The organism is Deinococcus cellulosilyticus NBRC 106333 = KACC 11606 (assembly GCF_007990775.1).
Lineage (GTDB): Bacteria > Deinococcota > Deinococci > Deinococcales > Deinococcaceae > Deinococcus_C > Deinococcus_C cellulosilyticus.
This window is the reverse complement of sequence record NZ_BJXB01000002.1, coordinates 229,577-285,441: the sequence shown is the minus strand read 5'-3', so window position 1 is coordinate 285,441 and position 55,865 is coordinate 229,577. Positions and strand designations below refer to the sequence as shown.

At 55.6% G+C, this 55,865-nt stretch carries 55 protein-coding genes, 1 tRNA gene and 2 riboswitches (2 of these 58 running past the window's edge); of the genes, 27 read left to right on the top strand and 29 right to left on the bottom strand.

All coding sequences use genetic code 11. The features are described 5' to 3' along the window. Together DC3_RS03565 and bioB are read left to right on the top strand one after the other, a co-directional pair. Positions 1-1,028, top strand: partial view of an ABC transporter substrate-binding protein gene (locus DC3_RS03565; protein ID WP_146882390.1) — the 3' portion only. Its footprint begins 547 nt before the window's first position; the window shows 1,028 of its 1,575 coding nt (coding positions 548-1,575); its start codon lies beyond the left edge, outside the window; the stop codon is at positions 1,026-1,028. Continuing rightward, positions 1,025-1,954, top strand: coding sequence for a biotin synthase BioB (gene bioB, locus DC3_RS03560; protein WP_146882388.1), 930 nt, complete (start codon positions 1,025-1,027; stop codon positions 1,952-1,954). The genes DC3_RS03565 and bioB overlap by 4 nt, the downstream gene beginning before the upstream one ends. Before the next feature lie 48 nt (positions 1,955-2,002). On the opposite strand, the gene DC3_RS03555 is transcribed toward bioB, so the two are convergent. Beyond that, positions 2,003-4,054: a thioredoxin domain-containing protein gene (locus DC3_RS03555; RefSeq protein WP_146882387.1), complete on the bottom strand. Its 2,052-nt coding sequence runs from the start codon at positions 4,052-4,054 to the stop codon at positions 2,003-2,005. Positions 4,055-4,143: 89 nt separating this feature from the next. Here DC3_RS03555 and DC3_RS03550 point away from each other — a divergent pair, with 89 nt between their 5' ends. Both DC3_RS03550 and DC3_RS03545 read left to right on the top strand, forming a co-directional pair. Further along, positions 4,144-4,719, top strand: coding sequence for a TetR/AcrR family transcriptional regulator (locus DC3_RS03550; RefSeq protein ID WP_146882385.1), 576 nt, complete (start codon positions 4,144-4,146; stop codon positions 4,717-4,719). Next, positions 4,703-5,356, top strand: coding sequence for an MBL fold metallo-hydrolase (locus DC3_RS03545; RefSeq protein ID WP_186815796.1), 654 nt, complete (start codon positions 4,703-4,705; stop codon positions 5,354-5,356). Before DC3_RS03550 ends, DC3_RS03545 begins: the two co-directional genes overlap by 17 nt. Positions 5,357-5,470: 114 nt before the next feature. Here the strand turns inward: DC3_RS03545 and aroH are convergent, their stop codons facing one another. Further along, positions 5,471-5,836, bottom strand: coding sequence for a chorismate mutase (aroH, locus tag DC3_RS03540; RefSeq protein WP_146882382.1), 366 nt, complete (start codon positions 5,834-5,836; stop codon positions 5,471-5,473). A 164-nt stretch (positions 5,837-6,000) separates the two neighbouring features. Here aroH and queG point away from each other — a divergent pair, with 164 nt between their 5' ends. After that, on the top strand, positions 6,001-7,107 hold the full coding sequence (gene queG / locus DC3_RS03535; RefSeq protein WP_146882380.1) for a tRNA epoxyqueuosine(34) reductase QueG: 1,107 nt from the start codon (positions 6,001-6,003) through the stop codon (positions 7,105-7,107). Here queG and DC3_RS03530 read toward each other — a convergent pair. Continuing rightward, the gene (locus DC3_RS03530) at positions 7,104-7,805 is read right to left on the bottom strand and encodes a Crp/Fnr family transcriptional regulator (protein WP_146882378.1); all 702 of its coding nucleotides are present in this window, start codon (positions 7,803-7,805) and stop codon (positions 7,104-7,106) included. The genes queG and DC3_RS03530 overlap by 4 nt on opposite strands. A 159-nt stretch (positions 7,806-7,964) precedes the next feature. On the opposite strand from DC3_RS03530, the gene DC3_RS03525 reads away from it, so the two are divergent. The 3 genes from DC3_RS03525 (at position 7,965) to DC3_RS03515 (ending at position 10,234) form a co-directional block, all read left to right on the top strand. Beyond that, positions 7,965-8,615 carry an ABC transporter ATP-binding protein gene (locus DC3_RS03525; RefSeq protein ID WP_146882376.1) on the top strand — a complete coding sequence of 217 codons (651 nt, stop codon included), beginning with the start codon at positions 7,965-7,967 and terminating at the stop codon, positions 8,613-8,615. Positions 8,616-8,712: 97 nt separating this feature from the next. Beyond that, the gene (locus tag DC3_RS03520; RefSeq protein WP_146882374.1) at positions 8,713-9,441 is read left to right on the top strand and encodes a phosphorylase family protein; all 729 of its coding nucleotides are present in this window, start codon (positions 8,713-8,715) and stop codon (positions 9,439-9,441) included. Then, positions 9,434-10,234 (top strand): enoyl-CoA hydratase/isomerase family protein, encoded by an 801-nt coding sequence (locus DC3_RS03515; protein ID WP_146882372.1) that lies wholly within the window; start codon positions 9,434-9,436, stop codon positions 10,232-10,234. The genes DC3_RS03520 and DC3_RS03515 overlap by 8 nt, the downstream gene beginning before the upstream one ends. A 73-nt stretch (positions 10,235-10,307) precedes the next feature. On the opposite strand, the gene DC3_RS03510 is transcribed toward DC3_RS03515, so the two are convergent. After that, a complete protein-coding gene (locus tag DC3_RS03510) occupies positions 10,308-10,829 on the bottom strand; it encodes a hypothetical protein (protein ID WP_146882370.1) in 522 nt (173 codons plus the stop codon). A 269-nt stretch (positions 10,830-11,098) separates the two neighbouring features. Further along, a complete protein-coding gene (locus DC3_RS03505; RefSeq protein ID WP_146882368.1) occupies positions 11,099-11,629 on the bottom strand; it encodes a hypothetical protein in 531 nt (176 codons plus the stop codon). 362 nt (positions 11,630-11,991) lie between these two features. On the opposite strand from DC3_RS03505, the gene DC3_RS03500 reads away from it, so the two are divergent. Next, positions 11,992-12,927 (top strand): phosphohydrolase, encoded by a 936-nt coding sequence (locus DC3_RS03500; protein WP_146882366.1) that lies wholly within the window; start codon positions 11,992-11,994, stop codon positions 12,925-12,927. Positions 12,928-12,982: 55 nt separating this feature from the next. Beyond that, complete coding sequence (locus DC3_RS03495; RefSeq protein ID WP_146882365.1) at positions 12,983-13,618, top strand: DUF2259 domain-containing protein; 636 nt, start codon at positions 12,983-12,985, stop codon at positions 13,616-13,618. Here DC3_RS03495 and DC3_RS03490 read toward each other — a convergent pair. Next, positions 13,615-14,262 carry a hypothetical protein gene (locus tag DC3_RS03490; protein ID WP_146882363.1) on the bottom strand — a complete coding sequence of 216 codons (648 nt, stop codon included), beginning with the start codon at positions 14,260-14,262 and terminating at the stop codon, positions 13,615-13,617. The genes DC3_RS03495 and DC3_RS03490 overlap by 4 nt on opposite strands. 86 nt (positions 14,263-14,348) lie before the next feature. Here DC3_RS03490 and DC3_RS03485 point away from each other — a divergent pair, with 86 nt between their 5' ends. From DC3_RS03485 to DC3_RS03470, 4 genes are all read left to right on the top strand, one after another. After that, positions 14,349-15,995 carry an acyl-CoA mutase large subunit family protein gene (locus DC3_RS03485; protein WP_146882361.1) on the top strand — a complete coding sequence of 549 codons (1,647 nt, stop codon included), beginning with the start codon at positions 14,349-14,351 and terminating at the stop codon, positions 15,993-15,995. A gap of 293 nt (positions 15,996-16,288) precedes the next feature. Further along, the gene (locus DC3_RS03480) at positions 16,289-16,843 is read left to right on the top strand and encodes an NERD domain-containing protein (protein WP_146882359.1); all 555 of its coding nucleotides are present in this window, start codon (positions 16,289-16,291) and stop codon (positions 16,841-16,843) included. A 188-nt stretch (positions 16,844-17,031) separates the two neighbouring features. Beyond that, a complete protein-coding gene (locus DC3_RS03475; RefSeq protein WP_146882358.1) occupies positions 17,032-17,565 on the top strand; it encodes a hypothetical protein in 534 nt (177 codons plus the stop codon). A 326-nt stretch (positions 17,566-17,891) separates the two neighbouring features. Next, positions 17,892-18,455, top strand: a complete 564-nt coding sequence (locus tag DC3_RS03470; protein WP_146882356.1) for a hypothetical protein — start codon at positions 17,892-17,894, stop codon at positions 18,453-18,455. Between the two features lie 10 nt (positions 18,456-18,465). Here DC3_RS03470 and DC3_RS03465 read toward each other — a convergent pair whose 3' ends face one another. Next, complete coding sequence (locus DC3_RS03465) at positions 18,466-19,158, bottom strand: hypothetical protein (RefSeq protein ID WP_146882354.1); 693 nt, start codon at positions 19,156-19,158, stop codon at positions 18,466-18,468. 57 nt (positions 19,159-19,215) lie between these two features. Between DC3_RS03465 and DC3_RS03460 the strand changes: the two genes are divergently transcribed. From DC3_RS03460 to DC3_RS03445, 4 genes are all read left to right on the top strand, one after another. Then, positions 19,216-20,118: a DUF2785 domain-containing protein gene (locus tag DC3_RS03460; protein WP_146882352.1), complete on the top strand. Its 903-nt coding sequence runs from the start codon at positions 19,216-19,218 to the stop codon at positions 20,116-20,118. 88 nt (positions 20,119-20,206) lie between these two features. Continuing rightward, positions 20,207-20,551 carry a hypothetical protein gene (locus DC3_RS03455; RefSeq protein WP_146882351.1) on the top strand — a complete coding sequence of 115 codons (345 nt, stop codon included), beginning with the start codon at positions 20,207-20,209 and terminating at the stop codon, positions 20,549-20,551. 95 nt (positions 20,552-20,646) lie between these two features. Then, positions 20,647-21,618 (top strand): EcsC family protein, encoded by a 972-nt coding sequence (locus DC3_RS03450; protein ID WP_146882349.1) that lies wholly within the window; start codon positions 20,647-20,649, stop codon positions 21,616-21,618. 430 nt (positions 21,619-22,048) lie between these two features. After that, the gene (locus DC3_RS03445; protein ID WP_186815795.1) at positions 22,049-24,487 is read left to right on the top strand and encodes a S8 family peptidase; all 2,439 of its coding nucleotides are present in this window, start codon (positions 22,049-22,051) and stop codon (positions 24,485-24,487) included. 65 nt (positions 24,488-24,552) lie between these two features. On the opposite strand, the gene DC3_RS03440 is transcribed toward DC3_RS03445, so the two are convergent. The 5 genes from DC3_RS03440 to DC3_RS03420 form a co-directional block, all read right to left on the bottom strand. Next, positions 24,553-27,642, bottom strand: coding sequence for an alpha-amylase family glycosyl hydrolase (locus DC3_RS03440; RefSeq protein WP_146882345.1), 3,090 nt, complete (start codon positions 27,640-27,642; stop codon positions 24,553-24,555). Positions 27,643-27,807: 165 nt separating this feature from the next. Further along, positions 27,808-28,413: a cyclodeaminase/cyclohydrolase family protein gene (locus DC3_RS03435; protein ID WP_146882343.1), complete on the bottom strand. Its 606-nt coding sequence runs from the start codon at positions 28,411-28,413 to the stop codon at positions 27,808-27,810. Next, complete coding sequence (locus DC3_RS03430; protein WP_146882342.1) at positions 28,410-29,279, bottom strand: bifunctional 5,10-methylenetetrahydrofolate dehydrogenase/5,10-methenyltetrahydrofolate cyclohydrolase; 870 nt, start codon at positions 29,277-29,279, stop codon at positions 28,410-28,412. Before DC3_RS03430 ends, DC3_RS03435 begins: the two co-directional genes overlap by 4 nt. Positions 29,280-29,292: 13 nt before the next feature. Beyond that, complete coding sequence (gene purH, locus DC3_RS03425) at positions 29,293-30,795, bottom strand: bifunctional phosphoribosylaminoimidazolecarboxamide formyltransferase/IMP cyclohydrolase (RefSeq protein WP_146882340.1); 1,503 nt, start codon at positions 30,793-30,795, stop codon at positions 29,293-29,295. A 27-nt stretch (positions 30,796-30,822) separates the two neighbouring features. Further along, a riboswitch (ZMP/ZTP riboswitch) is annotated at positions 30,823-30,902 on the bottom strand. Between the two features lie 94 nt (positions 30,903-30,996). After that, entirely contained in the window at positions 30,997-32,142 is a 1,146-nt protein-coding gene (locus DC3_RS03420; RefSeq protein WP_146882338.1) for a serine hydrolase domain-containing protein, read from the bottom strand. 208 nt (positions 32,143-32,350) lie between these two features. After that, positions 32,351-32,469, top strand: a riboswitch (SAM riboswitch). Positions 32,470-32,563: 94 nt separating this feature from the next. Here DC3_RS03420 and metX point away from each other — a divergent pair. Continuing rightward, positions 32,564-33,616, top strand: coding sequence for a homoserine O-acetyltransferase MetX (metX, locus tag DC3_RS03415; RefSeq protein WP_146882337.1), 1,053 nt, complete (start codon positions 32,564-32,566; stop codon positions 33,614-33,616). 128 nt (positions 33,617-33,744) lie between these two features. Here the strand turns inward: metX and DC3_RS03410 are convergent, their stop codons facing one another. The 6 genes from DC3_RS03410 to DC3_RS03385 form a co-directional block, all read right to left on the bottom strand. Then, complete coding sequence (locus DC3_RS03410; protein WP_146882335.1) at positions 33,745-34,296, bottom strand: nucleoside deaminase; 552 nt, start codon at positions 34,294-34,296, stop codon at positions 33,745-33,747. Continuing rightward, positions 34,289-36,127, bottom strand: coding sequence for an alpha-amylase family glycosyl hydrolase (locus tag DC3_RS03405; RefSeq protein ID WP_146882334.1), 1,839 nt, complete (start codon positions 36,125-36,127; stop codon positions 34,289-34,291). The genes DC3_RS03410 and DC3_RS03405 overlap by 8 nt, the downstream gene beginning before the upstream one ends. Positions 36,128-36,425: 298 nt before the next feature. Further along, positions 36,426-37,265, bottom strand: a complete 840-nt coding sequence (locus DC3_RS03400) for a phytanoyl-CoA dioxygenase family protein (RefSeq protein ID WP_146882332.1) — start codon at positions 37,263-37,265, stop codon at positions 36,426-36,428. Positions 37,266-37,561: 296 nt separating this feature from the next. Continuing rightward, positions 37,562-38,701 (bottom strand): chromate efflux transporter, encoded by a 1,140-nt coding sequence (chrA, locus tag DC3_RS03395; protein ID WP_146882330.1) that lies wholly within the window; start codon positions 38,699-38,701, stop codon positions 37,562-37,564. A 74-nt stretch (positions 38,702-38,775) separates the two neighbouring features. Beyond that, positions 38,776-39,774, bottom strand: a complete 999-nt coding sequence (locus DC3_RS03390) for a LacI family DNA-binding transcriptional regulator (RefSeq protein WP_146882328.1) — start codon at positions 39,772-39,774, stop codon at positions 38,776-38,778. A 141-nt stretch (positions 39,775-39,915) separates the two neighbouring features. Next, complete coding sequence (locus DC3_RS03385) at positions 39,916-41,103, bottom strand: MFS transporter (RefSeq protein ID WP_146882326.1); 1,188 nt, start codon at positions 41,101-41,103, stop codon at positions 39,916-39,918. 184 nt (positions 41,104-41,287) lie between these two features. Between DC3_RS03385 and DC3_RS03380 the strand changes: the two genes are divergently transcribed. After that, the gene (locus DC3_RS03380) at positions 41,288-41,773 is read left to right on the top strand and encodes a DUF262 domain-containing protein (protein ID WP_146882325.1); all 486 of its coding nucleotides are present in this window, start codon (positions 41,288-41,290) and stop codon (positions 41,771-41,773) included. Between the two features lie 128 nt (positions 41,774-41,901). Further along, entirely contained in the window at positions 41,902-42,543 is a 642-nt protein-coding gene (locus DC3_RS03375) for a hypothetical protein (protein WP_146882323.1), read from the top strand. A 10-nt stretch (positions 42,544-42,553) separates the two neighbouring features. Here DC3_RS03375 and DC3_RS03370 read toward each other — a convergent pair whose 3' ends face one another. Together DC3_RS03370 and DC3_RS03365 are read right to left on the bottom strand one after the other, a co-directional pair. After that, positions 42,554-43,153 carry a glycoside hydrolase family 19 protein gene (locus DC3_RS03370; RefSeq protein WP_186815794.1) on the bottom strand — a complete coding sequence of 200 codons (600 nt, stop codon included), beginning with the start codon at positions 43,151-43,153 and terminating at the stop codon, positions 42,554-42,556. 277 nt (positions 43,154-43,430) lie between these two features. Continuing rightward, a tRNA-Ser gene (locus DC3_RS03365) sits at positions 43,431-43,520 on the bottom strand. 136 nt (positions 43,521-43,656) lie between these two features. Between DC3_RS03365 and hmpA the strand changes: the two genes are divergently transcribed. The 3 genes from hmpA (at position 43,657) to DC3_RS03350 (ending at position 46,489) form a co-directional block, all read left to right on the top strand. Then, a complete protein-coding gene (gene hmpA / locus DC3_RS03360) occupies positions 43,657-44,877 on the top strand; it encodes an NO-inducible flavohemoprotein (protein WP_146882319.1) in 1,221 nt (406 codons plus the stop codon). Between the two features lie 99 nt (positions 44,878-44,976). Next, on the top strand, positions 44,977-45,396 hold the full coding sequence (locus tag DC3_RS03355) for an RrF2 family transcriptional regulator (RefSeq protein WP_146882317.1): 420 nt from the start codon (positions 44,977-44,979) through the stop codon (positions 45,394-45,396). A 67-nt stretch (positions 45,397-45,463) separates the two neighbouring features. Further along, the gene (locus DC3_RS03350; RefSeq protein WP_146882315.1) at positions 45,464-46,489 is read left to right on the top strand and encodes an aldo/keto reductase; all 1,026 of its coding nucleotides are present in this window, start codon (positions 45,464-45,466) and stop codon (positions 46,487-46,489) included. 2 nt (positions 46,490-46,491) lie between these two features. On the opposite strand, the gene DC3_RS03345 is transcribed toward DC3_RS03350, so the two are convergent. The 5 genes from DC3_RS03345 to DC3_RS03325 form a co-directional block, all read right to left on the bottom strand. After that, a complete protein-coding gene (locus DC3_RS03345) occupies positions 46,492-47,490 on the bottom strand; it encodes an SDR family oxidoreductase (protein ID WP_146882313.1) in 999 nt (332 codons plus the stop codon). Between the two features lie 138 nt (positions 47,491-47,628). Beyond that, a complete protein-coding gene (locus tag DC3_RS03340; RefSeq protein WP_146882312.1) occupies positions 47,629-48,144 on the bottom strand; it encodes an HD domain-containing protein in 516 nt (171 codons plus the stop codon). Between the two features lie 90 nt (positions 48,145-48,234). Continuing rightward, positions 48,235-49,473, bottom strand: a complete 1,239-nt coding sequence (locus DC3_RS03335; RefSeq protein WP_146882311.1) for a DUF418 domain-containing protein — start codon at positions 49,471-49,473, stop codon at positions 48,235-48,237. After that, the gene (locus DC3_RS03330) at positions 49,470-50,054 is read right to left on the bottom strand and encodes a TetR/AcrR family transcriptional regulator (protein WP_146882309.1); all 585 of its coding nucleotides are present in this window, start codon (positions 50,052-50,054) and stop codon (positions 49,470-49,472) included. Before DC3_RS03330 ends, DC3_RS03335 begins: the two co-directional genes overlap by 4 nt. Positions 50,055-50,153: 99 nt before the next feature. Continuing rightward, entirely contained in the window at positions 50,154-50,948 is a 795-nt protein-coding gene (locus DC3_RS03325) for a GNAT family N-acetyltransferase (RefSeq protein ID WP_146882307.1), read from the bottom strand. Positions 50,949-51,049: 101 nt separating this feature from the next. Here DC3_RS03325 and DC3_RS03320 point away from each other — a divergent pair, with 101 nt between their 5' ends. The 3 genes from DC3_RS03320 (at position 51,050) to DC3_RS03310 (ending at position 53,419) form a co-directional block, all read left to right on the top strand. Further along, entirely contained in the window at positions 51,050-51,952 is a 903-nt protein-coding gene (locus tag DC3_RS03320; RefSeq protein WP_146882306.1) for a transglutaminase-like domain-containing protein, read from the top strand. A gap of 355 nt (positions 51,953-52,307) precedes the next feature. Then, complete coding sequence (locus tag DC3_RS03315; protein WP_146882304.1) at positions 52,308-53,036, top strand: alpha/beta hydrolase; 729 nt, start codon at positions 52,308-52,310, stop codon at positions 53,034-53,036. 62 nt (positions 53,037-53,098) lie between these two features. Further along, a complete protein-coding gene (locus DC3_RS03310) occupies positions 53,099-53,419 on the top strand; it encodes a PadR family transcriptional regulator (RefSeq protein ID WP_246130523.1) in 321 nt (106 codons plus the stop codon). 1 nt (position 53,420) lies between these two features. On the opposite strand, the gene DC3_RS03305 is transcribed toward DC3_RS03310, so the two are convergent. From DC3_RS03305 to DC3_RS03290, 4 genes are all read right to left on the bottom strand, one after another. Then, the gene (locus DC3_RS03305; RefSeq protein ID WP_146882300.1) at positions 53,421-53,615 is read right to left on the bottom strand and encodes a hypothetical protein; all 195 of its coding nucleotides are present in this window, start codon (positions 53,613-53,615) and stop codon (positions 53,421-53,423) included. Positions 53,616-54,011: 396 nt separating this feature from the next. Then, a complete protein-coding gene (locus DC3_RS03300) occupies positions 54,012-54,209 on the bottom strand; it encodes a hypothetical protein (RefSeq protein WP_146882298.1) in 198 nt (65 codons plus the stop codon). A 284-nt stretch (positions 54,210-54,493) separates the two neighbouring features. Continuing rightward, entirely contained in the window at positions 54,494-55,573 is a 1,080-nt protein-coding gene (locus DC3_RS03295; protein WP_186815793.1) for a sel1 repeat family protein, read from the bottom strand. A gap of 143 nt (positions 55,574-55,716) precedes the next feature. Continuing rightward, on the bottom strand, positions 55,717-55,865 hold the end of the coding sequence (locus tag DC3_RS03290; protein WP_146882294.1) for a hypothetical protein. It continues 1,579 nt past the right edge of the window; the window shows 149 of its 1,728 coding nt (coding positions 1,580-1,728); its start codon lies off the right edge, out of view; its stop codon occupies positions 55,717-55,719.

The following is a 55,865-nucleotide window of genomic DNA, read 5'->3' as shown; positions in this document are numbered from 1 at the left end:
AGAGCCAGGGTGCAAAATATGGGACGCCTGCCTCAAAACCTGTGGGCACAGGACCGTTTGAGTTTGTGGAATGGATTTCTGGAGACCGCATCACCCTGAAACCCAACAAGCAGTACTGGGGGGTCAAAAGCACCGCAGATCAGCTGATCATCCGCTTCATCGCAGATGCCAACCAGCGCCTGAATGAACTGCGGGCAGGCACCATCGATTTTACCAGTGACCTGATTCCCGACAGCCTGAACCAGATCAAAAATGACCGCAACCTGAAACTGGTCCTCAAACCCTCTTTCAATGTTGGATTTTTGAGCCTGAATGTGAAAAACCCCTTCCTGAAAGACGAGAGGGTGCGTCAGGCGATCAGTCTGGCAGTGAACAAAAAAGCCATTGTGGAAGCCTTCTATGGCGATCTGGGTTACACAGACTCTGGCTTGCTGCCCAGCCAGCTTGCCTGGGCCCTTGATCCCGAAATCAAAGATTACAAATTCGATCCCGCCCTTGCCCGCAAAATCCTCAAAGACGCAGGCCTGAACAATGTTTCCTTTGACCTCTGGTATCCACCGATTGCCAGACAGTACTATCCCAACCCCAAAGCCCTTGCCGAAGCGATTGCTGTGGACCTCTCAGATGTGGGGATCAAAGTGAACCTGAGAACCCAGGACTGGGCCAAATGGGTCAAGGATTCCCGCACCGAACCTGGCTACGACAGCTACATTGTGGGCTGGATCGGGGATTATGGTGATCCTGACAACTTCTACAGCGCCTACTATGGCCCCTACACAAGTCTGGACAGCCATTATTACCCCCAGGAACTTGAGAACCTGATGGTGAAGGCCAGAAGCATCAAAGACCGGGCGCAGAAAGCAAAAATCTACCAGCAGATTCACCAGTTCACCTTCAGGGCCAATGTGCGGATTCCTCTGGTGCATTCCAAACCTGTGGCTGCCACGCGTACCAACATTTCGGGCTGGACGCCCAGTCCGCTTGGCGTGGAAGCCTTCAACAAGGTGAAGAAGAAAGGCACAAAATGAGCCAGGATCTGCAAAGGGTGCTGGACCTCTTCCAGATGCCCTTTCTGGATCTGGTGCATCAGGCCCACCAGGTGCACCGCCAGCATTTCAGGGCAGGGGAGATTCAGGCCTCCACCCTCCTGTCCATCAAGACCGGGGGTTGCCCTGAGGATTGTGCTTACTGCCCCCAGTCTGCCCACTATGACACAGGGGTGAAGTCCCAGAAACTGCTGGACATCGATGCCGTGCTTGATGCTGCCCGCCATGCGAAAAGCCAGGGGGCGAGCCGTTTCTGCATGGGAGCGGCATGGCGTTCCCCCAAAGGCAAAGATCTGGAGCAGGTGGCTGAAATGGTGCGGGAGGTCAAGGCCCTGGGTCTCGAAACCTGCGCCACCCTGGGCCTCCTGGATGACCAGCAAGCCCACACCCTTGGTGAAGCAGGACTGGACTACTACAACCACAACCTCGACACTTCCAGCGACCACTATGGCGAGATCATCACCACCCGCACCTACCAGGACCGCCTGAACACCCTGCATCACGTGCGGGAGGCAGGCATGAAAGTCTGCTGTGGAGGCATTCTGGGCCTGGGAGAAAACCGTGAACAGCGGGCACGTTTTCTGCTGGAATTGTCCCTGCTCAATCCCGCTCCGGAATCCGTCCCGATCAACCACCTGATTGCCACTCCAGGCACCCCTCTGGAAGGTTCCAGGGCTCTGGACTGGTCCGAAGTGGTTCGCACGGTTGCCGTGGCGCGCATCCTGATGCCCACGAGCTTCGTGCGCCTCTCTGCAGGCCGAGAAGGCATGGGCGAGCCTGTGCAGGCGTGGTGTTTCATGGCTGGGGCCAATTCCATTTTTCTGGGTGAAAAACTCCTCACCGCTCCAAACCCGGACCTGCACCAGGACCACCTGATGCTGGAGAAATTAAACCTGACCCTGGTTTGAGGGACCGTGCAGAAAAAGGCCCCCCGTTCTCAAGGTGGCCTTTCTTTTTCAGTGCTGCTGCACCTTTTGCAACTGGGTCCTCAGGGTGTCAGGATCTCTGGCAGGCAACTGGCAGGCGAAATTCTCACAGACATAAGCCACCCCTTCGGCCAGTCTGCCTTCCAGTGCAGGCAGGCCCCATTCTGAAGCTGCAGGGGAGAGGGCTGTGGTGGGAAGGTAGAATTCTGCCAGCACCGTTTCAAGGGGTTTGCGCTGTTCGGCAGAGCCCATCACCACCACCTCGGTGTGTTTTGCCTGCAGGAACTCGAAAGCCTGCCACATCCCCCCAAAGCCAGAGGCGTAAGAGCGCATCTGCCCGAGGCTGCTGGAGACCACACGTTCTGCGATCTGTTGTGCTTCCGTGTCCTGAAAGTAACGGTCCATCCACAGGGCAAGAAGGGTCGAGGCGGCGTTGTCGCTGATCACAGCAGCATCGAAAAACTCCTGTCTGCGGGTGATCAGGTCACTCTGGGTGGCAGGGGTGCTGTAGAAGGCAGCAGATTCACTGTCCCAGTACTCCGATTTCACGGTGCTCCAGAGTTTCTGGGCGATTTGCAGGTGCTCAGGTTCTCCTGTGGCTTTGAAGAGTTCGATCAGGCCCAGAGCATAAAGGGCATGGTCCTCCAGAAGGCCCGAGATTCTGGCCTGCCCGTCTTTGTACGTGTGAAGCAGGGTGTCTGACATCCACAGGTTTTGCTGGACAAACTTCGCATTGCGGATGGCCACTTCAAGGTAATCTTGCCGGTTCAGAACCCGTCCTGCTTCTGCAAAGGCTGCGAGGGCCAGACCATTCCAGGAGGTCAGGACCTTGTCATCTGTGCCTGGTTTGACCCGCTGTTCCCGGGCCTCGAAGAGTTTCTGTCTGGCCTGCAGCACCTTGTCCTGCACCACTTCAATGCTCACATTGAAGTCCTCTGCGAGGTCTTCCAGCCTGCGTTTCACCGAGAGGACATTTCTGCGCCCGAACTCCCTGTGGTGGGGGTCCTCGAAATTGCCATAAGGGGTCACCCCGTAATGCAATTTGAGCATCTCGCTGTCCTGGCCCAGCACCTCGTCGAACTCCTGAGGGGTCCAGACAAAAAACTTGCCCTCAATGCCTTCCTGATCGGCGTCCTGTGCACTGTAGAAACCACCCTCGGGAGACAGCATCTCCCGGATCAGGTAATCGAGGGTGCGCTCGGTGATCTCCCGGAACAGGGGAGACCCGGTGATCTGGTAAGCATGCAGGTAGACACGCGCCAGTTGCGCATTGTCGTACAGCATTTTTTCAAAGTGCGGGACCAGCCATTCACTGTCCACGCTGTAGCGGGCGAAACCTCCGCCCAGTTGATCAAAAATGCCACCTCTTGCCATCTGCTCCAGGGTGTAAGTGACCATCTCCAGGGCTTTTGGGTTTCCGGTTCTGTGGGCATGCATCAAGAGAAATTCCAGGGTGGTCGGGCCAGGAAATTTGGGTGCTTCTCCAAACCCGCCGTACTGGGTGTCGAAACGCATGCGCAGGTTTTCAATGGTGACTTCTGCATGTTCAGGGGACAGGTCGTTGTTGCGGGCCTCCCGCACGCTTGAAGAACGGATGTGGTCTGTCAGGGACTGGGCACTGGTCAAAACCTCATCCCGTTTGGTGCTCCAGGCATTCTGAATGGCATGCAGAAGCCTGCGAAAACCCATGCGTCCGTAGGCATCTTCAGGAGGGTAATAGGTGCCTCCATAAAAGGGTTGCAGGTCGGGGGTCAGAAAAACGGTCATGGGCCACCCCCCCGATCCGGTCATGGCCTGCACTGCGCTCATGTAAATGGCGTCCACATCCGGGCGCTCTTCACGGTCCACCTTGATGGGGACAAACCACTGGTTCATCAGGGCAGCAATTTCTTCGTTTTCAAAGGATTCGTGGGCCATCACATGGCACCAGTGGCAGGTGGAGTACCCAATGCTCAGCAGAATCGGGCGGTCTTCCTGGCGGGCTTTCTCGAAGGCTACTTCGCCCCAGGGGTACCAGTCTACAGGGTTGTTTTCGTGTTGTTTCAAATAAGGGCTGGTTTCCAGGCTCAATCGGTTGGTCATGGGGCCAGTTTATCCGAGCCGTTTTTGGGAGTCTGGAAGATGGGTGGGAATCCGCTTGATTTATATAGACCGATCGCTATAATAAAAACATGTCCCCCCGCAAATCCGATGCAAAACAGAAACTGATGGACACCACTGCACTCCTGCTGCAACAACAGGGCTACGCAGCCACAGGTCTTGATCAGATCCTCCAGACCAGTCAGGCCCCAAAAGGTTCCCTCTATTACTACTTCCCGGAGGGCAAAGAGCAACTTGCTGCAGATGCCCTGCACCAGGTTGGACAGAGGTACAGCCTGCTGATTGCCCAGACCCTGCAGGAACACGGCCTGATCGGAGGATTCAGAGCCATCCTGACCCACTTTGAACACCTGCTGGTCTCCAGCAACTACACCCAGGGATGTCCCATTGCCAGTGTTGCTGCAACCCTCCAGCCCGAACAAACCACCCTGCAGGAGGCCTGCCATCAGGTGTTTCAAAACTGGCAGGAGGGCATTGCTGGGGCACTCAGGGCCCATGGCCTCCCTGAGCACCTTTCTCCCCTCCTGCTTTCCAGCCTGGAAGGTGCCCTCATGCTGTGCCGAGTCCACAAAAGCCTGGAACCCTTGCACACCACATCAGGTGCGCTCATTGCCCTGTTGGAGGCCCAACATGATCAAAATCGCTGAAGACCTGCACCTGCTCCCCAGTTTTCCCAGTTTCACCATCAACACCTACCTGATGGGAAACGTCCTGATTGACACCGCCACCAAGTGGGACGCAGTCCGCCTGATCCGCCAGCTGAAAGGCCACAAGCCTGACATGGTGGCCCTGACCCACGTGCACCCCGACCACCAGGGGGCCGCAAAACACCTCTGCGAACAGCTGAATCTTCCTCTGGCCTGCCATGAAGCAGACCAGGAAGTCATGGAAGGCAAAAAACCCATGATCCCCAGAAGCTGGATCATCCGGGTGCAGGAAAAAACCTGGATGGGACGCCCTCACCCGGTGTCCAGACCCCTCAGGGAAGGAGATGAGGTGGCTGGATTCAGGGTCATACACGCACCAGGGCACACACCAGGCTCGGTGATTTTCTTCCGGGAAAAAGACGGGATTGCAGTGGCAGGCGATGTTCTCAGCAACCTCAACCCCTTCACCCTGCGCCCTGGCCTGCACGAAATGCCCGACGAATACACCGTCAACCGGCAGCAGAGCAGAGAAAGCATCCGACTCCTGGCCTCCCTGGACCCTGCACTGGTGGTTTTTGGGCACGGCAAACCCCTGACCGACAGGCAGGCGTTGAAGCGGTTTGCTGCAGGGGTTTGAGAGCTGGACCTGAGATGGGCGTTACTGGGTGCTGAGGGTCAGACCCCTGGCCAACAGGCCCACGAAAACCAAGATGCCCCACTCCAGCTGGAGTGGGGCATTTAAACGCTGCTTTTACTGTGCGCTGGCAATGTCAGGGCGCAGCACCACAGCTTCACGCAGGTAGATGTGTTTGACTTCTGCCTGCTTTTTCTGGGTTTCCACGTGCATCATCACACGGATGGCCTTCTGCAGGCGTCCAGGAACCGGAATTTCCAGTGCGTTCAACAGGGGAACAGTGGTCATGCCAATGGCCCGTGCAGCTTCTGCTGGAAAGGCAGCGTTGATGTCTGGCGTGACGGTGAAGATGATGGAGCAGATGTTTTCAAATTCCACATCGTTGCTGTCCAGCATTTTTTGCAGCAGCTCGGTTGTGGCTTCGTGAATGGCTTCAGAGGTGTTTTCAGTGACGGTGGTGGCACCGCGAATCCCGCGCATCATGGGGTGATTGTAACATTGAAACTTCGCACGGCGTCGGAGGTGTCTAAAGAAGCCATCAGCCACGTGACATCAAGCTTTGGCTTCAGCATCTTGCGCTCTCGGCACTCGGTTCTCGGCAAAACCTTCTAACCCCCGCACAACCCCATTCCTGTATCCTGTTTTCCGTGAACAGGCAGGACCTCCTTCTGGAAAAAGCACTGGAACTTGGATTTGATGTGGCCGGGTGGGCTGTGGCCACCACCCCTCCAGAGGCCACCACCCGTTACCAGCAGTGGCTGGAAAAGGGATTCCATGCTGGGATGGATTATCTGGAGCGGCAACTTGTGCGCAGAAATGACCTGACCACCACCCTCTCCGGAGCCAGAAGTGTGCTGGTGCTGGGCATCTCCCATGCTTTTCCTGATCTGGAGGTTCCTGCAGGAGGGGTGCGGGTCGGGCGGGTGGCCCGTTACGCCTGGACCCCTGATTACCACGGCCAGATTGAACCCCTGCTCAGAGACCTGGAAGAAACAGCAACCCAGCTTGGCGTTCGCAGCAGGGGGTGTGTGGATTATGCCCCCATCATGGAAAGGGAACTGTCATCCAGGGCTTTTCTCGGGTGGCAGGGCAAAAGTGGCATGATGATCTCCCAGAAACTCGGGGCCTTTGTGACCCTTGCGGTTCTGCTGACCGATCTGGAAATGGAAGAGCAGGGGAGACATGTGGACCGCTGTGGACGCTGTCAGGCCTGTGTCAATGCCTGCCCCACCTCGGCCATTCAGGAGGGACGGGTGATTGATTCCAGACGGTGCATCTCTTATCTGACCATTGAACACCGGGGACCCATCCCCCAGGAGTTTCGTTCAGGAATGGGGTCCTGGCTTTTTGGGTGTGACCATTGCCTGGAGGTCTGCCCCTGGAGCATCAAGGCCGGTGCCGTTTCACGAAACCTCATTCCCAATCCAGAACTGGCCCATCCCGACCTTTCGGTGTTTTTTGAGGGGTCCAACCGGGATTTTGACCGCAGGTTTGCCCACACGGCTTTTTCCAGACCCAGACGCAAGGGTATGGCCCGCAATGCCCTGATGGTACTGGGCAACCTGAGGGACCCACTGCACCTTGCTCTGGTCCTCAAAGGAGCGCAGGATGAAGCCTGGGAGGTGAGGGCCTCTGCTGCGTGGGCCCTTGGACAATTTGAAGAAAAACAGTCCCTTTCTGCAATCGAAAACCTCCTGCAAGATCCCCAGGAAGAGGTCAGGCAGGAGGCCAGCAGACAGCTTGCAAAAATTTAGAAGTCGCCCAGGTCGTTGGCGAGGGCTTCAAGTTCCTCTGCGTTGAGGATCTTGATCATGCGGGGGTGGGTCTTCACCACGCCGACCTCTTCGAGTTTCTTGAGGGTTCGGGTGATGGTTTCACGGCTGTTTCCGCTGCGCCTTGCCAGATCCGCGTGCGTGACCGGAAGCTCGTTGTGTTTGGGCACGTTCTTGCGGTGACGCTCCTCGAACATGGAGTGCAGGGTGTAGGCAATCCACGTCTCGGCGTTGGCAAAGGTGCGCATGGTGAGGTCCCGGTTGGTCTGGGTGAGGCGCTCTGCGAGAATGCTGGCGAGGTTCCATAAGATTTGCGGATACTTGCGACTCAGTTCCTTGAAGATGTCCCGGTAGATCACATAGCAGCGCACCGCAGTGAGGCAGCGTGCTGTGGCCGTGCGTGGAACGTGGGTCAGCACCGCCACCTCGCCCACAATGCACGGCGCGTACATCTGGTTGATCACCCGTTCCTGCCCGAGGGCTCCGTAATGCTCAATGCCAATCTCACCACTGACGATCAGGTAAAGGGCTTCTCCGCTTTCCTCCTGATCGAACAGGGCGTTTCCGGCGCTGTAATGGCGCAGGATCGCCGACTGGGCAATGCGCTGGATGGTCTCTTCGGGGAGGTCAGCAAAAAGGGTCTGGTTTTGCAAGTCCATGATGGCTTGGCTGGATTGCATGAGCCTATTCTAAACACCTTCTGGCAAAAATGGGTAAATTTGTGCCCAATCGCTCGAACAGATGCCTAAACGATCACATTGGATGGTTTCACAGAGCACCTGATTAGACTTTCGCCCATTTGGACTGGTTTTTTCCCTGCAGCATGCTAGGATGATGCGGTGTCTGTGCTGCAAGCCGTTGAAATCCACCACACCTTCGGGACCACCGAGGTTTTAAAAGGGGTCAGCTTACAGCTGAACCCCGGAGAAGTTGTTGCCCTGACCGGACCTTCCGGAAGTGGAAAAAGCACACTGCTGCACCTGCTTGCAGGCCTCGAACGCCCCACCCAGGGACAGGTGATGTGGGGAGGGTCCCAGGTCAGCACCCTGAGGGGAGCCCCTCTGGACCGCCTGAGGAACCAGCACATTGGTCTGGTCTTCCAGCAGCACTACCTGCTCAGCGACCTGACGGTGCTGCACAATGCCCTGGTCCCGAGCTGGATTCAGGCACGGCACGATCAGGAGGAAGCCCTGGAGCTTCTTGCTCGTGTGGGTCTGGCGCACCGCCTGCAGCACTATCCCTCTCAGCTTTCCGGAGGGGAGAGGCAGCGGGTGGCCCTGGTTCGTGCGGTCCTCAACCGTCCATCAGTGATTCTTGCCGATGAACCCACTGGAAACCTCGACCAGCACAACACCCAGGAAGTGATGCGTTTGCTGCTGGAACTGGCCCGTGAACGGGGATCAGGGGTTTTGCTGGTCACCCACGATCAGCCGCTTGCTGAGAAGGCAGACCGGATTTTGCGGCTGCTGGACGGTGCTCTGGTCAGTTAAGAACATCAAATGTGTATTGCAGGGAGGGGGTGCTGGCCCACCCCATTCTCGTGTCAAACCCTGATGTTCTTCTCATCTGGTGGGTTATACTACCGCCATGGGTGAAATTCATCTTCATGCAGAGCCCGGGCAGGTGGCTGAATTTGTGCTGCTGCCCGGTGACCCGAACCGCTCACGCTGGATTGCCGAGACATTTTTGCAGGACCCCGTGCTGTACACCGACAACCGCCAGCTTCTGGGGTACACCGGAACCTACAAGGGGGTCCGGGTCAGTGTCCAGACCACCGGAATGGGTTGCCCCAGTGCAGCCATTGTCACTGAGGAAATCATTCGCCTGGGGGCCCGTTACCTGCTCAGGGTGGGAACTCTGGGGGCTTCCCATCCCAGTGTGCGGCCTGCCGATCTGGTGATCGCTCAGGCCAGTGTGCCCAACGATGGGACCACCCGGCAGTTTTTTGGTGGGGCACCTTACGCACCGATTGCAAGTTACCAGATTCTGGAGGCTTCGGTGCAGGCGGCACGCAACACCCGGATCAAACACCACATCGGTCTGATCATGACCGAGGATGCGTTCTATGCCAGCACCCCGGAACATGCTAGACTCTGGGCCGCAAGAGGCGTGCTGGGCTTTGAAATGGAAGCCAGTGCCATCTTCACGGTGGCAGCCATGCATGGTGTGCATGCGGGATGCATGGCGATTGCAAGCAACAACATCGGGGACCCTGAATTTGTGGACCCCGCCATCCTCAGGCAGGGGGTGCAGAGCATGATCGAGGTGGCTCTGGAAGCGTTCTGCCTGATTCATCAGGAGGCTGGAAATGAGTGAAATGCTGGAAGCAGAATTTGAGAACATCACGCTGGATCAGGACGGTGCTCTGGGCATCCTGACCATCAACCGCCCAAAGAGCCTGAACGCCCTGAACATCGAGACCTTCCGTGAGATCGCAGAAGCCATCATGCTGATCGAGGAGAACCCGGAAGTGGAAGCCCTGATCGTGACGGGCAGTGGAGACAAAGCTTTTGTGGCCGGAGCAGACATCAACGAGATTGCCGATCTGGAAGGGGCTTTCAATGGCCGTGACCTGAGTTTGCAGGGTCAGGACATCTTCCAGCAGATTTCCCAGTTGCCTTTTCTGACCATTGCTGCCGTGAACGGCTATGCCCTGGGCGGAGGGCTGGAATTGGCCATGGCGTGCGACCTGCGCATTGCTTCTCCAGGTGCAAAACTTGGGCTCCCAGAAGCCACCATTGGTCTCATCCCTGGGTATGGTGGAACGCAACGCCTGCCTCGACTGGTGGGGGTGGGACGTGCCCTGGACATCATGGTTTCTGGCCGTCTGGTGGACGCAAAAGAGGCCCGCGAGATCGGTCTGGTCAATGAGGTGGTGGATCAGCCTCTGGAACGCGCCAAGGAATATGCCCGCAACATGCTGTCCAAAACCGCTCCACTGGCCGTGGGCCTGATCAAGGAGGCTGTGCGCAGAGGAATGGACACCACCTTTGCAGACGCCCTGGAAATCGAGGCAGATCTTTTTGGTATGGCTGTGGCCACCGAAGACCGCAAAGAGGGCACAAAAGCTTTCCTGGAGAAACGCAAACCCAACTTCAAAGGGGAATAGTTTCCTTCCGCACCAGAGAAAGCCTCTCCTGTCACAGGAGAGGCTTTTGAGTTCTGTTTTTCTTTCTGATGGGTCAATATTGCATTTCACGCAGGCGCTTGCAGATCTTCATCAGGTCCGGCCAGTTGAGGTACCAGCGAACCCTGGACATCAGGTAGGGCTGCAGGCCTTCCCAGCTCAGGATCTTGATGTCTCCAGAGTCCCATTCCTGTCGGGCTGGACCAAGGGGAAGGTTGTGGGTTTCAGATTCCCAGAGTTCTTTGTAAAGAACAATGGGTTGCACTTTGATTCCAAGGCGCTTCTCAAAGTTTTTCACGGATTCCTGAATGGTCTGGACCACAGGGGTCTGGTGCTGGCCTTCGACAGTGAATCCCCGGGGTGTCATGTTCAGGTGCCCTCTGACTTCCTGAGGGAAGATGGCATAAACCCCATAGCTGGAGATCAACAAAAAATTTTCGTTGATATAGCCAATTTGCACGTTCTCTTTGACAATCCAGTGATCTGCAAGACTGTGGATGACCTGTTCAGGATGGTGTTGCTTTTTTTGTGGGAGGACGGTTTCCTGAAAACGGGATTGATTTTTTGCAAGACCCATGATGACCTCCAGAGACTGCTTTGATTGATCCCCACGAAGATAGCATGAAAGACTTTTGAAAGGCAGGACGGTGGAAACGTCAAGGCGGTATGTAACAAATTTGTTGCTTGTTTTGTCAGATTTCTGTCAGACTTCAGGTGAATTTCAGCCTCGATTCAATTCAAATTCAGTAAATCTTGAATTTTCTATTACATGTTGGTTGCATTTTCTCAGTTCTGGTTACGGTTTCAAGATGTGGTGTGGAATCCCGGGGCCAGCGAAACAAGGCCTCAATAGAGGGTCCTGAGTTTCTGGCTGAGGCGCATGGTGTCTTCCCAGCTGAGTTTTTTTCGGGTGTGGGAAAGCAGGTATGTTTTCAGGCTTTCCCAGGTGACGATTTTGACACTGTCAATTTCCCATTCCCGGACGGTGCTGCTGTACAGGCTTCTGGCTTTCAGTTCTTCAGGTTCCAGAAGCTGCTGAAATAGCATCACTGGATGAACTGGGGTGCCCATTTGTCTGGAAAAATACTCCACATTCTGCTGGGAGGCCTGCACCTGGGGCATCAGGTTCTGATCAGCAACAATCAGGGTTCTGGGATTGTGCAGGATCACCCCACTGGGTTCCTGTGGCAGCAGCGCAAAAACGCCATGCTGGGAAATCAGGACGGTGGCCTGACTGAAATGCCCCACCTGCACACCTTCACGCACCAGCCAGTGGTCTGGCAGAGAATACAGGGTCTGTTCCAGTCTGGCCCTTTTTGGCAGCAGGTTCACAGGCAGGGCTGGATGGGCTGTCTTCATGGTGTGCGCTAGCGTCATGATGGTCCTCCTGCACAGGATGGAGCGGGGCCACTCCAGAGCCTCTGTTTCATCCAAAATAGCATGCACATCTGGAAATGAACAGAAAAATTCATGAGATGGTGTTTTCTTTCTTCTGAAAAAACCTTTCAAAGACGGTAAATTCCTGATCTGATCAGTAAATTTTCAGAATCATAAAAAAATTAATCAATAAATTACCTCAGAATTACATCCGGGTGAGCCCAGGCGTGCATCGTGAGCGATTTGACGGGATTTTGACGAGAAGGGGGGTAAATTGTCCTAAAATGGAACCACCTCGGGCCACTGAGGAGCTGAAGAACTGCCAGGACCAGAGCCCGTGCAGTTTTCGAAAGGGAGCTGAAATGAACCAGAACACCAAGTTCCGCATCCAGATTGAAGACGGTCAGGTTCAGAAAGTCACCCCCGCAAACACCGAACTTGCGGTGGCGTTCTCCAGCCCGAGACAGAAGATCCTTGATGAAATGGATCAGGGCATTCGCAGCGATCTTTCCCAGTACCCCAAAGCCCTCAAAGCCTACGACATGCTGATCAAGGACCCCGAAGCCCTGGCCCACTGGGACATGAGCAATTACATCACCATGCGGAAACTGGGGTACAACGACCATGGGCGTGTGCATGCCTGGATGACCGGAGCGGCTTCGCTGGCCATTCTGGAACTGCTCTTGCAAGAAGGGGTCAAACCCGACTTTGTGGAAAGTGGTTTTGGAGACGTGGACGATGCCAACCTGATCGTCATTCTCGGGACCATGTTGCACGACATCGGCAATGAGGTGCACCGCGAACAGCACGAGCAGTATGGGGTGATCCTTGCCATGCCCATCCTGGACCGCATCCTTCCTGAAATCTACGAGGATGTGTACAAAAGGACCAAGGTGCGCGGGTTCATCTTGCACTGCATCAACTGTCACGACATCAATCCTCCACCCCTCACCATCGAAGGGGGCATCACTGCAGTTGCGGATGGAACGGACATCACCAAAGGACGGGGTCGCAAAGCCTACATGCTGGGCAGCGTGGACATCCACAGCCTGAGTGCGCTGGCCGTAGATGAAGTCAAGATCGTCAAGGGCCGCGAAACCCCGGTGGAAATCCGGGCCATCTACAACAACCCTGCAGGTATTTTTCAGCTTGAGGAGGTGCTTGCTCCCAAAGTGATCCGCACACCCCTCAGCAAATACGTGACCATCACTGCGGTGCACTCCAACACCGAGGACAAACTGCTCAGGCGTGTGCGCTTGAATGGTGCCCAGTTCGTTCTGGAGACCGACGAAACTTAAAGTTGGATTTATCAAACATGAACGCATGCCTCAAAGGCTGAGCTTAACCTGAGGTATGCGTTTCTTACTGGGCATTTTTCTCCTCACTGCAGGTTCCGCTTTCGCTGCCGACCAGTCCACCCTGCAATTTCTGGGTTTTTCAAAAGATGGCAAATATGCTGCCTACGAACAGTACGGCATTCATGATGGGAGTGGCTTTCCCTTCAGCGAAATTGTGGTCTTGAATGTGCCCCAGAACAAAGCCATCCTGACCGTGAAGAAATCCCTGCAAGAGGATGGGGCAGAGGTGAAAGATGCCCGTAGCCAGGCCCTGAAAGCAGCCACTTTAAACAAATACGGCATTCTGAAGACCCGCCTGGGCCGCAGTGTGTATGCCAACCCTCTGGGGAAGACCAGTGTGCAGTTTCAGGCGAAGCAAAAGGCCTACACCATGAGCGTGCAGCCCATTCCCTTCAAGGTGACAGACTGCATCAACCCAACAGCAAAAGGGGTGTCGGTCCAGCTCAACAAGAAAGTCATCTTTAAAGACATTGCTCTGCCTAAAGACCGCATTTGCCCACAAAAATATGGCATCCATCAGATGAGGGTCTGGGACAGCAGCAAATCCTTTGTCGCTTTCATCCGCTACGAAAAAGACGGGTTTGAGGGGCCAGATGTGCGTTACTGGGCGGTTTCAGGCATTTTGCCTTAATGCTCCAGTCGTGTCTGGTGGATGCGGTAGGTGTAGGGCAGGTCATCGCGCAGTTTCAGTTGAGCAGGGCGTCTCTTGAAGTGCTTGCGGAGGGTGTTGACCTCCTGTCCCAGATCCCAGCTCTCCACCCATTTTCTGAGGTCTGCCACAGACCATCCCAGTGTTCTGGCCGTTCGGGAAAGTGATCCCTCTTGCTTCCTGAGCAGGTCCAGGATCTGTTCAGGTGTTCTGTCTCCTCTGAACAGGTCCTGCCAGGACCTGCCCATGTACAGGCGCATCACCTCTGTCATGTCCTGAACAAAAACTGGAGTTCCTCCATAGGGAAATCCAGCAGGGGTTTCCCTGACGATGGAGACTGTGGGGGCAAAGTCTTGATAGAGGTAAAAGAGATAGTTGCCTTTTGGGTGTTGCCTGAGGGCCTCTGACCAGCTTTGCAGAATGTACCTGATGGCTTCCACCCTGAAATCCAGGTTGACTTCTGGATGGTGATCGGCTTCGGCTTCCAGTTTCCACAGGTGAACGTGGTTGTGCCTGGAGTGCTCCAGAGGATGCTCACCTTTGAAGTTCAGTTCCTGCTCTGCCACCTGTTGCAGGTACTGGGCGAGCGCAGGGGAGAATTTGCGGGTTCTCTGGATGAAGTCCATGCTTCAGGGTACAGGGTTTCCCTGGACAGGTATATATGACAAAATAAAAGCAAAGCGCGAAAAAAACGTCATATATGGAGGCCCCCATGTCCACGAAAAATGAATGGCTGAGCACGCAGTACCAGAAGGCCATTTCGAAGTTCCCCGAACGGCAATACAACTTCAAGACCCTCTCTGACCTTGAGCCTGAACCCCTCTACACTGAAGAGGACGTCAAAGACCTGAAACAGGAAGACCTCGGATTCCCAGGTGAGTACCCTTACACCCGTGGTGTGCAGCCCAGCATGTACCGGGCAAAACTCTGGACCATGCGCATGTTTGCCGGGTTTGGCAGTGCAGAACAGACAAATGAACGCTTCAAGGCCTTGCTTGGTGCAGGCCAGACGGGCCTTTCCACGGCCTTTGACCTCCCCACCCTGATGGGTTACGACTCGGACCACCCTTTCTCCAGAGGGGAGGTGGGCAAGTGTGGTGTGGCTGTGGCCAGCTTGGCAGACATGGAAATCCTTTTCCAGGACATCAACCCTGAAGCGGTCACCACCTCCATGACCATCAACAGTCCAGCCAATGCCATCTGGGCCATGTACATTGCCAACGCCCAGAAGCAGGGCTACGACATCACAAAAGTGGGCGGCACCATCCAGAACGACATCCTCAAGGAGTTCATTGCCCAGAAGGAATTCATTTTCCCCCCCGAACCCAGTGTGAAACTGGTGATCGACACCTTCGAGTGGGCTCCACAGCACATGCCGAAGTGGAACTTCATCAGCGTTTCGGGCTACCACATCCGTGAAGCAGGATCGACTGCAGTGCAGGAACTGGCTTTTACGCTGGCAGACGGTTTCCATTATGTGGAAAAGGCGCTGGAGCGGGGTCTGGACATCGACGAGTTTGCCCCCCGCATCAGTTTCTTCTTTGATGTGCACAATGACTTCTTCGAGGAGATTGCCAAGTTTCGTGCGGCCAGACGCATCTGGGCCAGGGAAATGCGTCACCGTTACGGTGCGAAAAACCCCCGAAGCTGGATGCTCAGAACCCACGCCCAGACGGCAGGGGTGAGCCTCACCGCCCAGCAACCCCTCAACAACATCTCCCGCGTGGCAATTCAGGCCCTGGCGGCTGTCCTGGGCGGAACCAACAGTCTACACACCGACTCGTTCGATGAGGCCCTGGCCCTGCCCACCGAGGAGGCTGCCACCATCGCCCTGAGAACCCAGCAGATCATTGCATACGAGACAGGTGTGGCCGGAGTGGTGGACCCTCTTGGCGGAAGCTACTACGTTGAAGCCCTCACCAGCAAAATTGAGCAAGACGCCATGCGCTACATCCAGCAGATCCGTGATCTGGGTGGGGTGGAGCAGGGCATTGAACTGGGCTATTATGCCCGGGAAATTCAGGAGGCCGCCTACCAGTACCAGCAGGAAGTGGACCGCAAAGACCGCCTGATCGTGGGCGTCAATGCCTTCACCGATGACAGACCCCTCAATGTGCCCATCCAGCTCATTGATCCGGTGGTGGAACGCATTCAGGCCGAGCGCCTGGCCCGGGTGCGCCGTGAACGTGACCCCCAGAGGGCGAAAAATGCACTGGAAGGCCTGCGCGATGCTGCAGTGATGGGTCTCAACACCATGCCTGCGTTCATTGAGTGCTCGCACGCCTACTGCACCCTGGGCGAGATGATGGATGTGCTCAGGAAAGTGTATGGCGAGTACGTCGAACCCATCACCGTTTGAAAGCTTTTGACCGTCAGCAAAAGAGGAGTGGATGCTTTTGCTGACGGCCCCAGAAAGGTTTGAGCTGGGTTGGGAGGTTACAAGTCGGTTTTGTCTGACTGAATTGAAAGCACATCTGTGTTCTGGTGCTGAAGGCTGATGGCTGACCGTTTGCTTTAAGCACAACGCCTCATCAGCGACTTTGCGTTCACCCTGTCTGGCTCATGAAAGCGCCATTTTGCCCCTTTTCAAATGGGGTATGATGGAGTGTATCGCTGCCAGTGGCAGACCAGACATCAACGGGAGTCGCTTCTATGACCTTCTTCAAACGCCTCTTCAAACCCAAGCCCGTAGAACCCGAGTTGGATGACCCCGACGACACCGAGCAGGAGGACACCCCACCCCAGCCCAGGCCCATTCCGAAAGGCGTGGGAGACATTCTCGGAGAAATGCCAGACGAATGGCTCATTCGGGAGAATGTCACCATCGAACGCATGTCGGTGGACTACATCGCTGTTTCACCTTACGGGGTGTTCTGCATTTTTGAACCTGCCAAGCGGGGCAAGGTCACCGCGACCCCCCGGGGCCTCTACGTCAACGGAGACAAAATTGAGCCCCTCCCCACAGATGTGACGGGTGTGCTCAAACCCCTCAGGAAGTACCTGGGTGTCCCACTTGAGCCCATCATGGTGTTTCGGGACAGTGAAATCATGGGGTCTGAGGTGGGAGCCCTGAAGATCTTTTCTCCCGAGCGCCTGAAAACCTACCTGACCTTCAAGGTCGAGTATCTTCACAGCGACACCGAACTGCGTGAAGTCCTCAAGCGCATCAATGTGTTGCTGGAAGAAGCCAAAAAGTGGCGCTACTGAACCACAATTGCTTTTGCAGACAGAAGATGAGAAGGATTTCCCTCTCATCTTCTGTCTGGGTGAAGTGAAACTGAATTTCTGAACCGGGTACAAGCTGACTCACCTTACACATCGCACACATTTGTGTTACAATCACGTAACAAGATTCTAAAGTGTCCCTGCATCGTCACATCGATCTGGAGGTTTGCATGCTGCTGTTCCGTCGCAATCAGAAGAAAAACGCCACCCCGGCAGGCCCTGCAAAGCCCGCACGCCTGGGAGATGTCATTTTTTCCCTGAACGATGACTGGTTCATCCGTGAGGACATCGGCCTGGATCACCACATGATTGATTATGCAGTGGTTTCCCGCTTTGGACTCTTCACCATCTTCCAGCAGACCGCCAGTGGCACCATCACCGCCAATGCCAGCAGCATCCTGGTGAATGGCAACCCCCATGACTACATCATCAAGTCCATCAAGATGTGCAATGCCATGATCGAATCCCAGGTCAAAGCCAGAGCCGTACCCATTGCCATTTTCAGCAGCAGCGAAGTGCATGGTCTTGAAGCTTCGGGCATCAAACTGCTGACCGCAGACCAGCTTCTGCCTTACCTGATGTCCCACGACATGGGCACCCTCTCTCCCAGGCAGATCGCTGAAATCAGCAAGGGGCTTCGTTCTCTGGAAGCCAGCAAACCTGCTGTCAAGGTCAACCGCTCACCTGTTGCCCTCGCACAATAACAGACACCAGTTCACTTCACGTCCCAGAAACGCTTCTGGGACGTGTTCCTTTTTGGGGAACAGCTGGCAGATGTATAGGACATTGCATGGGTTTTCTCGAAAAAAATTTTGATTCTGAAAAATTTGGATTCAATTCTCATAAGGCCTACCAGATTGCCTCCATCGTTTTTGCGTTCCTGACGGAGAATTTTTGATTGTATTTTGCTTTTATATTACAATTGCCTCCTAATAGCAAAAAACAAAAATCTTTTCAATGGCTGTACAGACCGTGAATGATTATGCAAAAATAGGACATGCAGCCCACTGCATGGATCTGGAGGTAGATCATGACGATCGCCCGTGTGCCCAGTACTTACATCACCTCCGCACCTCAGACACCCTTCCTGAGATCTGTCCGATTTGAAGAGAACCTCTACACCCTTTCGGATGACTGGTTCATCCGGGAAGACATCACCGTGGGGCGGTACACCCTGGATTACGTTCTGGTGTCCAGTTTTGGTGTGTTCTCCCTGTTGCCACAGAAACGCAGTGGTGTGGTGCACCAGCAGGGAGACCAGATTTTCGTCAACAATGACCGTCAGGCCCAGGCGATTCAAAACGCCTGGCATGCCACCCAGGCCCTTGAGCAGGTGCTGGGCACCCGCGTCCATCCTGTGCTGGTCTACCGGGAACTCGCATCCAGAACTCAGGAACCTTCAGGGGTGGTGGGCCGCAGAGGCTACACCGCTGAAGCGGCAGAATCCCCGGAACAGACCCACTGGAAAGCCCAGGGCACCCTGATCACCTCATGGGAGCACCTCCCTGAAGCATTGGGCACCTTTCCCCACCGTGTGCTTGGGGGTCTGGATGTGGCACACTTCTGTAAACAGCTTCGTCGCTACAGGCAGTGACCAGTCCGCCTCAGGATGGGCCTGCATCGGTCAGGGGAACCAGCCCGACCCTGAGCAGATACCGACCTGAACCCTGCTGGGCAGCGTATTCCCGCACCAGAGCAGCGAGGCGTTCCTGCAGTTCCTTGGCCTGATCGTAATCCAACCGCAGGCTTGCCCACTCGTTCCACAATGCAGTGGCCTGAGGTTCCAGCAAGGTGCGAACAATGCCTCTCGGAGCCTGACCTTCACTCCACAGGGAGTGGATGATGCTGGCCTGCCCCTGGCTGTTGCGGAACAGGTGCAGGCCCACTTCCTGCTGCCTGCGTTCGGCTTCAGACTCAAAAACCCTGGCCGTGCGCTCAAAGAGGTGCTGCCGGGCATCCCTTTCCAGGAGGTCCAGCAACTGCTCGAGGGCCCCCACCGGAGTCAGGTGGTAGGGGATGAAAAAACACCCTTCCACCGTGGTGTACTTCTTCAGGGGTTTGCCTGATCGGGGAACCACCTGACTGACCACCAGCAGCCCCAGATCAAAGAGTTTGCGGGTGGCCCGGTATGTTTTCAGCACGGTCCAGCCCAGGTGCTGGGCGGCCTCCTTGACGGTCCATTCGCGGTCCAGGTACACCAGCAGCGCCTCCAGGGCCTGCAGGTCTGTCAGCAGGGCTGCAGCTTCACTGGAGGTCACGTATGCAACCTCGCCCCTGCTTTCAAAGTGCCCTGTCATGGAAAGCAGTATAGAGGTACCGTGGTCACAGAACAAAACAGATTCGCGAGGTGACCCATGAAAAAATGGCTGCTGACCCTGGTCCTGCTGTCCCTGCCTGCTTTTGCCCAGGAACAGTGCGGAAAGGCCCCTTATGATGCAGACTTCTGGCAAAACGTGCGCTCTGGACAACTGCCAGAGGGCCAATCTGCAGATGCCCTCAGTGATGTGCTGGTTCAGTGTCTGGCTTCACCTGACCCGGTCTTGCGGGACAACCTGGGATATGAAATTTACGCCTCATGGCTCAGGGGAGGGGCACTCACAGATGAGGGAGCAAGGAAACTCACCACAGCATTGCTTGCAGGACTGAAGTCCGGCCTGGGAGAGCAGGGGACTTCCAGTGTCTTCAGACGCACCTTCTCTGCCCTGATCCTCTCTGAAGTGATGCGTCGGGATGCCCGTTCCCGTTTTCTCCTGGATGCGGAGTTCTCAGGGGTGGTGGAGGGTATTGCTGTCCACCTGACCGGTGAAAAAGACCTGCGGGCCCGAACAGACACTGAAGGCTGGATGCATGGAGTGGCCCACGCCGCAGATGTGCTGTGGCGCATTGCAGAAAACCCCCGAACCACCCAGCAGGATCTGGATGTCCTGCTTGCTGCACTTTCCAGCAAAGTGGCCCCCGATCAGGAGGTTTTCTACACCCACAATGAACCGGAAAGAATGGCCCGGGTGATCACTACCCTGGTTGCCCGTGGAGATTACCCCACTGAAAAACTGGAAGACTGGATTTCAGGCCTGCTTTATGGCACCACCTGGCGCAGTTCCTTTGACAGCGAAAAAGGCATGGCAAGGCTCCACAACACCCGGCAGTTCTTTCAGGCCCTGTATTTTCAATTGCTCTTTCCTGCCCCCGAAAGCGATCAGGCGAGGGCACTGGAAGGCCCCATCCGCAGAGGGTTGAACACGCTGGATCTGTATTGAGCCTCACACAGCAGGGCCTCAGGATCGTGTGTTTTGCTGCGGCGATCCCATTTTCCCATGTGAGACACTGGGTTTCAGAGGAGACCTTATGCCGCAGACAACAGATTATCCCAGACATTATGTGGTGGCGGTGCTCAGGCGGGAACACCTGGACGCAGCCAGACAGGAATTGCAGCAGGCCGGATTTGCAGATGTGATTGTGCACAGCGGAGCAGATGATCCGCTCAAAGACCAGCTGACCGCCAACCTCACCTCCTTTGGTGACGAGAGTGTGATTCTGCAGGAGCACCAGAAAGCCTGGGAGGAAGGGGCCGTGACCGTGGGGATTTACGCTGCCGATTCAGACCATAAGCAGAAAATCCGTGAAATCCTGCGTGCCCACGATGGATTGCAGATGATGTATTTCGGTGGTCTGGTGGTGGAAGAACTGTAACCTCCAGCCAACATCAAGGCACCCTCTGGCCAGATGAACCTGCCAGGGGGAACTTTGTCTGAACAGACTGCATATTCTCGATCAAGGAGCACGCCATGCCACAAGACCATCCAAATGAACCGGTGAATCCCGAGGTCCAGGGGACAGAAGAAGCCAGCACGGATCTGATGCTGTACGAGAAGGCGCAAGACGCCCGGCTCTACCACCAGAAAGCCCGCGACGACATCGACCGCTGGGCAAGTGCCAGACCCAGTGCCCTGGAAAAAACAGGCAAAAAGACCGCCCTGCTGATTGAACGCAGCCTCGGTTCTCTGGGCAAATACATCCCGGAAAGCATGACAGAACGGGTGACAGGTGCTGTCGAGCAGGCCCTGGAGAGCACTGCTCATCTGGCGGACCGCCTGCTGGATGAGGAGAAAATCGAAAAGAGCGTGCAGGAAACCCGCAAGAGCATTCCCTGTGAGTTGCAGGCCAGAGACGCCGTGGCCCGCAAAATCATTCTGGAAAACCTGAGCGTGGGCACAGTCTCAGGTGCAGCAGCAGGCGCAGGAGGCTGGGCCACCATCCTGCTGGATGTTCCCGTCCTGATCACCGTGACCCAGCGCGTGATCCGGCAGGTGGCTGCCGCTTATGGGTACCGGGTGGATACCCCGGAAGAGCAGGCCATTGCCCGGGGCATTCTGGGTTCTGCATCTGCACTGGATGTGGGCCAGCGTGAAAAGTTCATTTTCAGCATGCACGCGGTCAGCCGGGCACTCAGGCAGGGAGCTGGACTCGACAAGGTGGTGTCAATTTTACTGCCTGCCACCCTGGAGAAACTGGGTGTGCGTGAAATTGCCAAAAGCATTGGAATCAACCTGACCCAGCGCAAAGCCCTGCAACTGGTGCCTCTGGTGGGTGCTGCAGTGGGGGGCACCATGAATGCCCTCACCATCAAGGACACCGCCACAGCAGCGTTCATGGTGTACCGCAAACGCTGGCTGGAAGAGCACACTGATGTTTATGATGGGATGCAGACGCCAGAAGAAGAGGTCATCGAGGCTGTGGCAGTGGATGAACCTGCCTGATGCTCTGCTGGTCCTCAGTTGAGAAGTAAAAATTCAGGTGCTTCAAAAACACAGGGTCTAAAGTCCTGTGTTTTTGTTTTGATGCACATCCTTACCGATATAGAGCATTGTTCACGGTTCTGGTGTGATGGTGGTCATGCAGGCAGAATGTGTGAAATGCTACGCTGCATATGAATGAGAGATGAGGCTGAAGCAGTTTTCTGCGCATTTCCTGAAGGTTTCAGGCCTCCATCCTGAAACCTTCAGGAAAGAAGTTCCAGGCCCTTTGCAGACAGGACATTTTTGCAGTGCTCAAGCCCTGCCCTTTTCGATCCATCCCCAACCATGCTGGAATCATCCCAGGACTTTTAAAGTGTTCTCTGCAAAAGAGACCCCATGGAGCACCAGAGCCAACCAGGCACCAGAATGTCCTGGACAACAAGGAGGAAGAATGAAACTGAAATCGATCACACCTGGAATCAATGCGGTGGCATTGACCCTGATTTTGACGGCCTGTGGTGGAGGTGGAACCATACCTGTTTCCTCTCCAGCTGCCCCTGATGTGGTGGTGGCTGTTGCCAGGGCTGGAAAAGTGCAGATTGTCTGGGAAAGCAGCAGCACCAATGTCAAGGGTTTTGAGATCTACCGTGAAACCTTGCCCAAATTGCAAGGCCTTCAGGTGAAACCTCTGGCTTTCAATCTGGTGGGTACTGTCACAGCAAACACCCGAAGCTTCTTTGACCAGAATGCAGTGGCAGGGGAAAACTACCGATATGCTGTGGTTGCTGCAGGAGAGAAAGAAGATTCCAATCCCACCTTCTCCACAACCATTGCTGCCCAGCCAGCAGATCAGACCCACTTCTTTCTTCAGGGCAAAGTGGGTTTCTTCACCCAGGGATTGGACCAGCAGCAAGCCGGGCAGCAAACCGAAAAACTGTTGACCAGAAACACCATCTCTGGTCAGGCCCTCAGTCAGGATGTGATTCCAGGTCGTTTCCTGGTCAAGTACCGCACCAGTGCGACCATCAGCAAACAGGGAAGCATGCAGGTGGCCGGTCAGGTATTGAAACTTCAGCGGAGCCTCGGTGATACGGGCATCCAGTTGCTGGCCTTTGATGGAGCCACCCGCAGTGAGACAGCCCAGGTTTTGGCTGCACTGAAAGCAGACCCCAATGTGGAGTTCGCTCAGCCTGATTACATGATGTATCCCATGGCAACGCCAAATGACACCTTCTACAAGTTCCAGTGGCATTACAATGCCATCAATCTGCCTGCAGCATGGGACATCACCACGGGCAACAATGTCACGGTGGCTGTGGTGGACACAGGAATTCTTAAAGAACACCCGGACATCAAAGACAAACTGCTCCCCGGTTATGACTTTGTGACCCTCACCCTCAACACTCCCACCGGCGATGGGGATGGACGCGATCCTGACCCTGAAGACAACGGAGATGCAGAGTCCACCTCCTACCACGGAACCCACGTGGCTGGAACGATCGCTGCCTCCACCAACAACGGCAAGGGCGTGGCTGGAGTTTCCTGGGGAGCAAAAATCGTGCCTGTGCGTGTGCTGGGCCTGGAAGGCGGGAGCCTTGCAGACATCATCGATGGTGTACTCTGGGCAGGTGGCGAACATGTGGATGGCGTCCCGGACAACAAGAACCCGGCCCAGGTCATCAACATGAGCCTGGGTGGTAAGGCAAGCTGTGCAGACCTGCCTGCTTATCAGGCCGTCTTTGACAAGCTGGCCGCCAAAGGCATTGTGGTGGTGGTGGCTGCCGGGAACTCCAACGATGACGCCAGTCTGTACAGCCCCGCCAGTTGCGGTAAAGTCATCACGGTGGGTTCCACAGGATTTGCAAACGACCGTTCCACGTTCTCCAACTTCGGCGCACGTGTGGATGTGATGGCTCCTGGAGGTCAGATCAACGAGGACCGGAACGGAGATGATCAGCCTGACGGCGTGCTCAGCACGGGCAAAGACGACGACTCCGGGCAATTCGCATACACCTGGCTGCAGGGAACCAGCATGGCTGCACCTCACGTGGCTGGCGTGGTGGCCCTGATGAAAAGCCTGAAGCCTGGCCTCACTTACGCTGAAGCAATTAAGGTCCTGAAAGATACGGCCATGCCGCTCTCGAATGGTCAGTGTCGTGTCACAGGTGGCTGTGGTGCTGGTCTGATCAATGCACAGAAAGCCTTGCAGGCGCTTAAAGCTGCACCTGTGCAGGATGTCAGTGTGGTGTTGGATGATCCGGTGGTTTCACTTGAACCCGGAAGCACCACATCTGCCGACCTGCACCTCAACATGACTGGTGGTTTTGCTCAACCTGTCGCCATCACCCTTGAGAATGTGAGCCCCAAACTGCAGGCGCAAGTGGTCAACCTTGGGGGCAACAAATTCCGTGTGGATGTCACTGCTGCAGCAGGATCAGATGGTCAGTACATCATCACTGTGAAGGCCACTTCGGGTGCACTGGTGAAGAAAGCGCAACTGAATGTGCAGGTGAAACCCAGTGCCCTGAATGCCAAGGGTGTGTATGTGATTGCCTGTGCCCTGACCAATGATCCCGATGATCTTTGTGATGACACTTTCACCATCCGCAAACAGTTTCAGGAGTCTGTGAGACAACCCAGTTACAACATTGAAATTGATCCCGATCATCTTTATATTCCTCTGGGCTGGCTGGATAAAAATGAAAACAAGGAACTCGACGACGGAGATTACTGGGGATTCTACACCGATGGTGGTGATCTGGTCATTCTGGGTGCAGGATCGATCAACATTGACATTCCGCTGGAACTCTACCAGGAAAACAATGCCATGGGCCTGAAGAGCACCACCTTCAGCAAAGTGCAACGCATGGTGCAGGAATCCATCAAATGATGCAGTGATGTTCGAGCATGAAAAGAGCCCTGGAAAACCTTCCAGGGCTCTTTTTGATGGACAGCTCAGGGGGCCAGCGTAAAAGGTTTGGTGAAAGTGACTTCGCGCTGCTGGTCATATCCTGCCACTTTGTTGCCAGTGTAGGCCGGAGTGGATTTCTCACTTGGCAGGATGTCTCCGGCACCATAGTGGTCTCCACCATAAATGCCTGCATAGCCATTTAAGATTGCGGGTTTGTCGGCCAGGCCCAGTGAAGTCCAGGGAATGATCACTTCGGTGGTGTATTCGGGCGCACTGCCTGTGGTCTCATAAAAGAAGTTTTCGTTGAGGTCGACGGTGTTGCCATTGGTGAGGCGCAATTCAGGTTCGTTGTTCTGGTACTGGGCCACAAAGAAGTCTATCCCCAGATTGAATGTGGCCTTGCGGGGCCAGGCATTCAGGGCATCGGCGTTGGTGAACCCTCCTGTTTTGTGATCGAAGTGCAGAATGGCGGAGTTGCCAGAGGCCCGATAGACGTAACCCAGATACAGGTATTTGCTGTCTGCATCCACCCGGATTTCTTTGAGGATGTTGTCATTTCCGAAACCTGTGTCATAACCACCGGGTGCATTGGTGAGGGTCAGTTTGGGTGCAGTCCAGTCTGAAAGGTCTCCATCAAGGGTGTATTTGGAGCCTACGATGGCCAGGGCGAGGTCCACATTTGCATTCTCACTGCCGCTGCTGGCCCTGATGGTTTTGGAAGCATAGCCATTCTTGCTGGCAGTGATGTCCACGGTTTGACTGTCGGGCAGGGGAAGGTAATAGCTGCCATCTTTTCGACTGACGGCGTAATAATTCTGGGGTTCCAGGCTGCTGTTCAACAATGCCTTCTTGAGTGGCTTCCCTGCACTGGTGACTTTACCAGAGATGAAACTGCTGGGGGCAGACAGGGTGATGAAGTTGTAGACCCCCTGGTAAGTGTCGGTGAGATCGTCTGGGATGAACACCCGGTCTCCCTGACCAGCACCTTCGTAGCCGGAATTCTTGGCTGTGCTGCTGTCATCGCCAAACTTGAACACCACAGGTTTGAACAGCGGAAGCTGCTGGGTCACCGTCCAGATGCCGGGCTGGCCTGCTTTTTCGGTCATCTGGTATTCCTGCTGCCCGTTGTCAAAATGACGCACTTCCACATCGGCATCTCCGAGCGCCCGTGCATCTACCGTGAAGGTCACACTGGACAGCACAGAGGGATTGGGTTTGGCGGTCAGTGTGGGAGCATTGACCGCTTCTTTGCCATTTTTGCCCACCCCAACCACTTTGAAGGTGTAGGTCTTGTTGTTGTCCAATCCCAGCACCAGCATGTGGTTCTGGGTGGTGGACACCGGTTCGAGATTGTAAGGGGTGAACTGTGTGCCGTTCTCACTGACGTAAACACGGTACCCGGCAATGTTGGCATCTTCTGAGGGTGTCCAGTTGATTTTGACCCCATTGGTGCCCGATTGACTGGTCAGGTTGCTGGCTGCACCAAGGGTGGGATCTGTGCCAGGGGCTGTTCCCACTTTTGCGCTGAGAATCAATGCGCTGTGTTTCGCCACATTTCCGGTGAGGTTGCCATCCGCATCAAGGTTGACGGTCAGGGGTTTCCCGGTGAGTTCACTGAGGATTGATCCTTTTGCGAAAGTCCCCAGCAACTGCACTTTTCCTGCGGCCAGGGTGCTGAGGTCGAGGTCGGTGTTGCTGTTGTTGATCAGCACCACCACCGGATCTGCCCCTTCCAGGGTGCGGCGGTAGGCCAGCAGGGATTTTCCACCATTGGTTTCGGGACGGGACAGAATTTCCTGTTTTCCCGAGCGCAGCGATGCACTCTTCTTGCGTGCGTCACTGAGGGCTTTGATGCGCTCATCCAGGGTGTTTTCGGCCAGCTTTGAGAAATCCATGTCTTCGCGGCTGGTTTCACCCAGCACATTGTTGTAAGCGTCCCCCTTGCCGATCATGCCGATTTCCGTGCCATAGTACACACTGGGTGTGCCCCGTGAGGTGAAGATCAGACTGAGGGCCAGATCCAGGCGTTCTTTGGCTTCTGCCACAGGCACACCCCGGTCCACAGCTTCACTCATGAAGCGTTTCACATCATGGTTGTCCACCAGGGTGACCAGTTTGTTGGGATCATTGTAAAGGCTGTCCTGGTCAAAGATGCGGGCAACGGCGTTCAGGTTGCCGCTGGCTGTGCTGAGGTTTTCTTTGAGGGCAAATTGCAGGGGGAAATCAAACAGGGCAGGGGAGCCCAGGTCATTGATGAACTTCTTGTTGAAGTTGACATCGCCCACCAGAACCTCACCCACGGTCCATATCTTTGCGGGATCTGCCACACCGCCATTCGCAAAGAATTGCTTCCAGTACGCATCGGGCACGTGTTTCATGGTGTCCATGCGGATGCCGTTGATGCCCACTTCTTTGATCCAGTAGGCCACAGTGTCGTTCAGGAACTTCGTGACTTCAGCTTTTTCCTGTTTGAAGTCTGGGAGTCCAGCCAGATCACAATCCACATCTTTGTTGGTGCTGGCGTTGCAGTCTGCGGCAGTGTTGAACCAGTCTGGATGGTCTTTGGTCAGCTGCGCTCCGTAGCCTGCATGGTTGATCACCATGTCCTGAACGATCTTCAGGCCTCTGGCGTGGGCAGCACGGACCAGATCCTTGAGGTCCTGCAGGGTGCCAAAGTGGGGGTCCACTTTCAGAAAATCTTCGGCCCAGTAGCCATGGTACCCGGTGTGGTATTTGCCCTTGTTCGGTCCATCTCCTGCAAGCTGTCCGGGGACCTGCAGGTAAACGGGGGAGATCCAGATGGCGGTGACGCCCAGCTTTTCAAAGTACCCCTCGTTGATCTTCTGGGTGATGCCTTTGAAATCTCCGCCATGCCACCCGATGGGGTTGGTTTTGTCTGCTGTATCTCCTGTTCGGGTTTTGGTGCCATTGTCGTTGCTGGTGTCGCCATTGGCAAATCGGTCTGTCAGGGCAAAATACAGCACATCCTGACCATTGATGACCGGACCGGGATTGGTGACAGGGGGAACATTTGTAAAAAGATTGCAGCTGGAAAGGGCCAGAGCGAGGGTGAGGCCTGCAAGTGCATGCTGAAGCCGGAACCGTTGCCGGTTCCCATTGCTGGGTTGTTTCATATGGAAACGCTACCAAATGGCTGAAATTTTGCCTTTGATAGTTTTGAACATGGCTATACAAATCTTTTCAGAGAGGGGAGAATGCAGTTGGCAAACCCAATGGGCAACACAAAAAAATCGGCCCACGCGGGCCGAAATTGAACTGGAAGAAATTGGAAACCCAGGTCAGCTCAGGATACCCTGCACCTGCTGCATCACGCGCTCTGTCACCTGCAACATTTCGCCCGAAACCTGGTCCCTATCTGCCCGGAATTCGCTGTTCAGGTCTGCATCATATTTGAGGTTCATGTCCACCGTCAGCAGGAAAGCCTGTCCTGCGCCCTGCAGCACAGCGACACCTGCCCCCACATCGCTGATGATGCTGTTGTGGGCCAGAGCCGCTGCCCGTTCCCCCAGTTGCAACGCGCGAAGCACGTCTTTTGCCGCTTCCAGAGGGGTGAGGGCTGCGTTGCGCGTGGCGTCTTTGACGGCAGTCTTGCGTTCCTCGGTGCCTTTTGGAAGCTTCAGGGCATCCATGTAACGCTCAAAAGCAGCAACATCCCGGTCCGCATGGGTTTTCAGGATGGTGAGCAGTTCACGGGCCTCGATGAGCAGGGCATCAATCCCAGTCACATCGGCATTCTTTTTGGGCTTAGAGATTTCCAGGGCCATGATGACCAGCCCCAGACCAAAAGATGCGGTGAGTCCAGCCACAGACCCTCCACCGGGGGTTGGGGCATCGCTGGCCGTCTGGTCCAGCAGTTCCTGAATTCCCTGATTCCACAGGCTCATGCATGACCTCCAGTGACCACGAGGTCCTCGGCCTGAAGTTCGAGTGCACGGACAAAATTCTGGAAGATCAGGGCACTGGTGACCACCCCGACCCCTCCCGGCACCGGAGAGTAGGCTTTCAGCATGGGGTAAATGCTGGGGTCCGCGTCTCCTTTCAGACCATCGTTGATCACGTTGATGCCTGCATCAATCACGATCTGGCCCTCGGTGATGGCTTCTTTTCTGAGGAGGCCATGTTTGCCCACACAGACGAAAATCACCTCGCAGTCCTTCAGAGTGTCCCTGACTTCGCGGGTGTGTTCTGTCACCACGGTGACGGTTGCTCCCCGGTTGATCAGCATGCTGATCAGAGGTCTCCCCACGGTGCGCCCTGGGCCAATCACGGCAACCCGTTTGCCGATCAGGGGTCCCTGCGTCTCTGCCAGCAGAATGCAGGCGTTCGGGGTGGGGGCCAGAATGGCTTCCTTTTCCCGCCCGGTGGCGATCAGGGACAGGTTGGCAGGGGAGAGTCCCTCCACATCCTTGTGAGGAGCAATTCTGGACAGGGCCTTCTCGGGGTCCAGGTGGGGGGCCAGAGGGAACTCCAGCATCACCCCCTGGTACTGTTCGCTGTCCGAGAGGTTGTGGAGGGTCTGTTCCAGTTCTTTCTGGGACACCTCTGCTCCCAGATCAAAGACCTCCAGACCGATGCCCAGGCTTTCTGCAGTGCGTTTCTTGCTCTGCACGTAAACCAGACTGGCCGGGTCACTTGAGGCCAGCACCACTGCCATTTTCGGGACGATGCCCAGACCATTCCAGCGGGCAATTTCCAGCTTGACGTTGTACTTGATGTCCCTGGCGGTGTCTTTTCCGTAAATCGGCTGCATGTTCCCTCCCTGCTCAGTGCCGGAAGTGACGCACACCGGTGAAAACCATGGCGATGCCCAGTTCATCTGCAGCCCTGATGCTGTCCTCATCCCGGACCGACCCTCCAGGCTGAATGATGGCGGTGATGCCTGCTGCGGCAGCAGTGCGCACCACATCATCGAAGGGGAAGAAGGCATCACTGGCGAGCACACTGCCCTTTGCGTGGTCGCCTGCATGCTCAATGGCCTGCTCGGTGGCCCAGATGCGGTTCACCTGCCCCACACCAATCCCGGTGGTGCGTCCATCCTTGCCGATCACAATGGCATTGGATTTGACATGCTTGACGACCCTCCAGGTGAACAGCAGGTCCTGCAGTTCCTGTTCGGTGGGGGCTCGCTTTGTCACCACGCTCTGCTGAATGCCCTCCAGACCCAGGGTGTCTGCTTCCTGCACCACAAAGCCACCATTGATGCGCTTGTAATCCAGGGTGGGCTTTGGAGCCTGTGCGACTTTCATCAGGCGCAGGTTCTTCTTCTTGCTCAGAATCTCGAAGGCTTCAGGGGTGTACTCAGGCGCAAGGATCACTTCCAGGAACACATCTTTCAGGGCACGGGCAGTGTCAGCATCCAGGGGACGGTTCACCGAAACAATGCCCCCGAAGATGCTCACAGGATCGGCCTCGTAGGCACGCTGCCACGCTTCTGCCAGGGTGGAGGCGGTGCCCACAGCGCAGGGATTGGCGTGCTTGACCCCGACCACGGTGGGTTCATCGAATTCGGAGGCGAGGTTCCAGCAGGCTTCCGCGTCGGTGTAGTTGTTGAAGCTCATGGCCTTGCCATGCAAAACCTCGGCATCGAGCACCGCACCCTTCTGGCTGCCTTCGCGGTACAGGGCAGCTTTCTGGTGGGGGTTCTCGCCGTAACGCAATTCAATCACCCTGTTCAGTTCCACGGTTTTCTGCTCAGGCAGACCTGTGGAAGGGGCAAGGTAATTGGCAATTGCAGTGTCGTAAGCAGCAGTGTGCGCGAAAGCTTTCTGAGCCAGGTATTTTCTGTATTCAGAAGTGACATTTCCGAGGTTCCCCAGGATTTCGCTGTAGTCTGCGGGGTCCACCACGATCAGCACGGACTCATGGTTCTTGGCACTGGCGCGAATCATGGCAGGCCCACCGATGTCGATGTTCTCGATGGCGTCCTGAAAGGTCACATCCGGTTTTGCAATGGTTTCACGGAAGGGGTACAGGTTCACGCACACCAGATCAATGGGGGTGATCTGCTGCTCGTTCAGTTGCGCCAGATGCTCCGGGGTTCTTCTGGCCAGAATGCCCCCGTGCACAGCAGGGTGCAGGGTCTTGACGCGGCCTTCCAGAATTTCCGGGAATCCGGTGATTTCGGTGACGTACCGCACGGCCACACCGGCATCTTTGAGGGTTTTGAAGGTCCCTCCGGTGGAGATGATCTCAAAGCCTTTTTCGACGAGACCTTTTGCAAAGTCCACGATGCCACTCTTGTTGCTGACAGACAGTATTGCGCGCACGAAATAGCCCTCCTATGGGAAATCCAGCTGTTTCGCCCAGGCGTGCGGCAGGTTTGTGTTGCGGCTCCCCCGTGGTACTCCACGCTTCGCCAGTCACCGCAACAGGCTTTACCAGTCTACCAGAATTGAGATCGAGGCAGGACCCCTCCAGATCAAAACCCCTGCAACTCCAGCAGTTGCAGGGCACAGGCCATTCAGGATTCAGGGCGTGTTGAGTTTTACGGCTTCTGCCATCCCTGCTTCAATGGCCGTTCCAGCGTTCTCAGAGCCGATGTTGGTTGCTCCAAACAGAATCAGGTTGCTTTTGGGAACCAGAACCATGCGTGCATAATTCAGGGTGTTGCTGCCATCGTGGCCCAGAACCACACCTTCCGGGCTTTGCTGCACCACCCAGCCGTAACCATAATCATCACCGTGGTGGTCTTTGTGCAGTTCGCGGTAGGTGTCGGGTCTGAGCAGTCCCTTCTTGCCATTTTCGCCATTCAGGTGGTCCTGCAAATAACGGACCAGATCCGACATCGGGCAGCGCACATTGTCAGCCCCATTGATGACCTCGGTGTTTCCAGCAATGGTTTTGTTCTCCTGGGTGGGATACACAGGGGGAATGGCTGATGGGAGGTTGTTCTTGAGGATGTGCGGCCAGGGCTGGGTCACTTTTGAGGTGTCCCAGGTGAAACCTACACTGCAGTTTTTCATCTGCAGGGGCTTGAAGATGCGGAGGTCCAGCAGTTCTTCATAGGGTTTTTTGCCCACCTGCTCTGCAATCATGGCCAGCAGGGCATATCCAGCATTGGAGTATTCAAAAGCCTTGCCTGGATCATGCTCCAGTGGGGTTTGCAGCAGTGTCTTCAGGAAGGACGCTTTGCGGGTCGCCAGTGGAATGCTGCCATCCCACCAGGATTCATCTTCCATCAGGTTGGCCACAATGCCAGACCGGTGGGACAGCAACTGGTCGATGGTGATGTCCTCGTACGCCTTGAGCATCTTCATTCCTGGCAGCAGGTCTTTGAGGGTGTCATTGAATGACAGTTTCTTGTTTTCAACGTAAGTGGCAATCAGGGTGGCCGTGAAGGATTTGCTGATGGACCCAAGGTGATGCACATCCTGCAACGTCACTTTCTCAGGTGATCCATACTTGCGCACGCCACTGGTGGCCTGGGTGAGGATCTTGCTGTCTCTGGCGATCACAATGCTCAGGGAGGGCAGTTTGTATTGTGTGATGATTTCTTTGGAGCGCTCTTCAAGCAGCATTTCCGGGGTTCTGGTGGGTGGCTGGGGGTTGGATGGCTGAGAAAGCCCACCCTGACATGCGGTCAGCAACAAAGACATGAACAATAAACGTTTCACTCTTTCAAGCTAAACAAGAAAAATGAGAATTCGATCAGCACTGTAACGAAATGCAGGTGCATTGGACCTGCATGATGTTCGAAAGCAAGATGTTTTTCCAAGACAGGTGTTTTTCACCCAGAGGACCGCTGCCCATCTGCCCTTTGCTGTATTGACACTGAAAAGCCCAACCCCGTACACTGGCATTTAGCCTTCCACAAGGAGGCGACTCTTATCCAGAGTCGGCGCAGGGAACTGGCCCGCAACGCCGCAGCAACCGGCCCTCATCACGGTACGGTGCTCACCAGCCCGAACGACCACGATGGTCCCATTCGGGGACGATAAGAGAAGGGCGTAAACGACCATTTCCCCTTCTCAACACCACGAGAGGGGGAATCTTTTTTCCCCCACCACCACAACCGTTTTTCCTGGAGGGGAGCACATGCGCTTCGAGTTCGCATTCGAGACCGATGAGGGAGCCATCCCGTTTACGTTCGTCGCCAAAAGCCAGCACGACTACACCATCACACCCAGTTACAAGTGGTTCTTTGAAAGAGAACCCCTGATCCTGGATTCGGGTCGGACCCTCAGCAACATCCGGGTGGGTTACCACACTTATGGAAAGCTGAACGAAACCCGCGACAATGCCATCCTGGTGTGCCATGCCCTCACCGGAACCAGTGCCGTGCACCGCTGGTGGGCCGACATTTTCGGGGAAGGGAAGACCCTGGACCCCACAAAGCACTTCATTGTGTGTTCCAACATCCTGGGGGGGTGTTCAGGAACCTCTGGACCCAAGGAAATCGGTCTGGACCCCATCACCATCCACGACATGGTGCGGGTGCAGAAAGAACTGGTGCGGGACCTCGGCATCAAGAAACTGACGGTCATTGGTGGGAGCATGGGCGGCATGCAGGCGCTCGAATGGGTCAGAAGCTACCCCGAGTGCCTCAAAAAAGCCATCATCATTGCTGCACCCCCCCGCCACAGCGCCTGGGCCAAGAGCTTCAATGTCTCCCAGCGCAACGCCATCACCAGTGATCCTGACTGGAAGGGCGGCAAATACCTGGAGCAACCCCATGGACTTGCCATTGCCCGCCAGATCGCCATGATCAGTTACCGCAGCCCCGAATCCTACCAGATGACCCAGGGCGGGCAATCCAAGTTCAAACCCAACCAGAGCGCCATCCAGACCTACCTGGAGTACCACGGAGAAAAACTCCTCAAACGTTTTGATGCCAACACCTACCTGCTGATCACCCAGGCGATGGACCTCTTTGATGTCACCGAAGATGAACTGCGCCGCAACACCGTCCCCACACTGGTCATTGGCATCTCCACGGACATCCTGTACCCGGCCAGCGAAGTGAAGGCGATGGCAGACCAGATGAAGAACAGCGAATACTGGGAACTGCAGAGCCCACACGGACACGATGCTTTCCTGATTGAGGACGAGGCCTTGAACCAGAAGTTTCTGGAATTTCTGGCGAAGTGAAAGATGCAGAGGGCCCAGAGCTGAGAGCCGAGGGCAAAAGGCATCTGTAGGGGCGAGGCATGCTCCCTGAACATCAATCGTCCAGATCCTCAAAAAAGGATCTGGACTTTGTTGTCTTCAATGTTGCTTTATGGTTTTTCTGCCAGCTCTGCTGTTTCTGGATATCTCTCGACCCAGGCTTTCCATCCTTCTTCTGGATAGGCTTTTTTTGCTTCCGGGGCGAACAGTTTTGCGGCTTCCTGCTCGAGGTCCTCAAAGGGGCAAGGCACCACTTCTGTCTTTTCGTAGGCCGGGTGCATGTCCCACTTGATCAGGCGACCTGAGCCTCCCCACGGATCATCGCAGGCCCACACCACCCTTGCAAGCTGAATCATCCCGATGGCCCCTCCGCACATCAGGCAGGGCTCCAGGGAGGAGTACAGCGTGCACTCCTCTGGATTTTTCACCCGGCCCAGACGGTAGAAGGCCACCATTTCTGCGTGGGCGAAACTGGAGTCTGCGATTTCATGTGGCTGATTGGGCCAGGATTCGTGGGCGCGGTTGCGACCCTCTGCGATGATGTTGCCCTGACCGTCCACAATCACGCAACCAATGGGGGAGGACCCCTTTTCCACGCTTTCCCTGGCGAGTTCCAGGGTGCGCAGCAGAAAGGGGCGGTCCTCCGGTCTGACTTTACTCATCCTGCGAGAGGATCACGGCACTGTAGGGTCCCACAGAGACATGGGCATTGAAGGGCATGCCGTCCATTTCTCCCTCATTGGCAGTCACGTGGTTGCTCGGGACATTGTTGAATTCGCTGTCGTAGCCGTTCCAGTCGGAATTGAAGCGGACCTTCCAGAGGCCTCCACGTGGGAACCCGATGCAGAAGTGTTCCAGGGCTGTTCCAGAGAGGTTGACCACCACAATGACATCGTCTTTCGGGCCTCCCTGTTCAAAGCGGTGGTAGGCCAGCATTTTCTTGTCGATGTCGACCCGGTGCACCGTCACGTGGGGCCCTTTGAGGCCAGCGGTGGTCCCGGAGGCATTCTGTCTCAGCTGTTTGAGGTCCCGGTAAAGCTGGGTGATCCCCTGATTTTGTTCGCCGAGGGTCCAGTCGAGCATGTTGTTGTCGTCAAACCAGCCTCCGGCGAGCATTTCCTGTCCCTGGAAGATCATGGGAATGCCCGGGGAGGTGAAGGTGATGCAGGCCCCGAGGGTGGAGCGCTTCTTGGCGTAGTAACTGCCAGAATTGTTGGGCCAGATTTCTTCGGGGACCCGTGCATGTCCGTTGGCGACTTCATCGTGGGATTCGGTGTAAATCACCCGACTGAAGGCTTCATTGTTGTAGCAGTTGGTCACGGCGTTTGCCACGGCCTGGGTGTTGCGGTGGACATCCTCCTGCACGATGAGGGCCTCGCGCACCGGGTGCACAAAGCCAGCATCCCACTGGGCATCAAAGCCCAGACCCCCTTCAGAGGTGGGTGCAGTCACCAGGGCATTGCCGCGCAGGTCTTCTGCGATGGTGATTTTCCAGGGCTGTCTGGCCTCAATCTCGTCGTTGATCCAGCGCAACAGGCCCCAGCCTTCCTCAAGGTCGTCTCCGGGGTTCTCATTGCCCTGCACATTGCGGATGTAAGCTGTTGCATCAAAGCGCAGGCCGTCCATGTGGAATTCTTCCAGCCACAAAAGGGCGTTGTCCCGGATGTACTGGCGCACTTCTTCACGGCCATAGTCGGGGCGGGTGTCGCCCCAGGGGGTGGCTGAGCGCCAGTCATTGTAGAAGTAGATGCCCCCCTTGTCGTTCTCACTCCAGCCATCGAATTGCCAGAGGTCCAGGTCAGAGGGTCCGAAGTGGTTGTAGACCACGTCGATCAGGACAGCGATGCCTTTTTCGTGTGCGGCCTTCACAAAACGCTTCAGGGCATTGGGTCCACCATAAGCCCCTTCCACAGCGAAGGGGTGGGCAGGGTTGTATCCCCAGGAGATGTCCCCTGCAAATTCCATGGGGGGCATGATCAGCAGGGTGTTCACCCCGAGTTCAGAGAGGTAATCCAGTTTTTCGATGGCAGAATCAAAAGTGCCCCGCTCGCCTTCGGAGGCATTGAAGGTGCCCACATGCATTTCGTAAATGACCATCTCGTTCCAGGGTGGAACGCGGTACTCCTGCAGGTCGCCCCAGTCGAAGGTGGGGTCATAGACAATGCATTCGCCAACAGAACTGGTCACTTCACGGGCGTAAGGGTCCATCTTCCATTCGTCGAAACTCTTGTTTTTGATTCTGAACTTGTAGGTTGCACCCGGTTTCACTCCAGGCACAAAAACAGACCAGTAACCATTTTTTTCTTTTGCGAGCCGGTGCTCGGTTTTGTTCCAGTTGTTGAAATCTCCGCCCACACAGACAGCGGTGGCGTGGGGTGCCCAGACCCGGAAACTGACCCCTTCGGGACTGGGAATGGCTCCCATGCCCGGGATGTGGGAGGGCTCCACTTTCTTTTTGGTCTGCTTGGCGGGTTGATCCTTTGCTAAAGTCATGTCCTACTCCTCACTTGAAATGCCGGTTCTGGTGTGGGACCCATTTTGAACCATCACTCAGAATTTGATGATTGCAGCAAGAAATCTATGACCAATCGTACAGAGGAATGAAATAGACGGTGTTCAGCTCGGTCTTTTTGCTGCTTCGCCTACTTTCTCAGCTGAGCCTGCACATTTTGCCGCTCGCCTCTATTGATGCCATCCTGCACATGAAATTGTCAAGAGACAAAAAAATGGAGAAGATTTCTCCTCTCCAGCTGGGGCAGCAAAAATGCCTGTTTTGATTTGAAATTTTTTGTCAGGCCTCGCCCATCATCAGGCCCTCGATGGAGTGCTTCTGTGAGATGGGTTCGAGTTCGGCCACAATCCGGCACAGCAGATGCTGTTTCACCTGTTCTGGAAGGGCATCATGGAATTTCTGGGTCACCTGCAGGTCATGGCGCTCATGGTTGTTGGCTCCGGGAGCGTCTACACCCAGCACCAGCACAGGACGGGATTTGTTCGAGTGGTTGGCGGTTCCCCGGTGAATGGTCAGGGCAGAGCGCACAGAGATGTCGCCCATTTTGGGCATTTTCTGTTCTGCCCGTTCCTGATAGCGTGGGTAGAAGCTCTTGGGAGGGAACATCTCGTGCTCGAACTGTGAAGCGTCATCCCACTGGGTGCCAGGTGCGATTTCAAAAGGCCCCATGTCGGGTTCCACATCCACGGTGGTGACATTGAAGGCCAGTGAATTGAGGCGGCGACCCTTGATGGTGTCTTCAGGGGCAGGAAAATCCCGGTGCCAGGGCTGGTCCTGAGCGCCTGGGTTGGGCACGTCAAAACCAATCTCCACGATTTTGTAGTCCAGTCCGAGCACGGCCTCACACACGGTCTGGACCCAGGGATGGCCCACCAGTTCCACAAAGCCCCGGATGTCCTCTGGGTGGATTTCCACATAGTGGCGTTTGGGACCGCGACCAACAGCCCCGCCTGGACGTTTGAGTGCATCTTCGTACAGCACAGCGATGTCTTCACCGAGTTGCTGTGCCCACTCGCGGGAGAAAGCCCCTTTGAGTCCGAGGATGCCATCCCCATAGAGTGCGCCCATGATTCTGGCAATGTCGTACTGGGATGCTGGTGCCTGTACAGCTTCACTCATTTTGAACCTCCCTGGAATACCACCATATTGCAAGAAAACTCGTTATAAATCAAGTTTCTTTTAAAAAACCAGAGGCAAAGGCTGTTCTCTGCATTGTGAAAGTCGGAGGGCCAGAAGTGTTTGACGTAAAGCTGTGCTGTGTGCTGATGAATGAAAAACATGAGGCTTCGATTTTGTCTGAGCGCAAAACAGAATTTGCCAAGTGCAAATTCTGGTCTGGGTTCATCACTTGCTCATGCAATCTCGCCAATTTACTTGTTAAAAACAAAAAATCTGGTGACAAACTTGCGGGGTTTTTAACCCAGCAGGAAATAGCCCAGCAGGCCTCCAGCAAAGACCACCACATGGGCAGGGACCTTCATGACATGCAGCAGGACGAAGCTGGCAACCACCCACACCCACTCGATCCAGCTGGAGGGCCGGATGGTCCATCCAGCATCAAGCAGGGCTGCAAAAAGCAAACCCACCACAGCTGCATTCACCCCTTTCAGGGCAGATTGCAGGGTTGGATGGGTTTTAATGCTGTCCCAGACTGGCATGATCGCCAGGACCAGCAGGAGAGCAGGCAAGAAAATCCCGACGGTGGCAATCAGACCTCCCCAGGCAGGAAGCACCCCGGGAAAAGTGGCCCCCAGAAAGGTGCTGATGGCAAACACAGGACCGGGAATGGCCTGGGCGGCCCCATAGGCTCCCAGGAACTGTTCCGGGGTTAGCCAGGTGGCCACAGGTTGCAACAGAGGCAAAACCACATGCCCCCCTCCGAACACCAGGCTTCCGGTGCGGTACATTTCTCCGAAGACCCTGAAATAAGGTGAGAATCCCAGCAGCAGGGGAGAGACCAAGAGCAGCACAGTGGCCACCCCAAGATAGATCCCGGTTTTTTTCAGGTTCAGTTGTTGTTTCTGGATGGTGCCCGCTTGCCTGAAAAACTGCACTCCATAGATCCCACCCAGAGCGATCACCAGGACACTGGTCCATGCTCCAGGCAATGACAGCATGATCAGGCCACTGATCAAAGCCATCAGGCGGCGGCTCCAGTCCGGGGCCAGTGTGCGGGCCATGCCCAGCACTGCACTGAGGATCACGCTGAGGGTCAACAGGCTGAGCCCTCGCACCAGACCTCCTCCCAGCAACTGGTTTGCACCGAGGGCCAGGGCCAGCATGATCAGGGCAGAAGGGGTGGTGAACCCAATCCAGGCCAGCACTGCGCCAGGGGTTCCAGCCCGGAGCTTGCCAATGCTCATGCCCACCTGACTGCTGGAAGGTCCAGGGAGGAAAGTGCAAAGGGCGACCAGATCCGCATAATCGGCATCCGAAAGCCATTTTCTGCGGTTCACAAATTCTTCCCGGAAGTAACCGAGGTGGGCCACCGGGCCACCGAAACTGGTGCAGCCCAGGCGCAGGAAAGTGAGAAAAACATCCAGAGCAGGATTCATCCTGTCCATGCTAATGGGCGCAGGTCAGGAAAAACAGGGTGCCTGCTGGACAGGCACACCAGAAGTTGTCCAGTTTATCTTGCCCGGGCCGCAGATTCGCGAATGACCAGCTGAGGGGTGATCTTCTCCAGCTGCACTTCCTCATCATTGAGCATCTTCAGCAGGGCGGTTGCGGCAGAAAGACCAAGTTCATGCATGGGCTGTCTCACCGTGGTCAGGGGAGGCATCATGTACTCCGAATTGCGGGTGTCATCAAAGCCGACCAGGGAGACTTCCTCTGGCACCCGGATGCCCCGGCGGTACAGGGCCAGTCTGGCCCCATAAGCCATCTGGTCGTTTGCTGCAAAGATCGCAGTGAAAAGCGTCCGGGACTCCAGTAGTGTGGCCACGGCCAGACTGCCTGAAGCCTCCTGAAAGTCTCCCTGCACCACCAGTTTCGGATCGATGTCCATGCCGAAATCCTTGTGGGCATCGTAATAACCTCTGAGGCGCTCACGGGCATCCACATGGTCATCTGGGCCCGAAATGTGGGCAATGCGGCGGTGCCCCAGATCAAAAAGGTACCGCACCAGGTTGCGTGCCCCTGCATAATTGTCCACGGTGGCACAGTGCTGCTCGAATCCTGGGATGGTCCGGCCAATCGTCACAATGGGCATGGATTCTGCAAGGGCACTCAGGGATTTTCCCTCCAGATGCCCCCCCATGATGATCAGGCCGTCCACCCGGCCAATCAGGCGCTGCAGGGCGAGGGCTTCATCCTCGGGTTTCCAGTGGCCATCCATGAACACCGGCACGTACTCGGTGCCCCTCAGGGCTTCCTGAATGCCCAGCAGGGCAGCCCCGTAAAAAGGACTTGCAATGTCCTGGGTGAGCACCCCAATGGAGAGGGTGCGGCCCTGAACCAGACCTTTGGCCACCAGATTGGGCTGGTATTTCAATTGTTGAATGGCTTCTTCCACCTGCTGCCGTTTTTTTTCACTGACCCGGGCTGTCCCTGCCACAATTCTTGACACGGTGCTCGGAGAAACTCCGGCTGCCTGGGCCACATCCAACAAAGTCACTTTCTTTTTCATGCCCGCCTCTTTTGTGCGCAGATCATCTGACCAGATGGGAACCGTTGCAACATGGCCCACCTCTCGGATGTGGATGTGGAAAGGCCGACGGATCGGTCCTGGTTCCCTGTCCAGTGGGGGTGTCCAGCAAAAAGCCCACCTTCAGGAAACGCGCTTCACTTCTCCAGCACGTCTTAAATATACCCCAATTGCTGTAATGAGGCTGATGGCAAGCGCAACACTGTACATGGTTGAAAAACCAGAACTGGACACCAGCAGCCCGCCTCCAAGGGCACCTGCCGCTGCGGCACTCCACACAAACACATCCAGTTTGCCCTGCGCTGCCGCTCTTGCTTCAGGGGGCAGGCTGGAGGTGAGCAAGCTGGACCCGGCCACATAACACAGGTTCCAGCCCACCCCCAGCACAAACAGGGCCACACCCATCTCGGTGATGCTGTGCCCCAGCATGCCCAGAATGGCACTGGCCGCCAGCAGCACCGTGCCTGCCAGAATCATGTTGCGTGCCCCGAAACGGTCCACCCAGTGCCCGGTGATCCAGGCCAGTCCGAACATGCCCACCACATGTCCGGTCATGACGGTGGAAATGGCTTCCAGGCCGTGTCCCATGTGCTGGGCATGCACGGGCATCATCACCATGAGCATCAGCATGATGCCCTGACCCACCATCATGCCGATCAGGGCCAGCTGAACCTGGGGCTGTTTCAGCAATTCACCGACAGAAAGTTGCACACGTGCAGTGTTTCTGGGAACATCTGTGGGTTTTGCAGTGAAAAACACTCCCACCAGCACACTGGCGAGGGCCAGAAACAGGGCACTGAGCAACCATCCTGCCTCATTCTCAGGAAGCTGGTAGGCCTCGGCCAGTTGCTTCAGGACAGGAATGCACAGCCGGGTCACCACTGCCCCGATGGCACTGCAGGTCAGGAGCCACCCAATGAACTGCCCGCGACGTTCAGGTTTCACCAGTTCACTGACCGCATACCGGGTCTGGTTGATGCCTCCATTGGCAAGACCCACCAGCAGAATCCCTATCATGAATCCCCAGAAATGCCCTGCCAGGGCCTGCCAGCAGGCCAGAGCCGCCCCCACGGTTCCTAAAAGGAAAGCCAGGGTGAGTCCCGCCCTGCGGCCATGTCGGGCCATGTACTGTCCTGCAAAGTAAGCGCTGAATGCTGATGCCAGCAGATTCACGGTGGAGGGGAGTCCGGCGTAACTTTCATCGTCCATCAATTTGACGGCGAGGACACTGGCAAGAGCAACCCCGATGGTGGTGGCACTTGTCGAAAGTGCCTGGGCGGTGAACAGGGCGGCCATGCTGCGCTGGGTCATGCTGCTTACTCTAACCAGCTGAACAACTTCTGTACAGGTGATGGGGTCACAAGAGCAGCAGTTGAAACCTGCAGAAGGCCCATCACAGCGAAGCCTGTGGCTTGAAGTGTTGTAAGAGGGTGTCAGAATTCATCAAGAGCTCATCTGTTACCCTGCAGTCAAGACTCCCAGAGGAGGAAACCCCATGACGATTCCCCCGACCCTGATTCAGGGACCTGCCCAGCCTTACACCCTGATCCATTACAGCAACCGCCACCGGGAAACCCGCATGCGTTACCTCGAAGGCTACATTTGTGGTCACCGGATTCCTCCGTTCCATCAGCCGCTGCAGTGGTCCACACAGCAGCAACAGCAGTTCATTGAGAATGTCTGGCTCGGTCTGGGCTTTGGTCAACTGGTGATCACCATTCACCCTGAGCGTGCCGAACTCAGCCGACTGGTCATTGATGGGCAGCACCGACTCACTGCCCTGCAGAACTACCTGGACAACGAATTCCCTGTGTTTGGGCAGTACTGGCGCGACCTCAGCATCTCCGACCAGATGCGCTTTGAAGGCATTCCTGCCCCCACCATCGTGCTCTCTCAGGACCATGAGCTTGAAGATAAGAACCTGCGCGACATCTACGAGCGTCTGAATTTCAGCAAAATCAGAGAACCTGAACTGGTCTGAATGGTTTGCATTCCCAGAGCCCTCCTTGCAGGGCTTTTTGTGTTTTGTTTAGAGCAGAACATGAAGACCAAAACCCACCTCTCCCACAAATTCTGACCTCTGAACAGGATAAAATCAGGACCTTCACCATGATCCCCAGACCTGAACTGCTGACCCACCCCAACATCCCCAAACCCCTGCATGGCCTCGCCCCGAGAGAGATTCTGGGCCGGGAATGGTGGGATGAGCAGCGCAGAGAGGCCTACGCGAAGCATCACCACCACTGCTGGGCGTGTGGCATCCACAAACGGGAAGCCCGTTACCACCGCTGGCTGGAAGCGCATGAATCCTACACCATCGATTACACGGCAGGCAGCATGGAAATGACAGAGATTGTGGCCCTGTGCCACACCTGCCACAACTTCATTCACACCGGACGCATGACGGCGCTCTGGCAAAGGGGCCTTTTTGACACCCGCAAAGCCCTGTACATCCTGCAGCGCGGGTTCAAGATCGTCAAGGGGGCAGGTCTGTCTCCGTTTTATGTGGGTGCAGAGCTGTACGCCCTGATTCTGGAAAAACAGCGGCATCCACTGGCAGAAGAGGCGTTCAGGCGGGCTGAAGAATTGAAGCAGCAATTTGATGCCCAGACTGGAATTGTGGCTCCCTGGGAGGTCTGGCACCTGAAGTTGCTGGGCGAGACCCACCCCACCCGATTTCGGAATGAACAGGAATGGGCTGCGCACTATGCCGCCCTTGACGGTGTGGCGCAGCCCGAATCTGCTGTTTGATGTGCTGGATTCAGCTGAGCAGGGACATGATTTTCTGGAAGTAGGCCTGCCTGCTCTGCAAACCGGTCAGACCTCCGTTGATGGCGCGGGTCACCCCTTCAATGTCGTTTTTGTCTGCGTAAACGTTGATGTTGTGGTCCTGCCAGAACGCCGCTGCAGTCTGCGCACTCACGCCAATCTGCAACAGCAGATCGGGGTTGTTCACCAGATCAAAGCCGGTCTTCTGGCCATAGTGGGTGTAGTTGTTGCGGCCCGTCAGTTGAATGAAGCCCCGCCCACGGTATTTGTACCCGTCTCCAGGCTGGGTGTTGCCCATGCGTCCGCCATAGACCTTGTTTCCAAGAGCCTCAGGATTCATGGCGCAACTCTGGGCAGCTTCCATGCTGGGAAACCTGCTGGGCCACACCTGACACAGACGCTTCGCTGAATAATTCAGGTTCTCCTCCTGGGGCACCAGACTGGACTCTGCGGTGAGCTGTGCAAGCCAGTGGGCCACCCGCAGTTTGGTGTTGATGCCATACTGGTCTGCTGCTTTCTGCAGTTTGTCGGCAGTGACATCGGGTTGTTTCAGATTGGGATTGAGGGCCTGAATCAGGGTTTTGGTGATCATGGGTGACTCCTTCGCATGCATGGGGCAGGATCAACTGGACGGGAAACTCAGAAGGGTGGCTGTCTTCAGACCAATTGGCTGAAAACTTATCCAGTGCTCACAATTTATCCACCAATATATTCAGTTTAGAAGTCAGGTGCAGAGGAGTGATAAGGGAAAACCCCTAAAAAAGGTCAGGGAAAGCAATGGTCCGGGTCACTTGATTTCTGAAGTCAAAACCGAGACCATCCCAGGGCCACAAAAACAAAAAAGTCCGGCGGAAAACCGGACTGGATTCTGGCGGAGAGAGCGGGATTCGAACCCGCGATAGGTGTTACCCTATACACGCTTTCCAGGCGTGCTCCTTCAACCACTCGGACACCTCTCCCTGGGAATGTTGCCTGAGCCGAACTCAGGAACGGAATAGATTGTATCACTTTTTCTGGAAAATGCTAGGGGGGTCCCCCGGGGACATTTCTCCCATTTTTAATATATATTTTAAATGCATATTTTAAGGAGCCCACATGCTGACCGAAACCCAACTGCAACTGATCAAAGCCACCGTCCCAGTGCTGAAAGAGCACGGAGCGACCATCACCGCCCACTTTTACAAAAGGATGTTTGCCCGTCATCCTGAATTGCAAAACGTCTTCAACCTGACCCACCAGAAGACCGGTGCCCAGTCCCGCAGCCTTGCTGCCTCGGTGCTGGCTTACGCCGAGTACCTTGACCAGCCTGGATTTCTGTCTGGCATGGTCGGCAGAATTGCCCACAAGCATGCCAGTCTGGAGGTCCTGCCCGAGCACTATCCCATCGTGGGTGAAAACCTGCTTGCAGCCATTCAGGAAGTGCTGGGCGAGGCTGCCACACCAGAGATCATCGACGCCTGGGGCGCAGCTTATGGCATCCTTGCCGACATCATGATAGGTGCAGAGAAAAGCCTCTATCAGGCCGCTCCCTGGGAGGGATTCAAAGCCTTCACCGTGGTGAAGAAAGTGCAGGAAAGTGCCCAGATTGCCTCACTGCACCTCAAGCCTGCGGATGGTGCACCCCTGGCTCCCTTTAAGCCCGGTCAATATGTGAGCATCCGCATCAAGACAGACAGCATGCCTTACACCCAGATCCGCCAGTACAGCCTTTCTGATGCCCCTGGTGGTGACACCCTGCGCATCAGTGTGAAACGGGAACTGGCTCCCGAAACCGATCCTACCCTTGAGGCAGGTGTGCTGTCCAACATCCTGCATGACCACATCCAGGAGGGAGACACCCTGGATGTGCATGCCCCGATGGGTGAATTCGTGCTTCAGGAAAGAGGCCGCCCGGTGGTCCTCCTTGCAGGTGGCGTGGGCATCACTCCTCTGCTGAGCATGGCCAAAGCCGCAAAAGAATCTGAAGTGCACCTCCTGCAGTTTGTGATGAAGCGGGAAGACCATGCTTTCAGAGAAGAGCTGCAGAACCTGCAACAGCAGAATCAAAAAGTCAAAGTGACCACCTTCTACACCCACCTCGGTGCAAACGATGTTCTGGGCGTGGACTGCCAGGAAATGGGCCTGATCACCACCGAGAAACTGCTGAGGTATGTGCCTCTTGATGCAGACTTCTATTACTGTGGTCCTGTCGGGTTCATGCAGGCCATTGAGGGCATTCTGGATGACCTGCAGGTGCCTGCAAACCGCCGCTTCTTCGAAGCTTTCGGACCCACCCAGGACTTCAAGGTGGGGCCCGAGCGGGAGCTTCATCCCTGAACAAACAACCCTGCAATTTGCTACTGTGAGGCATCAACTGCGATGTCCGGCGAAGGGCCATCCCTTCCCGGACGTTGCAGAAGGGAAGATGCCTGACCCATGCAAGTGACCCGATTCACCGACCTGAGCCTGCGCCTGCTGATGCACCTGATGCAGACCCCCGATCACTCCCGCGCCACCGTGCAGGAAGTGGCTGACCGCTTCAATGTGCCCTACAACCACCTCAACAAGGTTGCCCACGCCCTCTCCAAAATGGGCATCATCCAGGGCAGCAAAGGCAAGAATGGCGGCATCCGTCTGGTCAAGGCTCCCTCTGAGGTGAGGCTTGGAGACCTGGTGCGCCTCACTGAACCCCAGGCCGACATCATAGACTGCAACATCGGACCCTGCCCCCTCCGGGGGAACTGCAAGCTGAAATGCGTGCTGGTGGATGCCCGCGAAGCATTCTATGCCAAACTGAACGAGTACACGCTGGCAGATGTGGCCGCGACCCCGTTCATTCAACTGGAAGCCCAGTGACAGCGGTGTTGTAAAACTCGGGTATGCTTGATCCTGAACGCAACATTATGCAGGATCAAGGAGGCCCATGATGACCCCATCCCCCACACCCTCTCTGACCGACACCGTACAGGTGGGCAGAGGTGCCACCGTGACCCGTCTGGGGCTTGGCGCTTCCGTTCAGGGAGGGCTCTTTCAACCTGTTTCAGAAGAAGATGCCAGAGCGGTGTTCCAGGCAGCCTGGGACGCAGGCATTCGCTTTTATGACACGGCACCCTGGTATGGTTACGGCGAATCCGAGTTTCGACTCGGCGATTTCCTGCAGCAGAAATCGGGCTTCACCGTTTCCAGCAAGGTGGGCCGTCTGCTTCGAGAGGGCATTCCTCCCCACCCAACCCAGCTGGACAGCGATGGCAACCGTGCCTTCAAAACAGACCTCCCCCTCAACGTGATCTACGACTACAGCTACGACGGGGTGATGCGCTCTTTCGAGGAGACCCTGCAGCGCATGAAGCTGGACCACCTCGACATGGTGTTCATCCATGATCCAGACTCGGTGGGTGTCACCGCGCAGGAACTGATGCAGGGAGCTTATCAGGCCCTGGTTGAGCTGCGGGAGCAGGGCCTGGTCAAGGGCATCGGTGCAGGCATGAACCAGTGGGAAATGCCCCATGAACTCCTGCAGGCGGGAGACTTCGATGTGTTCCTGCTGGCCGGAAGGTACACCCTTCTGGAACAGCACAGCATGCCCTTCTTGCAGACCTGCATCGAGAAGGGGGCAAAGATCATTGTGGGAGGGGTTTTCAACAGCGGTCTGCTCGCCAACCCAAAACCCGATGCGAAATACAACTACTCGCAGGCCCCTGAGCTCATGCTGCAACGCGCGCTCGCCATCCGGGAAGTGTGTGAGCTGCATGGCATCTCCATCCGGGCAGCAGCCATGCAATTTCCGCTGGCACACCCTGCGGTGGCCTCCGTGTTGCTGGGTGTGCGCACCCTGAAGCAGCTGCAGAGCAACCTCCAGGATTACCAGACCCCCATTTCTGCAGATTTCTGGAAGGAACTGCAGCACAGGGGCCTGATTGCAGAAGATTTTCCGTTCTTGCCTGTTTGATGTCAGCTGCGGGCGCGGCGCATCACCACAGAGCCAATCAATGTTGCGGCAGCCAGGGCAAGCAGTCCTCTGGCTGCCGGACTGACTTTCAGGCGGGTGTACAGGCTGGCGCGGGGTTTTCCAGCATCGTTGTCACTGACCACTCCCTCTGACATGGGCTCATACATGTTGCCCGACCTGGGCTGACCGGGGTTGTCGTGCTGGGAGGCTTTCACCATGGTGCGGGCAAAAAAGCGGTCTGCGATGCGTGGGGCGAATCTGGAGAACAGGGCCATGTTGGCAGCCGCACCTCCCACATAAATGTCTCGCACACGAGAGGTTGCGGCCTTCAAAATGGCCAGCGTGACCTCTTTTGGGCTGTACCTGGGTGGAGGGAACCAGGGCTGCTTCTCGGTGTAATATCGGGCACTGAGCAGCAGAGGCGTGCTGATCGCTGCAGGTTTGATCAGGGAGATGGATACCGGCAACTTGTCGTGCATCACCTCCATGCGCAGCGAATTGGTGAAACCCTTCAGGGCATGCTTGCTGGCCACATAGAAACTCTGCAGGGGATAGGGCACATCGGACGCCACACTGGCCACATTGATGATGGCACCTCCCCGGTCCTTCAGGTGGGCCAGGGCCACCAGGGAACCATGGACCATTCCCCAGAAATTGGTGTCAAAGAGGCGTCTGGCATCTTCTTCGGTGATGTCCTCGGCCTTGCCCCACATGTCCACTCCGGCGTTGTTGATCCAGGTGTCAAAGCCTTCGTAAACCTTTCTGGCAACCCTGGCGATGCGCTCAACATCTTCACGCACCCCCACGTCCGCCACCACATAAATGGCCTCTCCACCCTGGTTCTTGATGTCCTGGACCACCTCTTTCAGCACGTCTTCATTGCGGGCAGCCAGAACGACTTTTGCTCCTGCTTTTGCTGCCTCACGCGCCGTCTCCAGCCCGATTCCGCTGGACGCTCCGGTGATGACCATGACCTGCGCTCTGAGCGGTTTCAGCTTCATTGATGCCTCCTTTTCCCTCCCCCTGTTCCTCGCTCATGGTGCCAGAGGGGAGAAGTCAGGGTTTTGGTGAATGGCACAATGTTGAGAGCGGTCAGCCATCAGCTCTCAGCAGTCAGCGCGATCAGGAGGGTGACTTTCTCAGACCTCTCCGATTTCTTCCATCCCTGGATACATCTCCTGCAGGGACTGGTTGATGGCCCACAGGATGGTGCTTTCTTCACGCGAATGGGGGAGGCTGAGGTATTTCGGATCAGGGCGGATGCCCACCCGCATCAGGTCCAGGCGGTCACTGTCCCAGCAGGCCCCGATGGTGACCACATCTGTGGGCTTGCCTGTGGTGTGGTGCTGCACGGCATACTGCAACACCTCGAACTGCTGGTCTGTGCAGTCAAAGTACTGGCCTCGCCATTTCAGCATGGCTTTTGCAGCTGCAGGTCCGTGTTCCAGATCCCAGTCGTCGTTTTTTCTGCGGGAGTCGTGCAGCAGGCTGAAGAGTTCCAGCACCACCGGATCAGCGGTGCTGTGGGCGGCCAGCCTCTGTCCAATTCTGCCCACCCTTGCCCAGTGCGCCGGGCCGTGAATGGAGGAGAGGGGCAATTGGAATTGTTCAAGCAGAAAGGCGTGGAGGTCAGGGAAATTTTCAGACAGCTGCATGGTTCAAGCATAGTGTGGGTGCAGGTCAGGAATGCTTATCTGTGTAACAAAAGCCTCCGGAATCACTCCCAGAGGTTGGAGATTGGACTTTCAGGTGGCTGGGGTCTCTGCTTTGCGCTGCAGCCTTTCCACCCTGCGGTAGGTGAGTGAACGCCACAGCCATTCCAGCGGTCCATACTGGCATCTGGACAGCCACCAGTGTGAGAAGGTCAGCTGAACGCCCCAGATGAGCAGCACGATTCCCAGTTGTTCCATGCGGTTCACCTTTCCGTACAGGCCCAGTCCGGTGAAGATCAGGGCTGCAAGGATGGACTGTCCGATGTAATTGCTGAGGGCCATCTGCCCCAGGGTGGTCAGCCGCTGTTGCAGAATCAGGAAACGTTCCGAGCGAGCCCAGAGCATCATCATTCCCAGGTATCCTGCGGCCATGAAAGGGGTGTAGAGACTGCTCAGCATTTTCCCTGTGAAGAGACTGTGTGTCACGTCCCAGCCATGCTGATGTTGCTGGTACAGCGCAAACAGCGAAAGGGGAAGCCCAATGCCAAACCCCACTTTCACGCATCTGCTGTACAGCTGTGTGGAGGCCTTTCCAGTGATGATGCCCCATGTGTACAGAGCCATCCCACAGAGCATCATGCCCAGGGCCCGGGCAAAGCCATCTGCGAGCACCACACCCAGCATGAGGTCCTTTGCTCTGGAAGGGGGAGTGTCAGGGGCATTGATGCCCAGACGGTAAGCCATCTGGTTGAGAAAGTCACTCTGGTAGACGGCAATGTCCTGCTGAATCACCGAAAGGGGAGGATGCCACAGGTTCTGCAGGGTTTTCAGTTCTGCAGCAGAGAATCCCTGCACGGTCTGCAGTCCTTGCACAAAAAGCGCAATTGGGGAAAGGAAAAGCATTAGACCAAGTCCGAATTGCCACGCTGGAGGAAGCCTGTGCAGGGGATAGAGCACCATCCCACACAGGGCGTAAACCAGCAGGATGTCTCCGTCCCACAGCAGGATCATGTGCAAAAGTCCAAACACCAGCAACCACCCATTGCGGATGTAGTGGATGCGGGCGGCAGGCCGCTGCTGGCTTTTCAGCTTCTGAATCAGCAGCATCATGCTGGCCCCGAACAGCAGGGAAAACAGGGCCATGAATTTCTGGTCTGCCAGCACGTACATGACGGAAAACTCCAGCTGGTTCCAGAAGTCCGTGCCTCCATACACGTTGGGGTTGTAATAGGCCTCGTCTGGCATGGAGAAGCTGCTGATGTTCATGAGCAGGATGCCCAGCAGGGCAAACCCCCTGAGCGTATCGATGGCTGTGATGCGTTTTGAATTCATAAACCCTCCAGTGGGCTGGTGTCAATCAGGAATTTTGCCATGTCCATCAGGCGGTCCCTTTTGCTTCGAGGCAAACCGAAGTCCATCAGGATGTCTCCACCGTAGGCCAGGGCGAGGATGGTGAAGGCCAGCTGTTCACTGGGGCTTTTTTTCATGCCAGGGCGGTGGGTCTGGATGGCCTCAGAGAGCAGGGTGCAGTAAAGCGTGTTGATTTCGGTCAGAAAAGCGCGGATCTGGGGGTGGCTGGACCCTTCCTGCACCAGGAGGGTGAGCATGCGACTGGTGGGGTCCTGTGGGTCCAGAAAGAAAGCTTCCAGAAGCAGGTGGAGTTGTTCTTCCTGAGGCTGGTGTTCTTTCAATTGTGCTGCTTCCAGGGTGGTGCGTTCCAGCAGGCGGTCCAGCAGCAATTTCAGCAGGTCTTCTCTTTTGCCAATGTAGTGGTGGATGGTCCCGAGGTTCACCCGGGCCTCTTCAGCAGTGCGCTGGAGGGTGGCTCCATCGAAGCCATAACGGAAAATGCACTGTTCGAATGCGTCCAGAATTTCTTCTCTGCGGATGTGGGTCAGGTCTTTGCGGCCCATGACACCTCCTGAATAGTTTATAAACAGTATTAAACTATTCAGGAGGTTCAAAGTCAATAGATTATAATAATTTATAATCTATTTTTTGTGCGGCCGAAATCATTCCCGGATGTACATCTGGAACACTCCCACCTGCTCAAAACCCAGACGCTCGTAGACCTTCAGGCCCTCAGGGGTGGCCATCAGGACAGCCATTTGATGCCCGATCTGGCGTGCATCGATCAGCGGTTTGAGGGTGATCAGGTGACCATAGCCTTTGCGGGTGTGTTCAGGCAGGGTGCCCACGAAATAAATACCGGCACTTTGTGGAGTCAGTCGCACACCACTGGTGCACACGGCCTCATCTCCTGCAAAACCCACGTAAAGTTTCACAGGCCACAGGTCGGATTCCAGCAGACGGGTAAACTGCCTGATCCTGACCTGTACAGCCTGAGGGGGCAGATGGTAGCTCACCTGACCCACCCTGGCCCACTGGTCCAGCAGACGGTCTGTTCTCACCTCCTCAATTCTGAAATCCTGTGGCAGATCAAGCGCTGGCAGTCCTTCCAGGCTTCTGCCCATCGCAATCAGATTGCTCCCTTTTCTGAACCCCTTTTCCATGAGTCGTTCTGTCAGGTCCACAGGACGGCTTTCCGGAGTGATCACCCAGTTCAGAGGCAGGTTTCGCTGCTCAAAGATGCTCAGGACCTCGTCAATGCGCTGGGTTGCATCTGATTCATCAAAGATGGAGCGCACCACAGAGTTGAGGGCCGCTATGGGAAACCCACCAATGCGGTAGGCCAGGTCCGGAGCATCGTGAATGACCAGTGGATGGTACATTCCCACCGGGAACATCTGGACGTAATTGTCAATGCAGGCCTGAAGCAGCTTTTCAGGAGTGGGATTGAGGGTCATGCCCCATCATATGGAAACATCTTCGCTGAAGAGGTGATGCAGATGGAACGGCAGGGCATCCCATTTGACTTTGCCCTTTGGGGAGGGTTTACCCTGCAAACATGACACCCCAACCAGAGCTTTTGAACTTTTATCAGACCCAGAGTGCTTTCAGCCGCTCCGAACTCCTTCCGGTCATTCCTGACTGGACGGTCTCTCAACTTGCAGAGATCGCGCAGCAGCACCTCCTGCACTATGGCTGGCTGGATGCCTACCACACCGAGAGAACCGCTGAGAAACTGCAGCAGATCAACACCCGATCCATTGACAGACTTCTGAAGGCCAGACAGGAGGCAGGTTTTGAGCTGCAATCCCAGACGCTGCCACAACAGAGGCACCTGGGATGCTGTCGGGATTTTTCGCTGTTCTTCACCGCCCTGATGAGAGCGCAGGGGGTGCCTGCACGGAGCAGGGTGGGCTTTGCAGGTTACTTCCGTGAAGGTCACTGGCATGACCATGTGATTGGTGAATACTGGAATGGAGACCGCTGGGTGAGGGTGGACCCCCAGCTGGACCAGCTTCAGCGAGATGCCATTCAACTGGGCTTTGACCCGCTGGACGTTCCTGATTCCCCTGATGTCTTTGTGACCGCTGCAAGGGCATGGCAACTGTACAGGGCCGGTGAGGTGGACCCCTGGAACTATGCCATCTTCCCAGGGTCACCCATTGGAGGGCCAGGATTCATTCGGGGGAACCTGCTTCATGAACTGTGGTCCCTGAACAAGATCGAACTCCTGCTGTGGGAAGGCCCTGAAGAATTCTGGCGTGATCTGGAAGTCCTCTCCGAGGAAGAACTGAAGGCCACAGACCAGCTTGCGACCTATCTGGTTTCTGGAGAAGAGACCCTGAAGGGCTTGCAGCACTGGCTTGAACGGTACCCTGTGGATCAGATCACCTGCAGGGCACCCAATGGACATGAGGAGGTCTGGGAACGGGAAGCTGTTACTCTGGTTCCAGGCGCTTGACAGAGTGGCCGAATGTGAGGAGTCGCCGAAAGGACGTCCTCGCAATGCAGCGATGCACTTGCCGTGGGTTCGAATCCCACACGCCAGCACACCTGAGAGAGTGTGCTTTTTTCTGGCAGGGGTTCACTGTCAGGGCATTTCGAGGGATCGGCCCAGAAAGGAGCAGGCAGGGATGAGTGGTTATTGACTTCGTTATCGAAATCCGATATCGTTAATCTATACCAAAATACAATCCTCTGGAACCCGTTCCACAGGACAAATCCCTGATTTGTCTCTGTCCTGTCCACCCACAGGAAACGCCCGCACCTGTAGCCCTGCTGTCCCGCAGAGCAAACGCTCTGCTGAAAGGAATGCCATGAAAAAGTTGCTGTTTTCCCTGGTTGCTCTGGCCCTCACCCCCGCATTTGCCCAGCAGACCGTTCAGATGGAAGCCCAGGACGGCGTGAAAGTGGTCGCAGACTATTACGCCACGGACAATCCCGCAGGAGCGATCATCCTGTTCAATGGAGCCCACCTGGACCCCAACGTGCCGGCCCGCAACCGCTGTGAGTATGGCGATTTTCCCAAAACCCTGCAGCAGAAAGGCTACGCTGTGCTCAATGTGGATTTGCGGATCAGTGGGCACTGGAGCCTGTGCCAGAACCGCACCCACGGCCCCGTTGCAGATGCCTATGACGCCATGCAGGATGTAGAGGCCGCCGTGAAGTGGATGCAGCAGACCACCGGGCAGCAGAAAGTCATTCTTTTTGGCAGTGGTTTCTCTTCCATGATGCACCTCTTTTACGCCCTGAAACACCCCGATCAGGTGAAAGGTGTGGCGGCTTTTGGTCTGGTCTCCAACAGCATCACCCTGACCGATGAAGTGGCAGGCCTGCTGCCCACCCTGAAAATTCCCCTGATCATGGTTTCACCTGAAGATGAAAAAGGCCTCTCAGAAGCCATTCTGACGGGTGTTCCAGCACAGATGGCCAGACTGGTGGTGGCCCCTCCGCTGAACGGGTACACCCTGGGCTTCAATGACCCCAGAACGCTGGAAGTCTACCAGAAGTCCTCACTCGATTTTCTGAGTCTGCTGAGCCGCTGAATCAGATTTGCTCCCTGCATGCCAGTCTGGCATGCAGGGGGCGCTCTCAAAGGAGGTGAATGGTGGAATCAGGCATATTCAGGGAGCATCTGCAACTCCTGTTGCTGAACATCCTGGAAAGTGGACCCCAGTCCGGGTTGCAGATCATCCAGCAGGTGCAGGAACGCACCGGGGGTTTCTTCGACCTCAGGATGGGGCACCTCTATCCTGTGTTGCATGAACTTGAACAGGATCAGCAGGTCCTGGGTGAGTTTCGAGCAACGTCCAGAGGAGGAGCCCTTGTGAAGTACTACGCGCTCACCCCGAGAGGGTCACATGAGGTGCAGGCCAGGAAATCCGAACTTGAGCAATTGACCCGAACCCTGCCCTTCCTGCTCAGATGATTCAGGAGGGTTGTCGTTGCTGTAGCGTGTGCTGGCCGGGTTGCAGCATGTCAAGGTGATCTGCCAGGGATCGCAGGGATTCAGCGAGTTGATGCACCATGCTGGTTCTGGGGGCCTGCTTCAGCAGATGAAGGGTATCTGCTTCCTGCTGGTAGGCCTGGTAGCGAAGGCGGGCTTCCATTTCGATGTGTGACATGGCCGGCTCCTTTCAAGGTGGGCCTGGATGGGTTTCAGAAGCCTGGGTTCTGGCTGGATGCATATTCATGACGCATAAACGCATTCCTTGGTGTCAGAATCTCAGCAGTTTTTCTGTACGTCTGTAAGATACCACTTCCGTTTGAGAAAGAACATCTATTTTTTAAGGTTTTTGCAATTGGCCGCTTCTGGTTTCCTGTAAAAATGCGTTGCAGTAGAGTGGATTTTGCGATGCGTGTTTTTTAAAATTGGACCTGGACTTAATTTTGTAAGTTGAATATACAATAGGGTGGAATTTTTTGTTTTACAGGTCAATTGACTTTAAAAAGGACATTTGTCATGTGTTGAAAGTGGGACATTTGTACCAAATGGTTGATGTCAAAAATGCCCCCTGGTTTTAAAGCTGGCAGGCACGTTCCTGCTGCGAGACCACAGAAGAAGCAGGAGGATCAAGGCGATCTGCCAGAGCCATGAGGGCTGCAGCAAACCGCCTGAGCAGTTGGGCTTTCGGAACCTGACGCAGCAATTTCAGGGCTTCGGCTTCCTCCTGCATTTCCTGGTAACGCAACTTTGCCTCAAATTCAATGTGTCTCATGTCTGGCTCCTTGCCAAATGCGGCTGGTCCTGCAGGGCAGACGCCTGAGGAGAGAAAAAGCGGAGTTGGCTGGCACGGGTCTGGAGAGAACAGCTTGAGGGTTCTCTGTCTGAAACCATGGTACTGGGTGGCCTGAAAAGATACCATCCGATTCTGGCTGGAAATTTGCAGGTGCCATCGCCACTGCCGATGGAAAAAATACAGAATGGATCAACTGATAAAGTCACTTTCAGGACAGAAAAAACCCTGCCTGAAGGCAGGGCCGGATGATGAAGGAGAGGTGTCTACTCGCCTTTCAGGCTCAAAAACGCAGAAATGAACTGCCGGGTGTCATCTGAAACGCCCCCGATTTCCAGCCGGTAGCTTTTCTCTTCTTCAGGAAGAGGCATGGTCAGGGTCACCAGAGAAACACGGCCAGACAGGTCTGCACTGGAGGTGACCTGGACTTCCTCACCATTGACCAGAACCAGGGGAACAAAACCCTCCACTGCTGCAGACAGTCTGAACGTGACCGTCACGGTTTTTCCTTTTACAGTGCTGCCCTCTCTGGGAGAAACCAGCTGAATCTCGATGTCCTGAGAGGTGACCTCTTCTGCAACGGGATTCTCCTGTTCTTTTTTGAGCACATCCAGCTGAACCTGTGCCTGTTTGAAACCCTGCTTTGCGGCTTTCTCAAACCACTGCATGGCCAGAGGCATGCTTTTTTCCACACTGCGGCCATGCAGGTACATGTTGCCCACGCTGAACTGTGCCGCTGCGTATCCCTGATCTGCAGATTTGCGGTACCAGTAAAGGGCTTCCGTGTCACTCAGGGCCACGCCATAGCCGTAGAAGTACATGTCTCCCATGTTGTACTGGGCCACCCTGGAGCCTTTCAGGGCAGCCTGCAGAAAGAGCTGCACGGCTTTTGTATCATCCTGAGGCACACCCAGCCCTCTGCGGTACAGGTTGCCCAGGTTGTTCTGTGCATCTGTATGCCCCTGATCTGCAAGCTTCTGGTACAGGGTTGCAGCTCTGGCGTGATCCCTGACCACCCCCTGCCCGTTTTCATACAGCAGGGCCAGATTGTACTGTGCTCCCGTGCTGCCCTGATCTGCAGCTTTCTGGTACCACCGGGCCGCTTCTGATGCATTTCGCTCTGTCCCTGCACCATTTGCCAGCATGTACCCCAGGTTGAATTGTGCCACGCGATCACCTGCCTCTGCAGGCCCCAGACATTCCCTGAAGGCCACCGTGTAGTTTTTGCTCTGGTAGGCGTCATAACATTCCTGCTTGCCAGCGTGGGCACATTGAAGCAGGGAAAAAGCAATCAGCAGAGAGGTCAATTGTGGTTTTTTGATCTTGATGGGATACAGAGACATCATGAGGACCATTTTACAGAATCTGCTTTTGGATTGGACTCAAGATGTTTGGCTGATCTGCACTTTCAGTGTTTCATGGCGTGTTGATTCAGCAAAACAGGGCTTCATCAGCAGAGATGAAATCCTGTCATGAAGATCACAACATCTCAATTGTTCACACAGGCATCCACTTCGCCCGACTGCTGCATGAACACCTGCCTGAAGGCATTGCAGTCATTTGCCAGAATCAGTTGATAAGGATTGTTGGCCACCCACTGGTTGCTGTCATCGAGGGAACGGACAAAACCCAGCATGA

What these genes read in the sequence shown, in the direction of transcription:
- DC3_RS03510 (WP_146882370.1), bottom strand. Translation starts at nt 10,829, where the DNA reads ATGGGTCTTGCAAAAAATCAATCCCGTTTTCAGGAAACCGTCCTCCCA.
- hmpA (WP_146882319.1), top strand. Translation starts at nt 43,657, where the DNA reads ATGCTGACCGAAACCCAACTGCAACTGATCAAAGCCACCGTCCCAGTG.
- DC3_RS03490 (WP_146882363.1), bottom strand. Translation starts at nt 14,262, where the DNA reads ATGGACTTCATCCAGAGAACCCGCAAATTCTCCCCTGCGCTCGCCCAG.
- chrA (WP_146882330.1), bottom strand. Translation starts at nt 38,701, where the DNA reads ATGAATCCTGCTCTGGATGTTTTTCTCACTTTCCTGCGCCTGGGCTGC.
- DC3_RS03440 (WP_146882345.1), bottom strand. Translation starts at nt 27,642, where the DNA reads ATGAAACAACCCAGCAATGGGAACCGGCAACGGTTCCGGCTTCAGCAT.
- DC3_RS03330 (WP_146882309.1), bottom strand. Translation starts at nt 50,054, where the DNA reads ATGGGCCGCAAAGACCTGACCCACATCCGCAGAGAAGAAATTCTGGAC.
- DC3_RS03495 (WP_146882365.1), top strand. Translation starts at nt 12,983, where the DNA reads ATGCGTTTCTTACTGGGCATTTTTCTCCTCACTGCAGGTTCCGCTTTC.
- DC3_RS03455 (WP_146882351.1), top strand. Translation starts at nt 20,207, where the DNA reads ATGCCGCAGACAACAGATTATCCCAGACATTATGTGGTGGCGGTGCTC.
- DC3_RS03335 (WP_146882311.1), bottom strand. Translation starts at nt 49,473, where the DNA reads ATGAATTCAAAACGCATCACAGCCATCGATACGCTCAGGGGGTTTGCC.
- DC3_RS03550 (WP_146882385.1), top strand. Translation starts at nt 4,144, where the DNA reads ATGTCCCCCCGCAAATCCGATGCAAAACAGAAACTGATGGACACCACT.
- DC3_RS03480 (WP_146882359.1), top strand. Translation starts at nt 16,289, where the DNA reads ATGACCTTCTTCAAACGCCTCTTCAAACCCAAGCCCGTAGAACCCGAG.
- DC3_RS03470 (WP_146882356.1), top strand. Translation starts at nt 17,892, where the DNA reads ATGACGATCGCCCGTGTGCCCAGTACTTACATCACCTCCGCACCTCAG.
- DC3_RS03435 (WP_146882343.1), bottom strand. Translation starts at nt 28,413, where the DNA reads ATGAGCCTGTGGAATCAGGGAATTCAGGAACTGCTGGACCAGACGGCC.
- DC3_RS03465 (WP_146882354.1), bottom strand. Translation starts at nt 19,158, where the DNA reads ATGACAGGGCACTTTGAAAGCAGGGGCGAGGTTGCATACGTGACCTCC.
- metX (WP_146882337.1), top strand. Translation starts at nt 32,564, where the DNA reads ATGCGCTTCGAGTTCGCATTCGAGACCGATGAGGGAGCCATCCCGTTT.
- DC3_RS03350 (WP_146882315.1), top strand. Translation starts at nt 45,464, where the DNA reads ATGATGACCCCATCCCCCACACCCTCTCTGACCGACACCGTACAGGTG.
- DC3_RS03530 (WP_146882378.1), bottom strand. Translation starts at nt 7,805, where the DNA reads ATGCAATCCAGCCAAGCCATCATGGACTTGCAAAACCAGACCCTTTTT.
- DC3_RS03485 (WP_146882361.1), top strand. Translation starts at nt 14,349, where the DNA reads ATGTCCACGAAAAATGAATGGCTGAGCACGCAGTACCAGAAGGCCATT.
- bioB (WP_146882388.1), top strand. Translation starts at nt 1,025, where the DNA reads ATGAGCCAGGATCTGCAAAGGGTGCTGGACCTCTTCCAGATGCCCTTT.
- DC3_RS03340 (WP_146882312.1), bottom strand. Translation starts at nt 48,144, where the DNA reads ATGCAGCTGTCTGAAAATTTCCCTGACCTCCACGCCTTTCTGCTTGAA.
- aroH (WP_146882382.1), bottom strand. Translation starts at nt 5,836, where the DNA reads ATGATGCGCGGGATTCGCGGTGCCACCACCGTCACTGAAAACACCTCT.
- DC3_RS03505 (WP_146882368.1), bottom strand. Translation starts at nt 11,629, where the DNA reads ATGACGCTAGCGCACACCATGAAGACAGCCCATCCAGCCCTGCCTGTG.
- DC3_RS03445 (WP_186815795.1), top strand. Translation starts at nt 22,049, where the DNA reads ATGAAACTGAAATCGATCACACCTGGAATCAATGCGGTGGCATTGACC.
- DC3_RS03390 (WP_146882328.1), bottom strand. Translation starts at nt 39,774, where the DNA reads ATGAAAAAGAAAGTGACTTTGTTGGATGTGGCCCAGGCAGCCGGAGTT.
- DC3_RS03295 (WP_186815793.1), bottom strand. Translation starts at nt 55,573, where the DNA reads ATGATGTCTCTGTATCCCATCAAGATCAAAAAACCACAATTGACCTCT.
- DC3_RS03520 (WP_146882374.1), top strand. Translation starts at nt 8,713, where the DNA reads ATGGGTGAAATTCATCTTCATGCAGAGCCCGGGCAGGTGGCTGAATTT.
- DC3_RS03555 (WP_146882387.1), bottom strand. Translation starts at nt 4,054, where the DNA reads ATGACCAACCGATTGAGCCTGGAAACCAGCCCTTATTTGAAACAACAC.
- DC3_RS03355 (WP_146882317.1), top strand. Translation starts at nt 44,977, where the DNA reads ATGCAAGTGACCCGATTCACCGACCTGAGCCTGCGCCTGCTGATGCAC.
- DC3_RS03385 (WP_146882326.1), bottom strand. Translation starts at nt 41,103, where the DNA reads ATGACCCAGCGCAGCATGGCCGCCCTGTTCACCGCCCAGGCACTTTCG.
- DC3_RS03380 (WP_146882325.1), top strand. Translation starts at nt 41,288, where the DNA reads ATGACGATTCCCCCGACCCTGATTCAGGGACCTGCCCAGCCTTACACC.
- DC3_RS03405 (WP_146882334.1), bottom strand. Translation starts at nt 36,127, where the DNA reads ATGACTTTAGCAAAGGATCAACCCGCCAAGCAGACCAAAAAGAAAGTG.
- DC3_RS03370 (WP_186815794.1), bottom strand. Translation starts at nt 43,153, where the DNA reads ATGATCACCAAAACCCTGATTCAGGCCCTCAATCCCAATCTGAAACAA.
- DC3_RS03400 (WP_146882332.1), bottom strand. Translation starts at nt 37,265, where the DNA reads ATGAGTGAAGCTGTACAGGCACCAGCATCCCAGTACGACATTGCCAGA.
- DC3_RS03375 (WP_146882323.1), top strand. Translation starts at nt 41,902, where the DNA reads ATGATCCCCAGACCTGAACTGCTGACCCACCCCAACATCCCCAAACCC.
- DC3_RS03475 (WP_146882358.1), top strand. Translation starts at nt 17,032, where the DNA reads ATGCTGCTGTTCCGTCGCAATCAGAAGAAAAACGCCACCCCGGCAGGC.
- DC3_RS03545 (WP_186815796.1), top strand. Translation starts at nt 4,703, where the DNA reads ATGATCAAAATCGCTGAAGACCTGCACCTGCTCCCCAGTTTTCCCAGT.
- DC3_RS03345 (WP_146882313.1), bottom strand. Translation starts at nt 47,490, where the DNA reads ATGAAGCTGAAACCGCTCAGAGCGCAGGTCATGGTCATCACCGGAGCG.
- DC3_RS03300 (WP_146882298.1), bottom strand. Translation starts at nt 54,209, where the DNA reads ATGAGACACATTGAATTTGAGGCAAAGTTGCGTTACCAGGAAATGCAG.
- DC3_RS03315 (WP_146882304.1), top strand. Translation starts at nt 52,308, where the DNA reads ATGAAAAAGTTGCTGTTTTCCCTGGTTGCTCTGGCCCTCACCCCCGCA.
- DC3_RS03325 (WP_146882307.1), bottom strand. Translation starts at nt 50,948, where the DNA reads ATGACCCTCAATCCCACTCCTGAAAAGCTGCTTCAGGCCTGCATTGAC.
- DC3_RS03515 (WP_146882372.1), top strand. Translation starts at nt 9,434, where the DNA reads ATGAGTGAAATGCTGGAAGCAGAATTTGAGAACATCACGCTGGATCAG.
- DC3_RS03320 (WP_146882306.1), top strand. Translation starts at nt 51,050, where the DNA reads ATGACACCCCAACCAGAGCTTTTGAACTTTTATCAGACCCAGAGTGCT.
- DC3_RS03410 (WP_146882335.1), bottom strand. Translation starts at nt 34,296, where the DNA reads ATGAGTAAAGTCAGACCGGAGGACCGCCCCTTTCTGCTGCGCACCCTG.
- DC3_RS03500 (WP_146882366.1), top strand. Translation starts at nt 11,992, where the DNA reads ATGAACCAGAACACCAAGTTCCGCATCCAGATTGAAGACGGTCAGGTT.
- DC3_RS03430 (WP_146882342.1), bottom strand. Translation starts at nt 29,279, where the DNA reads ATGCAGCCGATTTACGGAAAAGACACCGCCAGGGACATCAAGTACAAC.
- DC3_RS03450 (WP_146882349.1), top strand. Translation starts at nt 20,647, where the DNA reads ATGCCACAAGACCATCCAAATGAACCGGTGAATCCCGAGGTCCAGGGG.
- DC3_RS03460 (WP_146882352.1), top strand. Translation starts at nt 19,216, where the DNA reads ATGAAAAAATGGCTGCTGACCCTGGTCCTGCTGTCCCTGCCTGCTTTT.
- DC3_RS03305 (WP_146882300.1), bottom strand. Translation starts at nt 53,615, where the DNA reads ATGTCACACATCGAAATGGAAGCCCGCCTTCGCTACCAGGCCTACCAG.